The sequence below is a fragment of the Devosia sp. YR412 genome (genome assembly GCF_900110945.1).
Lineage (GTDB): Bacteria > Pseudomonadota > Alphaproteobacteria > Rhizobiales > Devosiaceae > Devosia.
Genome location: NZ_FOFL01000002.1, coordinates 110,651 through 168,321 on the forward strand (window position 1 = coordinate 110,651; position 57,671 = coordinate 168,321).

Here is a 57,671-nt window from a genome sequence, read left to right on the forward strand (position 1 = left end):
TGGCAATCATCACCCTTTGCCGCTCGCCACCGGAGAGCGTCGCGAGATCGCGCGGCGCCAGAGGGGTCAATTCCATCAGCGCCAGCACGGCCTTGATCGCCTCGTAGTCGGCATGGTCGGCGCCCCAGCCGCCACGATGCGGCGTCAGGCCCAGCTCGACGATCTCGGCCACGGTCAGCCCGAAGTCGCTGGCCTGCTCCTGCAACACCGTCGCGATCCGCTTCGCCACGGCCTTGCCCGGCAGCGTCCAGATATCCGCGCCGTCGAGCCGCACATGGCCGGAGGTGGGACGGTGATAGCGATAAAGGCAGCGCAACAGGCTCGACTTGCCCGCGCCATTGGGCCCGACCAGCGCCAGCATCTGGCCCGGCTCGACGCTCAGCGAAATCGGCCCGACGATCGGCCGGCCGGAGACGACACCCCAGCTCAGCCCATCGAGATCGAGCCGCGCCGGTTGGGTGCCGGTAAAGCGGTCAGCCGCAGGCTTTTCGGATGCCATGCGCATGCTCCACCAAAGGGCAGAAGGGCACGGGCGATCCGAACAGAATTTTGGCAGCGATGTCGCGGCAACTGGTCATCATCGTCTCCCGCGGCACACCCCGGCCGGGTTGAAAGAAATAGCGATGACGGCAGGTCTCCTGGCTCGCGGGTCATTGCGGCGCCGGACCTTCCCAGCCTTTCGGCCAGTGGCATTCCCGGTGTCGCTATCCGCTCACAGTTGCGGGGGCAGCCACGGTCTTGCGCCCTGATGGGTACGTCGCACCGTGTTCCCTTTTAATCCAGCTGCCCGAGTGGAGCGGCCGGAACCATCGGCCGGAGTGATGCGGGATTTTTGCCGCCAAGGCAAGGGGCGCCCGCGCCGCAGCCGTCACGATTTCCATCGACGCAAACCACGCCGCCCTCTAGGGTCGCAGCACTGCCAAGCCCTCTTGCCCCGGATGCCATCATGCCGATCGGCGTGCTCTATGCTGTTGTCGCCTATTCGATTTATTCTTGCGGCGATGCCATCATCAAAGGCTTCGGCCAAAGCCTTTCGGTGTTCGAAATCGGCTTTTTCATCTCGCTGTTCGGCCTGATTCCCGCTGCCTTCGCCAAGCCGAAAGGCGAGCGCTGGCGCGATACATTCAAGCTCAAGCACACCGGCCTCGTGCATCTGCGCTCGTTTACCGGCGTGGCCTCGTCGATCCTGGTGACGATTTCCTTCACCACCATTCCCTTCGCCGAGACCTATTCGCTGGTCTTCATGATGCCGCTGTTCATCACCGTCATGTCGGTGCTGATCCTCAAGGAAAAAGTCGACCTGATCCGCTGGGCCATGCTGGCTCTGGGCTTTATCGGTGTCATGCTGGTGGTTCGACCAGGCTTCCGCGAGCTCGAGCTCGGCCACCTGACCGCCCTGCTCTGCGCGGTGTTCGGCGCCTCGACCACCACCATCCTCCGCGTCATCGCTCCCACCGAAAAGCGCGTCAGCCTGATCGCTTTGCCGGCGCTTTATCTGATCGTCACCAATGCCGTTCTGATGCTGCCCAGCTTCACCGGACCCAACCTGCAGCAATTGGGTCTGCTCGCCGCCTCAGGGAGCATGGTCGGCATGGGACATATCCTGCTGATCGCCGCCACCCGCAATGCACCGGCCAGTCAGGTGGCGCCCATCCAATACGTGCAGATCGTCTGGGCCATCGGGCTCGGGGCGTTCTTTTATTTCGAATACCCCGACCTGATCGCCTATATCGGCCTCGGCGTGGTTGTGCTCTCGGGCCTGGTCAATGTCTTGATCGATGGCGCCCGCACTCGCATTGCCGGGCGCTTCGCCGAATACCGTGCCAGCCGCCCCGGCCCGCCGAGCAATATCACCGAGGTGCAGGGACCTGAAATTTAGCCGGGAAGCCGGTCGACGCTGCACGGCCTCGCTTGTATGGTAGTCAGGCTTACCGAGTCTTTTCCCCTGAATTCGAGATATTGCGATGCCCGTCGGCGTCATCCTGGCCTTTTTGGCCTATGCCAGCTTTTCCGCCGCTGACGCTTTGATCAAGGCCACCGGCTCCGCCATGTCGGTCTTCGAGATCGCCTTTTTCACCACCAGCTTTTCCATCATTCCGGCCATGCTGACCAAGCGCGGCGAGCGCTGGCGTGATCTTTATAAGCTGCAGCATCCCTGGCTGGTGCATCTGCGCTGCGCCGCGGCCATCTCCAGCACGGCCTGCGTCATGTATGCCTTCACTCACATCCCCTTCGCCGAGGTCTATGCCATCGGCTTCCTGACCCCGGTCGTCGTGACACTGCTCGGCGTGGTGCTGCTTAAGGAATATGTCGCGGCGCATCGCTGGCTGCTGTTGATCATCAGCTTCCTCGGCGTTGTGCTGGTGATCCGCCCCGGTGTGCGCGAACTGCATCTCGGCCATCTGGCGATTTTCTGCAGCGTATTTCTCGGCGCCCTCACCACCATCATCCTGCGCCACATCGCGCCACGCGAGCGTCGCGTCAGCCTGGTTGGCCTGCAGGTGATCTATTCGGGCCTGTTCAATGGCGTGCTGATGCTGCCGTTTTTCGTGCTGCCCTCGCTCGAGCAATTGGCCATTTTCGTCTGCATCGGCCTGATGGGCGGCACCGGCGGCCTGCTGCTGATCGGCGCCACCAAGCGCTCGCCGGCCAGTCTCGTCGCACCGGTGCAATATAGCCAGCTGATCTGGGCCATCGTCTTCGGCGCGGCCTTCTTCGGCGAATATCCGGACTATGTCGCTGTGATCGGCCTCGTCATCGTCATTGCCGCGGGCCTCGCCAATGTGATGACGGAAAAGCTCAAGATTGTCTGGAAGCCGCGCGTCTTCTTCTGGCGCACCGGGTTGTAAAACAAAAAGCCCCGCTTACGCGGGGCTTTTCTCATTCAGAATGCGTTCAGAAACCGTTCATCTAGAGCGCGGCGCGAACCGCGGCGATGGCTTCAGCACCCTTTGATCCATCGGGTCCGCCGCCCTGCGCCATGTCCGGACGGCCGCCGCCGCCCTGCCCGCCCAAGGCGGCCGTAGCCAGCTTGATCAACTCGCCGGCGGTAAAGCGGCTGGTCAGGTCGTCGGTGACGCCAACGGCCACCGTGCCCTTGCCGTCTTCGCCCTTGAGCACCACGGTCACCACGCCCGAGCCGATGCGCTTCTTTTCGCTGTCGACCAGGCCTTTAACGTCCTTGGCAGCAATGCCTTCGACCGTGCGGCCAACATAGGTCACGCCATTGACGGCCTCGTCGGCAGCACCGGTATCACCCGAGGCATTGCCGCCTCCGAGTGCCAGCTTCTTGCGGGCGTCGGTGAGCTCACGCTCGATCTTCTTGATGTTGTCCTGCAGCGCCCCAATACGGTCGAGCACCTCATGGCTACCGGCGCGCAGCAGGCCTGCGGCCGAATTGACGATCGCCACATTGGTATTGCCGCGATGCCGCGCTGCCTTGCCGGTCAGCGCCTCGATGCGGCGCACGCCGGCGCCGACAGCGCTTTCGGCAACGATGGAGACCAGGCCGATATCACCGGTGCGGCGGACATGGGTGCCGCCGCAGAGTTCCACCGACCAGCCGAGACCATTGCCGGTTGGCTCGCCCATGGCCACGACGCGCACTTCATCGCCGTACTTCTCGCCGAACAGCGCGCGCGCGCCGGATTCCTTGGCCTCTTCCACGCCCATCAGGCGGGTTTCCACAGGCGTATTCTGCAGCACGATAGCGTTTGCAATGTCCTCGACCTGCGCCATTTCCTGGTCGGTGACCGGCTTGGTGTGGACGAAGTCGAAGCGCAGCCGGTCCTGCGAAACCATCGAACCCTTCTGTGCGACATGGTCGCCAAGCACTAGGCGCAGGGCCTCATGCAGCAGATGGGTGGCCGAATGGTTCGAGCGGATCGCCGAACGGCGATCATGATCGACCAATAGCGTCAGCGGCTGGCCGAGCTTGATCGTGCCTTCGGTCACCTTGACCTTATGGGCAAAGACGCCATGGAATTTCTGCGTTTCGGTGACGGTTGCGGCGAGGCCTTCGCCGGTGATCAGACCGGTATCGCCGACCTGGCCGCCGCTTTCGCCATAGAAGGGCGTCTGGTTGAGGACGACAAAGCCTTCTTCGCCGGTGGCGAGGGCAAGAACTTCCTTGCCCTCTTTGAGCAGGGCTTTGACCTCGCCCTCGGCGGTTTCGGTTTCATAGCCGAGGAATTCGGTCGGCCCGACCTTATCGAGCAGGCCATACCAGACCGTGTCCTGAGCCGCTTCGCCCGAACCGGACCAGCTCTTGCGAGCCTCGGCCTTCTGGGCGGCCATGGCGGCATCGAAACCGGGCTGGTCGACGGTGATGCCGCGCAGGCGCAGAGCGTCTTCGGTCAGGTCGAGCGGGAAGCCATAGGTGTCGTAGAGCTTGAAGGCGGTGGCGCCATTGAGCACGGCACCCTCGGCCATATCGCTGGTCTCGGCGTCGAGGATCTGCAAGCCACGGCCGAGCGTCTTGAGGAAACGGCCCTCTTCGAGGCGAACGGTTTCGGCGATCAAGGATTCACCGCGGCTCAGCTCCGGATAGGCCTGGCCCATCTCGCGCACCAGCGTCGGGACCAGCTTGTAGATCACCGGCTCATTGGTGCCGAGCAGGGTCGCATGGCGCATGGCGCGGCGCATAATGCGGCGCAGCACATAGCCACGGCCTTCGTTAGAAGGCAGCACGCCCTCGGCAATCAGGAAGCTCATCGAGCGCAGGTGATCGGCAATGACGCGCAGGCTGCGATTGCCCGGGCCATCGACGTCCGCACCAGTGGCATTGGCCGCCGCACCGATCAGCGACTTGAACAGATCGATCTGATAATTGTCGTGCGTCCCCTGCATGACGGCAGCCATGCGCTCGAGGCCCATGCCGGTATCGATGGAAGGATTTGGCAGCGCCGTGCGGGAACCGTCGCCATGCTGTTCATACTGCATGAAGACGAGGTTCCAGATCTCGATCCAGCGATCGCCATCTTCTTCCGGCGACCCTGGAGGGCCACCCCAGATCTTGTCGCCATGGTCGAAGAAGATTTCCGAGCACGGGCCGCAGGGACCAGTATCGCCCATCTGCCAGAAGTTGGACTTGGCGCCGAGCCGGATGATGCGATCTTCGGAAATGCCGGCAATCTTCTTCCACAGCGCCATGGCCTCATCGTCATCCTGGTAGATGGTGACGATGAGCTTGTCCTTGGCCAGGTCCCAGTCCTTGGTCAGCAGGTTCCAGGCCAGCTCGATGGCGCGTTCCTTGAAATAGTCGCCGAAGGAAAAATTCCCCAGCATTTCAAAAAAAGTGTGGTGACGCGCGGTGAAGCCGACATTGTCGAGATCATTGTGCTTGCCGCCGGCGCGCACGCATTTCTGCGCCGTGGTGGCGCGGGAATAGGGGCGCTTTTCCACACCGGTAAAGGTGTTCTTGAACTGCACCATGCCCGAATTGGTGAACATCAGCGTCGGATCATTGCGCGGCACAAGCGGGCTCGACGCGACGGGTTCATGACCATTGCGGGCAAAGTAGTCGACAAAGCTCGAACGAAGGTCGTTTACGCTGGTCATCTAAAGGCTTTCGCTAGGGAATTTGGCGTTGGGCGCCGCAGACAAGTTTGGTCCGCTTTCTATCGTGCAGCCTGCCGCAATGTCCAGCATTGCGGCGCCCTTAGGACCAATCAGCAAAGAAAAGAGGCACCGCTTACGCGATGCCTCGAAAAATCCCTGCATGGGGAGGATAGACTATTCGTCGCCGGCGTCGTCGTCGCCACCGCTGACCAGCAGCACTTCACCCAGAAGACCCGAGCTTTCGCGCACGCCCTGCTCGATCGTATTGGCAATTGCCGGATTGTCCTTGAGGAACTGGCGGGCGTTTTCACGGCCCTGCCCGAGGCGCTGGCTGTCCCAGGAGAACCAGGCACCGGACTTCTCGATAATGCCGGACTTGACGCCCAGGTCGAGCAATTCGCCGGTCTTGGAGATGCCTTCGCCATACATGATGTCGAATTCGACCTGGCGGAACGGCGGGGCCAGCTTGTTCTTGACGACCTTGACGCGGGTCTGGTTGCCCACGACCTCTTCGCGATCCTTGAGCGCGCCAATGCGGCGGATGTCCAGACGGACCGAGGCGTAGAACTTCAGCGCATTGCCGCCCGTCGTGGTTTCGGGCGAGCCATACATCACGCCGATCTTCATGCGGATCTGGTTGATGAAGATCACCAGGCACTTGGACTTGGAGATCGAGCCGGTCAGCTTGCGCATGGCCTGGCTCATCAGGCGGGCCTGGAGGCCCGGCAGGGCATCGCCCATTTCGCCTTCGAGCTCGGCGCGCGGGGTCAGCGCCGCGACCGAATCGACCACCAGCACGTCGATGGCGCCGGAGCGCACCAGCGTATCGGTGATTTCGAGCGCCTGTTCGCCGGCATCGGGCTGGGAGATCAGTAGGTCATCGACGCTGACGCCGAGCTTGCGGGCATAGATCGGGTCGAGCGCATGCTCGGCATCGACAAAGGCGCAGATACCGCCGGCCTTCTGGGCCTCGGCAATCACATGCAGCGCCAGCGTGGTCTTGCCGGAGGATTCTGGTCCGAAAATCTCGACGATACGGCCCTTTGGCAGGCCGCCAATGCCAAGCGCGATATCGAGGCCGAGCGAGCCGGTCGAGATCGATTCGACCTCGATGGACGAGGCCTCGCCGAGCCGCATGATCGAGCCCTTGCCGAAATTGCGCTCGATCTGGCTGAGCGCCGCGGCAAGTGCCTTTTCCTTATCCATCGATCCACCTTCAACTACACGAAGCGGCGCACTTGCCATTTAGACTCTCCTTATTCCACGCTCGGGGATGCTGCGCAACGCGCCGTTACCGCTGGTGGCCATGCATTGAATGTGCTTCATTTGTTCGCATAATGTTCTCATGTCGTCAAGGGACAAAATGAGAACATCGACAACGCCATATCCGGCACTGCAACACGGCGAATCCGTTAGCAGACTGTTAGCATTGACGCGTTGCGCGCGCTAATTGGGTGGCGCTGCCAATAAGTATGATTTTTGCTCTTGCGCCTTTCGGGCGGGTTAGGCTTTATGCCTGCCAAACGCGCCATGCGCTGCCAGTTGAGGAGCCGCCCAATGAATTTGATCCAGTTTTTCGATGCCAAGGGTGAGCGCGCTGTCGGCGTCGTCGACCAGGGCGTGACCCGCGTGCTGAACGGCGTCGAGAGCGTCTATGCGCTGGCCATGGTTGCGGCCGATGCCGGCAAGGGTTTTGCTGCTCTGGTCGAGGAACTCGGCCTGGGCGACACCGTCGATCGCGACGCCATCATCGCCGAGGGCCGCCTGCTGTCGCCGATCGACCATCCCGATGCTGCCCATCTCTATGTCACCGGCACCGGCCTGACCCACTTGGGCTCGGCCGCGACGCGCGACGCCATGCATACGGCCAACACCGGCCAGACCGAAGTCGGCCTGACCGACACGATGAAGATGTTCCGTATGGGCCTCGAAGGTGGCAAGCCCGCTGCCGGACAGACCGGCGTGCAGCCGGAGTGGTTCTACAAGGGCAATGGCACGTCGGTGATCAGTCCGGGCCAGGCGATCCCCTCCCCGGCTTTTGCGCTCGACGCCGGCGAAGAGCCGGAAATCGCCGGCATCTATATCATCGACCAGAACGGCCAGCCGCGCCGCCTCGGCTTTGCCCTGGCAAATGAATTTTCCGACCACGTCACAGAGCGGGTCAACTATCTCTATCTGGCCCATTCCAAGCTCCGCGCCTGCGCCTTCGGCCCGGAACTGCGCGTCGGCGACCTGCCGGCCCATATCGAGGGCAAGTCGCGCATCTGGCGCGACGGCAAGGTGCTGTGGGAAAAGCCGTTCCTGTCGGGTGAGGACAACATGAGCCACACCATCGCCAACCTCGAATATCACCATTTCAAATATGAGCTGTTCCGCCAGCCGGGCGACGTGCATGTGCATATGTTCGGCACGGCAACGCTGAGCTTTGCCGATGGCATCAAGACGCAGCCCAATGACGTCTTCGAAATCGAGGAAGCCCAGTTCGGCGCCGCCCTCCGCAACCCGGTCAGCACCGAAGCCGAGCAGACCGTCACGGTCGGCAATCTCTATTGAGCTTGAAGCAGCCTAACTAACATGTCAGTTATCCCTCCACCCTGGAGGAGGGATAACATGGCCGCGAGAGCCTTCGAAAAACGCACCATCGGCCAGACCGATCTTGACGTCACGACGCTGGGCCTGGGCGGCGCCTCGCTCGCTGGGATCTTCACCGGCGTTCCGGCCGAGCAGGCCCGGGCCATGGTGGCCCATGCGCTCAATTGCGGCATCAACTATGTCGATACTGCCCCCCAATATGGCCTTGGCCGCTCCGAACATCTCGTCGGCGATGTATTGCGCGAGCGGCGCGACGGCGTGGTGCTGTCAAGCAAGGTCGGGCGCCTGCTGAAGCCGGTCGATGCGGGGCAGCAGGAGAAGGGCAATTGGGTCGATCCCCTGCCCTTCAACCAGCATTATGACTATTCCTATGACGGGGTGATGCGCTCCTTCGAGGACAGCCAGCAACGGCTGGGTCTCAAGCAGATCGACATTCTCTATGTACATGACATCGGCACGGCCACCCATGGGGTGGAAGGCAACAAGCCGCTGTGGGCGCAATTGGCTGGTGGCGGTTACCGGGCCTTGCGGGAATTGCGCGACGCCGGCGTGGTCAAGGCGATCGGGCTGGGCGTCAATGAATGGCAGGTGTTGATGGACGCGTTTGCGCTGGGTGACTGGGACGTTTTCCTTCTCGCCGGGCGCTATACGCTGCTGGAGCAGACGTCGCTGACGCCGTTCATGAGCACGTGTCTGGAACGGGGGGCCTCGGTCGTGGTGGGCGGGCCGTTCAATTCCGGCATTCTGGTTGGCGGCGATAAGTTCAACTATGAGAAGGCTCCTGAGGCGATTGTCACCAAGGTGCGGGCGATCGAGGCGGTGTGTGCTGAGTTCGGCGTGCCCTTGCCGGCGGCGGCATTGCAGTTTCCACTGACGCATCCGGCGGTCTGCAATGTCCTGCCCGGCCCGCGGTCACCGCAGGAACTTGACGGGATTTTGGAGTGGTGGGACGTGAAAATCCCCGCAGAGCTTTGGAGCACCCTCGCGGCCCAGGGCCTTTTGGCACAAGGAACGCCTATCCCGGGCGGGGCGGGGCAACCGGCATGAGCAATCCGCGTCTTTCGGCCTTGGTCTGCGCCGTGGTCGTGCTCTGGCTGGGCTATTCCGTGGTCACGGCGACCGAGGGGACCAGCGTGTTCCTGCTTGTGCTGCAGTGGACATTTTTCCTGGTGGCCACGGCAGGGCTGGCGGTTTCGCTGGCGCGGATCGTCAAGGGCGGCCGGGGCGATTGAGGTGCCCTTGGCGTAGGGCCTTGTTGGATACCCCCACCTAACCTCCCCCTTATAGGGGGAGGAACTGACCCAGTTCATGTCAAGATATTGCCACTCCCACGATGTCATCCCGGCCTTGAGCCGGGATCCATCTCGAGATGGTGGCGCGGCCGCAAGGTGGATCGATCTGGCGGTATGGGGATAGATCTCAGGATGGGACCCGGCTCAAGGCCGGGGTAACATCGCGTTTTGGGCGACATAGCGCCTCATCCCGACTCTTCAGTTCAAGTCCAGCGCGTAAGCCTTGATGATCTCGAGCGGAATAAGCCCGAGCACGGCCTGGTTGGTTGATCGTAGATAGACCCGAGGCGCCTTGCCGGCCTGGTGCGCCTGCAGCCAGCGGGCGGCGACGAGGCACCAGCGGTTGCCGGCGACCAGGCCTGGAAAAGCGAAATGGGGCATCGGCGTGGAGAGGTCGTTGCCGACCGATTTCGAATAGGCGAGGAACTCGTCGCTGGCCTGGATGCAGACCAGATGCACCGCGGCGCTATCCGGCCCCGCTGCACAAAAGCCGGTGCGAAAGAAGCCGGTCAGCGGATCGGTGGAACAAGGCTGCAGCGCTTCGCCGAGCACGTTGAATTCGCTCGCGCCTTCGAAACGCCCCTGCTCGTTCATTGCTCGTCCTTGCCCACCATCTGCAGCACTTCCTTGACCTTGGAATTGATCTGGTCGAGCGAATAGGGCTTGGGCAGGAATTCGACAGACTGGTCGTCTTCGATATCGCGGCGCACGCTTTCCTCGGCATAGCCAGAGACGAAGATGACCTTGAGATTGGGCATGGTCTCGCGGACATGCTTGAGCAGTGTTGGCCCGTCCATTTCCGGCATGGCGACGTCGGAAATCATCAGGTCGATCTTGAAGTCTTCATCTTCCAGCACTTCAAGCGCCTCTTCGCCGCCATCGGCCTCGAACACCTCATAGCCTGTGGCGCGCAGCGCCTGGGCCGAGAAGGCGCGGACGCTTTCCTCGTCGTCGACCAGGAGGATGCGTTCGTGGCCGGTGAGATCGCGAACCGGCGCTGCGGCCAAGGCGACCTTGGCGCCCTGCTCGGCTGCATTGGCGACGTGGCGCGGCAGGAAGATTTTGAAGGTGGTGCCGACGCCGACCACCGAGACCGGGTAGATATAGCCTTCGGTCTGCTTGACGATGCCATAGACGGTCGAGAGGCCCAGACCGGTGCCTTTGCCGAGCTCCTTGGTGGTGAAGAAGGGCTCGAAAATCTTCTCGATCACGTCCTGGCTCATGCCGGTGCCGGTATCCTGCACGTCGATAAGCACATAATCAGCCGGCACCATGCCCTCAAAGGTCAGGCGTTCGGCTTCCGAGCGTTCGACATTGGAGGTGCGGATGGTGATCGAGCCGCCATTGGGCATGGCATCGCGGGCATTGACCACGAGGTTGATGATCACCTGCTCGAGCTGCACCACATCGGCGCGCACCGGCCAGATATTGCGGCCATGTTCGACCGAGAGCGTGTTCTTCTCGCCGATCATGCGCTTGAGCAGCACGGTCAGGTCGTCGACGATCAGCGGCAGCTCCAGCGTCTGCGGGCGCAGGGTCTGCCGGCGGGAGAAGGCCAGCAGCTGGCGGGTCAGGCCGGCGGCGCGATTGGCGTTCTGCTTGATCTGCATCAGTTCGCTGAACGAGGGGTCGCCCGGCTTGTGCTTGAGCAGCAGGAGGTCGGAGAAGCCGATGATGGCAGTGAGCAGGTTGTTGAAATCATGCGCTACGCCGCCGGCCAGCTGGCCCACGGCCTGCATTTTCTGGCTTTGGGCGAACTGGGCTTCCAGCTTGCGCTGATCGGTCATGTCGAGCGCATAGACATTGACCTGCTCCGGCGAGCCGGCGCTGATTTCCGACGATGAGAGATAGAGCCGCACGGCATGGTCGCCTTCGGCGCTGAGCAAGGCATCGACCGGGTCGATTTCCGAGCGCTGGGCGGCGGCATCGGCAATTGCGCGGGCGAACTTGTCGCGGCTGCCTTCGCCAATCAATTCGCTCAGCGGCTGCAGCTCGAGGCTCTTTTCCTCGCCCGACCATTTGAAGATCCGGCCAAACGGAGCATTGGTGCGGATGATCCGCCCTTCCCCGTCCAGCGTCGCAATGGCGAAAGGCGTGTCGTTGAAGAAGCGCGAGAAGCGCACTTCGGCGGCGCGCAGCTCTTCTTCGGTATCGGGGGCGCTGGACTTATCGAGCACCAGGGTCCGCGTTTCGCCCAGCTCGCCATCGGCCAGCCGTGCCGCGCGATGCAGCAGGCGCACCGGGAAGCTGGTGCCATTACGGCGGACCAGATCGATATCGATGGTCTCGGTGCGGATTTCGCCATCGCCACGGCCGCGCATGAGGAGGCTCGCACCATCGCCACGCACCAGGTCGGCGAGGCCGAGATGGCCGGCATTGAACTCGGCCAGGTCATAGCCGAGCCAGTCGGTCAGCGTGGAGTTGAGATACTGGATGCGGCCATGGGCATCGGCCGAGAAGAAACCGGCCGGCGAATGATCGAGATAGTCGATGGCGCGCTGCAGGTCGCGGAAGGCGCTTTCGTTATTGTCCTTGTCGCGGGTGATGTCTTCGACCGACCAGATCACCAGCGGCTTCTGCGCCTCGTCGGACTCCGGCAGCGGCCGCACCGCGACGCGATACCAGAAGGCCTTGCTGGCATCGGCCACCGAACCACCAAGCCCGCCGATGATGCGGATATCTTCCATGGCCGAGCGGCCATCCTTGCCGGCGCGCGACAGGCGGTAGATCGCCTCGCTGGCATCGGACTGGCCGGCAAACAGCCGCGGCACGCCGACCGGCAAGCCCTTGGTCAGGGCGCCGGCAAAACTGCCGTAGTGGGCATTCACATAGGAAATCTTGCCATCGCGATCGGCCACCACGGCGCCGAACGGCAGGCTATCGACCACGGCATTGGAAATGGTGCGGCGCTCTTCGCCATTGGCGAAGCGGAACAGGCCAGCTGCCAGACCAAACAGGCAAAACACCCCGACCACGGCCAGCACGCCAACAAAGGTCATCACCAGATCGGCGGAAATGCGATCGCCAAACAGCATGAAGACCACGGCCAGCGCCACCAGCGTCAGCCCGAGCACGACGACGCGCCACAGCCCGGCCCCGCCGCGCCCAGCGCTCATCAGGGGATCGGGGTAATTGTCCTCGCCGAGCGGCCGTGCTGCCATGGGTCCAGGATGCTCCGTAACCGGTCAATCGGCCCGAATCAGGCCCGTCTCACAGGTCTAGCAAATGGCCGGACGCTAAGGGAGACGTAACCGGCTTATTAACATGGGCCTAAGTCCCCAGTGTTGCAGCGCGGCCTAGCTCGACTTCCACCCTGCCCCGCGCTTGAGGCGCATCACGAAGCCGATGACTTCGGCAACGGCCTTGAAATGCTCGGTTGGAACAATACCGTCGACCTCGACGCTGGCGAACAGCGCACGGGCCAGCGGCGGGTTCTCGACGATGGGCACGTCGTGTTCCTTGGCGAGTTCGCGAATACGAAACGCCACGGCATCGGCGCCCTTGGCCACCACCTGCGGCGCCTTCATGCGCTTGTCGTATTTGAGCGCCACGGCAAAGTGGGTCGGGTTGGTGATGACCACGGTGGCATCGGGCACCGCCGTCATCATGCGCTGGCGCGATTTTTCCTGGCGCAACTGGCGCAGCTTGCCCTTAATGTGGGGATCGCCCTCCATCTGCTTGTATTCGTCGCGGGTTTCCTGAAGCGTCATCATCTGCTTCTTCCACCATTTGTTGCGGACGTAGAAATAGTCAGCTGCCGCAATGGCCGTGACCACCATCAGCACGGCGGTGAAGATCTTCATGCCGATCTCCTGGAAGTCGGCGAGGATAATCAGCGGATCGGCGGTCATCATGGTGTCGAGCCGGTCGCGTTCGGGCCAGACCACGACGCAGACCACGGCGCCGACCACGGAAATCTTCAGCAATCCCTTGCCGAAATTGACCAGGGACTCGCCCGAGAACAGCCGCTTGAAGCCGGCCAGCGGCGAGACTTTCGAGAATTTCGGGGTGATTGGCTCCGCCGAAAACAGCGGCTGGTGCTGGATCAGATTGGCGAGGATGGCGCAGACCGACAGCACCACCAGTGGAATCATGATGGTCCAGACCAGCGTCAACGCCAGGTCCTGAAAGAATGCGCCGAAACCGGCCCCGCTCAGATCGAAGCGGTCGGCATTCATGATCAGGACCTTCAGCGTATCCGACAGATGCGCCGCCGTGCCCGGCGCCATCATGGCAAAGATCGCCGCCGAGCCGAGCAGCATGAACCATGTGACGACCTCCTGGCTCTTGGCGACATCACCCTTCTCGCGCGCGTCCTGCAGCTTTTTTTGCGAGGGGTCTTCTGTTTTGGAGTCGTTCTCGGGGGCTTCGTCTGACATCAGCTAGCCCCTCCACATCGCGAGGTGCGCTTCGAAGGCGTTGAGATACCAGCCCATCATGGCGGTCATCAGCAGCGCGAACAGCACGAGGCCGACGATGATATTGGCCGGCATCAAAACGAAAAACACCTGCATGGCCGGCATCAGCTTGGCCATGATGCCGGCGCCGAGGTTGAAGACCAGGCCGAAGACGATGAAGGGGGCCGACATCTGGATGCCGACGCTAAAGGCTCCGGCCACGGTCTTGATCGCCAGCTGCGCCGCATCGTCGAACATCAGCGGCGCATCGAGCGGGAAGACCATATAGCTGTCATAGGTGGCGGCCAACGCCATGTGATGCAGGTCGGTGGCAAAGATCAGCACCATGCCGAGAAAGCTCAAAAAGCTGCCGAACACCGCGCCTTGCACCCCGACCTGGGTCGGGTCGGCGGCCATGGCGGAGGAAAGGCCGGTCTGGAAGGCGATCACCGCACCGGCCACCTGCGTTGCCATCACGGTGATGCGGGCGATGGCGCCGAGGATCAGGCCGATGGCGATCTCGTGAAAGATCAGCCCGATGATCGCCATCAGCTCGTCGGGCAAAACCGGCAGGCTGGCCGAGAGCAGTGGATAGACCACCAGCGCAAAGGCCAGCGCAAAGCTCAGGCGCATGCGCGCCGGGATCATGTCTTCGCCCAGCGCAGGCATGAGCATCAGGATCGTGCCGATGCGGGCAAACAGCAGCAGGTACCAGAAGGCCGTGTTGGGCAGCCAGTCGAGGCCGACGGTCACCTTCAGCCGCCCACAATAATCATATCCATCACGCGCGTCATGAAGCCGCCCATGGTGGCGCCGAGGAATGGCAGGGTCAGCAGCATGGTGACGAAGATGGCGATGATTTTCGGGACAAACACCAGGGTCTGTTCCTGGATCTGCGTCAGCGCCTGGAACAGTGCGATGATCACGCCGACGACGAGGCCGACGATCATCATCGGCGCCGAGACGATGATCAGCACCCAGATGCCGTCAGTGGCAATGTCGAGAACGTCGGCGCCGGTCATAATGGTCTCGCTGCGCTCGAATCGCGCAGGGTTAAGATAGTCCTAACGCCGCGTCGGGGCGATGCCGTCAGATCGGCATCCGCATGATTTCTTCGTAGGCGGAGATAACCCGATCGCGGACGGTGACCATGCTCTCGATAGCGATTTCGGTCTCGCTGAGGGCGGTCACCATATCCACCACATTGGCCTTGCCATTGACCATGTCGATGGCCATGGCATCCGAGGTCTTGCCGGAATCCACCACGCCCTGCACCTGCTGGGCCAGCATGTCGGCAAAGCTGCCGCCGTTCTGCTGGGTGCCCAGCGCGAGCAGATCGGTATTGGGCTTGGCGGCCTGGTTGATCAGCCGGCTGGCATTGCCATAGGCGGCGGTCGCGGCGTTGAAAGGCGTGGAGATGGCCATTTAAAAATTCCTGTCTTAAGTGTCGCGCTTTCGAACCGGAAAACCGGCAGCCACTTTTCCTGAAAGCGCTCCGGTCAGCCGCGCAGGATGTCGAGCGTGCGCCCGAGCATCTGCCGCGTTACCGTGACGACGTTGAGATTGGCCTCGTAGGTGCGCTGGGCCTCGCGCATGTCCATCGACTCGATGAGCGGATTGACGTTGGGATATTGCACATAGCCCGTCGCATCGGCGGCTGGATGGCCCGGCTCGTAGCGCGAGCTGAAGTCGCTCATGTCATAGGCCAGATTGCCCACTTCGACGATCTTGCCGCCCACTTCGGCATCGAAAGCCGCCTGGAAGGTCGGGATACGGCGGCGATAGGGTTCTTCGCCCGGCGCCTTGCCGGCAGAGTCGGCATTGGCCAGGTTTTCCGCGATGACGCGCATGCGGGCGGTCTGCGCATGCAGGCCGGTCGCGGCAATCTTCATTGACGAGTTGAAGTCCATTGCGCTTTACCCCTAAGCCTGCCGGCCCATGGCCGTTTTGAGGATCTTGATCGATTTCTGGTAGAGGCTGGTCGCGGCCTGGTAGTCCATCATATTGGTCGTGACCTTCATCATCTCGTCTTCCAGCGTCACGCCATTGCCTTCCGGCGTGACCTCGAAATTGGCCATCTGCTGCGCGCCGAAACTGCTGCTCTCGCTGCTGCCGACCGAAAAGTGCATCGGCTGGGTCGCCGTGGTGGTGACGGTGGCCGAGGACATGGCGCTGGCCCGCTTGGCATAATCATATTGCGCCAGGTCCCGTCCGCGGTATCCCGGCGTTTCGGCATTGGCGACGTTCTCGGCCAACAGGCCTTGACGGTTCTGGTGCCAGCGCATCTTGTCGGTCAGCGCCGAAAATACCGGCATGTTCAAAAGGGCCATCGGCCAAGGCCTCCCGCGAGTCTCTGAAATGACAGCGCTAGGCAACTCTTGCCGACCTATGGTTAATCAAGTGTTAACCGCAGCGCGTTACGGCATTGCGCGCCTCGCATTCTGCACATTTATCGGGATGTGATAGGCAATATGTGCCGTCCGGATTCGGACGACAGCTTTGGGAGACGACATGAGTTTCATCACCGGCCTGTTCGGCGGAACCGGTAATTCCGCTTTGACCGCCATCTTCGCCCTGGCGGCGGTCATCGTGGCCATCATCCTGGTGCTGTGGCTGCTCAAGCTGCTGCAGGGCGCCACCAGCCGAGCCACCCGTGGCCGTAACCGGCGCCTCGCCGTGGTAGATAGCCTGGCACTCGATCCCAAGCGCCAGCTTCTCATCATCCGCCGCGACAATGTCGAGCATCTGGTGCTGACCGGCGGGCCGCATGACCTGGTCATCGAGACCGGCATTGCCGTCGAAGCCGCACCCACCACCCAGCCGACGCGCCGCCCGGTGCCCATGGTTGCAGCGCGCAAGCCCGTCGCCCCCGCCCGTGCCGCTGCTCCCGCTGCTCCCGCTGCGGCGCCAACCCCGCCAGTGCAGCCGCCTGCTCCACCGGCCACCGCCATCGAGCAGTTGCGCCAGCTGGGTCAGCCGACCAACAAGAAGGCGCATCTGTCGCTGCGCCACACCGGCCTGCTCCGCCCGGTCAGCGAAATGGATTTGCCGGTTTCCCCTGAAAACGCCAGCGGCCCGGTCTTGCCCGGTGCCGACTCAGCTAAAGAAGACAAGGCGCGGCGTGACATAGAAGGCACCGACCTTGTCCAAGACACTAGCGAGGCTAACCGGAACTGAGGCTGCGCCGTCGCGGCTGCGGCGGATCGCTCCCTTTGCCGGTATCGCCGCACTGGTTTTGCTGGCGCTCACGCCGAGCCTTGCTTTCGGGCAGGATGTCTCGATCGACTTCGGCGACGACACCACCATTACCGAACGTGCCGTCCAGATCATCGGACTGATCACGCTGCTGTCGCTGGCGCCATCCATCCTGGTGATGGTGACCAGCTTCACGCGCATCGTGGTGGTGCTCTCGCTGCTGCGCACAGCCATCGGCCTGCAGACCGCGCCGCCCAATTCGGTGATGGTCTCGCTGGCGCTGTTCCTGACCATTTTCGTCATGCAGCCGACGCTGCAGCAAACCTATGACCAGGGCATCGCGCCCCTGTTGGCCGGCGATATCGAAATTGCCGAGGCCTTCGAGCTGGGGTCTGCACCGCTTCATGAATTCATGCGCGCCAATGTGCGCGAGCAGGATCTCAGCCTGTTCTTCGATCTCACCGAAGCCCCCGTCCCCGACGAGCCGGAAGCCATTCCGCTGCAGCTGCTGATCCCGGCCTTCATGATCTCAGAACTGCGCCGCGCTTTCGAGATAGGCTTCCTGCTGTTCCTGCCCTTCGTGGTCATCGACATGGTCGTGGCCTCGGTGCTGATGAGCATGGGCATGATGATGCTGCCCCCGGTGGTGATTTCACTCCCGTTCAAGCTGATCTTTTTCGTGCTGGTCGATGGCTGGTATCTGGTCGCCGGCTCACTGGTGCGAAGTTTCGTCAGCGGCTAGCCAGGTTGCCGATCGGCTGGCTTGCAGCGAGCGGTGCGAGCGCGCCCTCACCGGCGTAGGTGTCGCGGTAGGAGGCGAGGAAGGCGTTGATGCCGTCGACGCCGGCGACCTGGCTGGCCACGGTCTTGAACTCGATACTGGTGATCTCGGTCTGCCCGGTGACCAGGTCGAACATCGGCCATTCCGGCGTCGTCACCATGGCATCCCCGTATTTGGAGCGCAGGCGTGACAGGCCGAACTGGTCGCCGGCCAGCGCGAAGCCGACGCCGGCCTTGATCAGCCCCAGCCGCACCTGCGGCCCCAATGGTCCGCCGCTGGCCTGGTCCGAATAGAGTGCCTCCAGCAATTCGCTGGCCTGGTCGTAGCGCTTGGCCTTCCAATGCGCGTCGATGCGCAACAGGTCGGCATCCATGCCATCCATATCGCGCAGCAGGTCGAGCGCCAGCTGGTCGCGCCCGCCATCGATCATCGCCCGCGCTTCAAGGATGCGGCGCTGGCGCTGCAAGGCTTCCGGCAGGTCCGGCAATTGCGTGGCATTGAGCACGCGGATGGCGTCCTGCGGCTTGCGATCGGCCAGATAGATGATGGCAAGGTCGGCCGCGATCTGCGTGCGGGCGACACCCTTGAGGCGGTTGTCGAGCTGATATTGCAAGAGCTCTGCCGCCTGCGGCAGCAGATCGACGCGCACCAGGCGGCGAGCCAGGTTGCGGATCATTTCGTCGCCGCGGGTGCCGGACGGGGTAAGCTGGCGGAAGTCGTAGTAAAGGCTGAGCGCATCGACCGGGCCCAGCGAGTCCGCTGCACCATCGAGGAACAGCTCGCCAAACTTGGCCTGGGCCACGTCGCGCAGGGCATTGATCGGCGGGCTTTCGGGATAGGTGCCGACAGCCTGCCGGACGGTTTCGAAGCCGAGACGGTAATTGCCCTCGCGGAAATAGAAGTCCGCCAGCATGGCCTGCATGTCGGCTTCGAGCGGATTGCCGCGCCACAACAGTGCCTCGGCCGACAGGGTCTGCGACGCCTTGGTCAGGTCCAAGGTCCCCTGCTCATCCAGCAGATGCAGCGTGCGATAGATCGCTTCGGCGCGGGTCGGGCGGATATCGGCGGCGATCACCTGTCCATAGGTGTCGATGGCTTCGGGGACGCGACCGCGTCCCTCATCGACCCGGCCGGACAGCAGGTGATAAAGGCTCGCCTCTTCGGGATCGAGGCTGGCGAACTCGATTTCGTCGAGGAAGCGCTCGGCCACCACCATATCGTCGGTCTCGACGGCAGAGCGTGCGGCAGCAAAATAGAACTTGTTGCGGGCCCAGACCGGATAGTTCTCGGCCACGCTATTGGCCGCCACGGCATCGAGCTTGGCACCCTTGAAATCATAGGCATCGGCGCGGGCAATGGTCCGCCACAGCAGCGCGTCGATCTCCTGCCCCATGGAATCGGCATTGAGAATGCCCAACGCCTCGCTGGGGCGCCCGGCAAGCGTGTCGGCAATGGCCCGCGTCATGCGCAGCTTGCGGGTGAGATCCTCGGCCTTGAGCTCGCTTTCGAGCACCGAGAGCACGCCCAGCGCTTCATGGGCAAAGCGGTTGGCCAGGTAATATTGCGCCAGGTCGAGCCGGGCGATATCGCGGGTGCGCCCGTCGCCGCCGGCGGCCTGGGCCTGCAGGTCTTCGAGACGCTGGTTGAGGAGGCCATAGTCCTTTTCTTCCAGCTTCCCAAGATCGATATAGCTGCCGCGCAGGCTCTCGGTGACGCCATTGCCGATATTGCGCGGCGCGTCATGCGCCGAAACCGTCAGGCCCTCGGCAGTCGACAGCACGGCAAGGTCATTTTCGATGGCGACCTTGAGCTCGGGGCTTTCCGGCTTGATCACCAGACCATGCACGCTGCGCAGCGCGGAAAATTCGACATAGTCGAGCGTGCGCATCACGCCGCGGGCTGGCGGATAGGCGGTCACGACCTTGAGCATGTCGCCGACGATCGGATCGCGGAAATCATGAATGCGCGCCGGGCGCTGCACATTGGCCGTCACCTCGAAGGCGCCTTCGAGATCGCGGCGGCGGCTGAGATTGATCGGCTCGGTCGGCGTCAGCATGATATCGCCCAGCGACAGCACCCAGGCCATGCCCTCGGAGCCCAGCGTGGCCAGCCGGTCCTTGGAGAGTTCGACGCGCACCACCTGGGTGTCGCCCGAGGCGACCACGGCAAATTCGCTGGCCAGAGTATCGAGGTCGGCCGAATGGCTGGGCGCGGCAATGCCCGAGATCGTGTCAAAAATCATCCACACAGTGTCGCCACGGCGGAATACGGCGGCCGGCGTATCCTGCTCGAAAGGGAAGACCACGCGCACGGTCGAACCCAGCACGCTGACGAAAGGCGTTATCGTTTCGGCCGCGCCTTCGGGATAAAGCATGCCGACCCTTGGAGCCTCGGAATGTTCCGCATCCTCCGCATGTTCGGCGGCCACGCCATCGGCGAGGCTTGCCGCAGTGAAGCTCGGCAGGCCCTCGCCGGCAATATCGACATCCAGCACGAACTGGCGCGGTGAATTCTCGTAAAAGCGCGGCGTCACGCCCTCGGCCAGCACCAGGGTGACCAGCGAACCATCGGGGGTGACGACATTTTCCACCGAACCGACTTCGGGCGGCAGGTCGGCAGCCAGCGAACGTAGATCGACACCGACCGGCCATTCGAAGGCAATATGGGAGGTCTCGCCCTCCTGCACATATTCGGCCGTGGTCGGCACGCTCCAGTCGAACTGCACACGCATAAAGGTCGGATTGCGCCCGACGCGCAACGTTGCAGCCGGCTTGAGCTCGGCGACATCATCGGCCTTGCGCTTGCGTTCCGCCTCGACGGCGGCAAGGCGGGCGCGTTCCGCCAGCTCATCGATGATTTCCTGCGGCAGAGCCGGCGGCATGCCCTGCCAGTTGGAGGGCATCAGGTCGATGAACAGCTTTTCGCCGGCTTCGATGCGGTTGAAATTGAAGGCGGCTTTGAGGCCAAGCCGCAATCCGCGTCCATCCGGGTCGACGCGGGCGACCGATAGGTAGGGCTCCATGGTGGTGCCGACGTCGGGCAGGATGACCGAAACCTGCTCGTCGAAGGTCAGCGACAGAACGCCGTTTTCGAGGCGCATATTGTATTTGGGAAGGGTGTCGCGGCCGGGAAAGCTCAGGATCAGCCGGCCATAGCCGTTTTCCTGGGTGGCAAACAGCTGCCCCTGTTCCTGTGCGGAGGCCGGCACGGCCAGACCCAGCATCACCAAGGCAATGCCGATCAGGGCGGCCAATCGGGCCTGCCGCACACCTGCCTTGAACGCGGTCTTCACCGGCTTCTGCCCGCCCCGACACACTATTGCGCAGCGGACGAAGCTTTCGGCTCCGGGAACACGCACGCAAGGGTTACACGATACTCTCGTGCCGACCCTAGCGAGCTTGGCTTAACGGCGCCTTACTTGGATCGAGAAAACCCTTACTGTCCAACGATCTGCGGCAGGGCCGCGAGGTCGTCCGGGGTCATCTGCGTGGGCGGCTGTTCGGCAAGATTGGCCATGGCCACGGTCAGCTCCTGCGCCCGTGGTGCGTCCATCGCCGCAAGGATCGGCGCCATCTTGCGAGGGGCCATGGTCTTGGCCACCTGCAGCAGCACGGCCATGTCGAGATTGTTGAAGATGGTCGCCGCATCCTTGGGCCGCATGTTTTCATACATGGCAACAATGCTGGCGAACTGGCCCGCTTCCATTTCCTGGCGCTGATCGACCAGCGTGGAAATCTGGTTTTCCAGCGCTTCCAGCGTCGTGGCGCGCTCTTCGATGCGCTTTTCGGCGGCATCGACGATCGAGGCGCGCAGCGCCAGATCGGCCTCATACTGCTGCAGCTCGGTGCGGCGGGCCACCAGGCGGTCGAGCAATTGCTGCTCGGTCGCCGAGGCGGAAGACGAGGCATTGATCGGCACGGGTTGGCCATCGGGGCCAAGCTCGGTGGGGACGGCATCGCCCGAAGGCAGGCAATCGATCATCGAGGCGGCAAAGCTGCCCGGAGCCGGCGCGACCTCTGCGTGGGCCTCGCCTTCGACAGCCGGTTCAGCATGGTCACCTGCTGGGGCAGCTTCGGCCTCTGGCTCGGCCGCAGCCGCGCCATGCGCAGCGCCGCCGGCGTTCTCATTGAGCACGGCTTCGCCGCTGTCAGTAATGGTCGCATCGGCTTCGACGCAATAGGTGCCGGTCGTATGGGCCGCCACCGGAGTCGCTGCAGCAGCGCCCTCTGCCGGGGCTGCACCGTGGTCGGCAGCAGGTGCCGCTTCGGCGGCTGGTGCGCCGTGTCCTCCACCCGCCGCTGCTGGCTGCCCGCCGATCGTCGGCGCCGTGTCATCAAGGGTCGGACTGGTATCTTCCAGCGTTGGCTCGGCGGCCGGGGTAATAGTCTGGTCGGCCTCTGTCGTGCCGCCGCCCTCCCCGCCGCCAGAAGCGGCGCCCGATGCCCGCGCCACGCCAACGCCGGTCAGCACATAGCCGCCATTGGTGACGAGACCGAGGGTCTTGAGCACCAAGAGCGCCGCGATGGCGAGGACGAGAACGGGCAGCAGGCGGATCTTGGTCACGCGGCAACTCCACGAGTGCGCACGCGGGCCGACAGCTGCTCAAGCGCCGATTGCACCTTGTTGGGGGGCTCGACTGGCTCGATCGCCTGGCTGTGACGAGCCACGCTGGTGATCTTAGCGATACGTTCCATCAGGACCGTGCCGGCATTGACGTGATTGGCCAGCTCGATGCCGAAGCGCTCGGCTTCTTCGAGGCGTGAATTGAGCGACAGGTCAGCCTCGACGGCCGTCTGCTTGAGCTCGCGGATCGCCTGATTGGCGAGGTTGGTGGCGCCGACGAGGTCAGCCACCATCTGGCGCAGCACGTCCTTGTCGGCATGCAGCCGCTTGAGACGCCCGTTCAGCACGATGCAGTAACCGATTGTCAGCGCGAGCAGAATGGCGACAGCGCCTTCCACTAGAAATCCCAGGGGCAAGCCGAACATCATCGTCCTTCCATTTTCTCGTCGATCGCTTCAAAGGCCGCCATGGTGACCTTGGGCGGATTAAGCGGGCGGGTGACCCGCACCGAAACATGATTGCCGATATGGCCCATGATGGCCTCGGTCAGCTCGACATCGCCGCAGCGCAGGCGCACTGGATCGGTCGGTGTACGCTCGAACATCACCGTGTCGCCGGGTTTGATACCCAGCATGCGCGACAGCGGCAGTTCCTGCTCGTGCAGCACGGCCTCGATCTCGACATCGGCCGAATAGATCTCGGTGGCGAGATGGCCTTCCCAGATCGGGTCGCGGCCGAATTTTTCGCCCATGAACATCTGCAGCAGCTGTTCGCGGATCGGCTCGATCGTGGCGTAGGGCAGCAGGATTTCGATCTTGCCGCCACGATCATCCATCTCGATGCGCAGCTCGATCAGGATTGCCGCATTGCCTGGGCGGGAAATGGCAGCGAAGCGCGGATTGGTTTCCATGCGCTCGAGCTTGAAATTGACCTGGGTCACCGGCTCGAAAGCGCGATGGGTGTCCTCGAGGATCACCTCGATCATCCGCCGCGCCAGCGCCAGTTCGATCGTCGTATAGGGCCGGCCTTCGACGCGGATATTGCCGCCGACGCGACGGCCGCCCAGCAGCACGTCGATCATCGAATAGATCAGCGAGCTATCGACGGTGAGGAGGCCATAATTCTCCCATTCCTCGGCCTTGATCACCGAAAGGATGGCGGGCAGCGGAATGGAGTTGAGATAGTCGCCGAAGCGCACCGAGGAGATCGAATCCAGCGTCACTTCGACGTTGTCGGAGGTGAAATTGCGCAGCGAGGTCGTCGTCAGCCGCACCAGGCGGTCGAAGACGATTTCGAGCATGGGCAGGCGCTCATAGCTCACCAGCGCCGAATTGATCAGCGCCTGGACGCCGGTCAGCTCGACATTGCTGCCGATGCTGGCGTCAAAACCGAGCAGGCTGTCGATTTCGTCCTGGTTGAGCACGCGGTCGGGGCCGCTTTCCCCCTCCCCGGCCTCTTCGATCATCGCGGCCCATTCGGCGGCGGCAGCGGCAGCGCGCTGCTCGTCGGTCTGGCCGTCATCGGGCGTGCCGATATCGTCCAGTCCCCACTCCTCGGCCAATTTGTCCTGATCTGAGGGTCCAGCCATCACTGCACCAGGATTTCCTTGAACAGGATGGATTCCACCTTGTTGGGATAGATCGCGACATTGACCCGGCGCAGCAACTCTTCCTTGAGGCGGTAGACACCGGCCGAGCCTTCGAGATCGGAGCGACGCAGCTCGCGCAGATAAACCTGGAAGGCGTCGATCACCTTGGCCATGCTCGGCTGGATCGCCGTCATCATCTCTTCATTGGCGACTTCGAGCGCCACGGTCAGCTTCATGAAGGCGCCATTGGCACCCTCGTTGTTGAGGTTCACGATCATCGGCGGCAGGTTGAAGATAAAGGTATGACCCGCCGCACCGGCCTCGCCGCCATGGCCATCGGCCGCAGCCTCGCCATGGGCCGCATCGCCCTCGGCAGGCGCGGAGCCGGCCGACAGGAACATGAAGAGCCCGGCACCGCCCAGCAGCACCACGATAGCCGCCGCACCGATGATGATGAAGAGCTTGGGAATGCCCTTCTTGGCTGGGGCGCCGTCTTCGACTTCTGCTTCAGCGGCCATTGGAACCTGCCAAACTAAGGGCTTTCCGGACGATTCCGGGTATCCGTTCAGCTAAGCGGCCAATGGTTAACGAATGGTTACAATTTACCTTTGACCGGCAATATTTGCCGGGCAGCTTTTGCCGCATGCGGAAAAACTAACCCGGCAAGGTTAGTCCACCCCTCACCACATAGCATTGATTTTATTAAATTTTTCGGCCTGGCATGGTTTCTGCAATGCTAAGTGCGAGGCGGCCGGCTTGGGGAAGCAGGTCATCTCGGGGACGTTAACTTTCCGGGGATCAGCAATGATCGAGAATGCGCAACTGATCAGCCTCAGCCGGCAGATAGGGCTGCAGCGGCAGATGGATGTGGTGGCCAATAACATGGCCAACATCAACACGACTGGCTTCAAGAGCGAACAGATCCTCTTCGAGGAATATGTCATGCCGGTTGCCCGCGATCAGGATTTCCCGCGCCTCGACCAGCCGCTGTCTTATGTGCAGGATTGGGCGACCATTCACGATCTCTCCGGCGGCGCCATGGTGCAGACCGGCAGCGAACTCGACGTCGGCCTCAATGGCGACGGCTTCTTTGCCGTGCAGACCCCCGGCGGCGACCGCTGGACCCGCGCCGGCTCCTTCCAGCTCAGCGCCGGCGGCGCGCTGGTCGATGCCAGCGGCAATCCGGTGCTGGGCGAAGGCGGCCCGATCCAGTTTGGACCGGAAGAAACCGACATCATGATCGGCGCCGATGGCTCGGTCAGCTCCAGCGCCGGCCAGAAGGGCCGCCTGCGCATCGTCGAATTCGCCAATGTGCAGGAACTGACCCGCGAGGGCAGCAATCTCTGGGCCGGTGGCACGCCTGTCGCTGCCACCCGCACCGGCGCCATGCAGGGCTTTATCGAAAAGTCCAATGTCTCGGGCGTCTCCGAAATGGCCGAAATGATCCGCGTCACCCGCGCATATGAATCGGCCGCCAACCTCGCCCAGAAGCAGGATGAGCTGCGCCGCAGCGCCATCCAGCGCCTTGGCGAAGCCAACGCTTAACCGGAAAGATTTGCCATGAAGGCTCTCTACATCGCATCGACCGGCATGAGCGCGCAGGAACGCAACGTCGAAGTCATTTCGAACAATATCGCCAATATGCGCACCACCGGCTTCAAGAAGCAGCGCGCCGAATTCGAGGACCTGCTCTACCAGCAGCTCACCCGCGCCGGCTCGTCCACTTCCGATACCGGCACCATGGTCCCGGCCGGCCTCGAAATCGGTTCGGGCGTGCGCACTGTTTCCACCCCGCGCGTGATGAGCCAGGGCGGCGTCAACTCAACCGAGCGCGAGCTCGACGTGGCGGTGCGCGGCGAAGGCTTCTTCATGGTGCAGATGCCGGACGGCCGTACCGCCTATACCCGCGACGGCTCGTTCGAGCGCTCTGCCGAAGGCGAGATCGTCACCTCGACCGGCTATGCGATCGATCCGGGCATCACCATTCCCGGCACGGCCTCCTCCATCGCCATCGCCCCCGACGGCATGGTCAGCGCCTATCTCGACAATGAGAGCACGCCGACCCAGATGGGCCAGCTCCAGCTCGCCCGCTTCGTCAACAAGTCGGGACTGGAATCGCTGGGTGACAACCTCTTCCTCGAAACCGCAGCCTCTGGCCCGGCCCAGGTCGGCACGCCCAATGCCGACGGCATTGGCAACCTGATGCAGGGCTACCTCGAAATGAGCAACGTCAACTCGGTCACCGAAATCGCCGACCTCATCGCCGCCCAGCGCGCCTACGAGATGAACGCTCGCGTCATCTCCGGCGCCGACGAGATGATGCAGGCCACGAGCCAGCTGCGCTAAGGGAGCTTTTCAAGATGATCCGTTCCGCCCTCGCCCTGCTCACCACCGCACTTATGGCCCAGACCGCCTGGGCCGCCCCGGTGCTGCGCGCCGACGTCACCGTTACCGCGCCAGTGGTCACCATGGCCGACATGTTCGACGATGCCGGCGCATCGGCCGAAGCCGGCCTGTTTCGCGCGCCTCAGCCCGGCACCAGCGGCATGGTACCGGTCAAGGACATCACCGCCGCCCTGGCCCGCATCGGCATTACCGAATTTAGTGCAGAAGGCCTGACCAGCATCCGCGTCAGCCGCGCCGCTAGCGTGGTCGATGAAACCACGCTGACCGACCTGATCGCCGCCGACCTCACCAATCGCGGCATTCTCGGCTCGTCCATGACGCTGGACGCCATCTTCTCGACGCCCGTCGAAGACATCAATGCCGAGGCCGTGGCCCAGCCGGCCAGCATCCTCAGCCTGCGCTACCTGCCCGGAAATGGCGCCTTCACCGCGCGCTTCGCCATCGCCGGCGTTGCCGAGCCGCTTGATGTGTCGGGCACGATCGAGCTGATGATCGCTGCACCGCATATCACCCGCAACCTGCCGGCCGGCACGCTGCTGACCGCGGACAATGTCCAGATGCGCCCGGTTCCGGTGCGATTCGTTGAAAGCGCCGGCGTTGCCCGCCTCGAGGACGTGGTCGGCAAGACGCTGACCCGCCAGAGCCGCGAGGGCATGATGCTGCGCCCCGCCGATGTCGCCGTACCGCTGATGGTCGGCAAGAATGACTCGGTCACCATCTATTTCCGCAAGGGCCCGATGACGTTGACCGTCAAGGGCCAGGCCATCACCAGCGCTGCCGAAGGCTCGCCGGTGCAGGTCCTCAACCTCATGTCCAAGCGCGTCATCAGCGCCACCGTCATTGCCCCCGGCGCGGTTGAAGTGGGTCAAGACCCGCTCGCCGTTGCAGGCCTCTAAGTCTCAGGAGACACCATTATGAACCTCTTCAAGCTCGCCACCCTCCTGACCATCACAGCCGCTCTCGCCGGCTGCAACACCACCGACCGCCTGGCCAATATCGGCAATGCGCCGGCGCTCAATGCCATTGCCGACCCGACCACCACGGCCGGCTACCAGCCGGTGCGCATGCCGATGCCGGAAGCCATCGCCGACACCTACCAGGCCAATTCGCTGTATCGCACCTCGGCGCGCGGCTTCTTCAAGGATGAGCGGGCCCATCGCATCGGCGACATTCTGACCATCATGGTGACCATCGACGACAGCGCCAAGATCGCCAACACCACCGCCTCGAGCCGCAGCGCGTCCAATTCGGCCGGCATGGGCGGCATCTTCGGTGCGGCGGTCGATACGCTGACCGATGGCGCCATCGACCCCGGCTCGGCGATCGAACTGGACTCGGCCCTCTCCAACCGCGGCAATGGCTCGGTCAACCGCTCGGAAAGCCTGCAGACCTCCATCGCCGCCGTCGTCACCCAGGTGCTGCCCAACGGCAATCTGGTCATCGAAGGCCGCCAAGAAGTGCGGGTCAATTTCGAAGTGCGCGACATGATCGTCGCCGGCATCGTCCGCCCCTCGGACATCCAGGCCGACAACACCATCCCCTCGTCCAAGATCGCCGAAGCCCGCATCTCCTACGGCGGCCGCGGCCAGATCACCGACGTGCAGCAGCCGCGCTACGGCCAGCAGGCCATGGACGCCATCCTGCCGTTCTAATTCAGAGCGTTGGCAGGAAAAGTGGTTCCCGGCTTTCCGTCCGGCAGCGCGGCCTGAAGACAAGAATTCCCACCGCACATTCCCCCAATGGTGCGGTGGGCTCCCCGGCAGGCCAGAAGACCTGCCCGGCCAGATCAGAAGATATCGGCCTTTCCCAGAGGCGCAGTCTCCCCGGCTGCGCCTCTTCCCTTTGTCAGAACTTGCCGGAGAGGCTGACGCTGAGCGCATGGCTATTGGCGCCATGGCTCATCACGCCGCCATAGGCGAGCTTGCCGGTGAGCGGGCTTCCGGGCAGCGACAGGTCGAGTGCCGCTTCGACATGCAGGACATCGCGACCCACCGGCGCCGTGGCGGTGACGGCATTGCCCAGAACGTTGACCGTACGGGTGAAATCGCCGACGCGCCGGCCATAAGCGAGATCCAGCGAGGGCGTTACCGTCATCGTATTGAGCGCCCAGGGTGAGCCGACGAGTTTTACGCCGATGCCAATCTCGCCCGTCGATCCATTGGCCGCAGCCCCATTCAGCGCCAAGAGGCTCGTCGAGCTTTCGCCAAAGGCGCCGAGCTGCTGATTGACCGCCCGGCCGAAGGCATAGGGCGACAATTCCGCAGCGCCGAGATCGAAGTGGAGACCAAGCTCGCTGCCGCCCCACAGAGCCATATCCGTGGCACTGGAGCTGGCGCTGAACCCGCCATTGCCCACCACCGTGCCGGCAAGCCCGGGCGCTGTCAGCCGGCTGGCCTGGCCCCAGAAGCTGCTGCCGCCCAGGGTGAGATCGGCAAAGAATGCCGTGTTATCGAACGACAGCGTGGCGCCGCCATGGATTCCACTATCGCTCGCCAGATTGCCATCGCCAGCCCGCAGGCCGGCGCTGCTGCCGCCGGCAAACAGGCCAAAGGACAGCTCCGGCGTCACCGCAAAATCCACGCCCGCCGCCAGGCCCGCCGTGCTGGTGGTGGCCGCCTGATTGAGCGTCATGCCATCGACCCGGCCAAAGCCGGCAAATGGCGTCACCCACCAGGCATAGGGCGCCGTCGCATCCACCGCGGCCGAGCGCGCCGCCACCGCATCCATCACCCGATCGAGCGTCGCCACATGGCTCCACGCCTGCTGGGCGTAGATTGTGCCGGTCGATGAACTAGCCGTCTCGACCAGATTGCCGACATTGAGCAGGCCCCAGCCATAGATCGGATCAATGCTCGCCGCGCCGATATCTGTCGCCGTATTCAGCACCAGCATCCGCAATTGCTGATAAGAGGCATTGGGATAGAGCTGCTTGGCAATCGCCAGCGCACCCGACACATGCGGCGCCGCCATGGAGGTGCCTTCCAACGTGCCATAGGCATTGCTGGGGTCGGCTGCCTGGCTGACCGGCAGGGTCGAATAGATCTGCCCGTCGCCACTACCGGCCGGCAGAACCGTGACCGCCGCATCGCCACCCGGCGCCGCCAGACACCAAGCCATGGCGACGCTGCAGGTCTGCGAATAGGAAGAGATCACACCCGTAGCGCCGACGGCCGCCACGGCCAGCCAGCCGCGTTCGAGCTGCGGATAATAATAGGGCAGTGCCGCCTGGAAGCTCAGCGGGAAATTTCCCAACGCGCTGATGTTGTTGGCGAAATTTCCATTGGCAAACACCATGACGCCATCCGACGCCACCACATTGCCCAGTTCGGCCGCCTGCGCGCCATAGGCCGCCTGCAGGGTCGCCACGGTGAAGGGCGTACGCGTGCCGGTCGCCCTGTCATAGGAGAAATCATAGCCGCTCGGCGCGGACCAGGAGGCATTGAAGATGCGCACGCCATTGGCGAGGCCATAGCGCAGGGTGCTCGACAGCGCCGTATATTCGGTGAACGGCCCGCCGCCGCCCTCAATCATCCGCATCGGCACGATGCTGGCACCCGACGCCACGCCCATCATGCCAATGCCGTTGCGGCTGGCCGCAATAATGCCGGCGACATGGGTGCCGTGCTCTTTTTCAGCGCCATTGTTGGGATCGCCGTCATATTGCAGCGGTCCCAGCTCATAGCCGTCATAGCCAAGGCCGATATAGCGGCCGACCAGATCGGGATGCAGCGCATAGAGCGGGTCGAGACCGGTATCGAGGCCCGTGTCGGTCACGCCGACCAGCACGCCGCGACCGTCGAGCCCCAGCGCCAACGCCTTGTCAACGCCGATCATCTTGAGGCCCCATTGGGCATTGAACTCGGCCTGGTAGTCCTGCGCGGAAGCGGGCATGGCAAAGACAAGCGCCATAACCAAAGCGCTGGCAGCGCAGAAAGAACGCAACATCGAACTGATATCCACTCGTTAACGAGAGGTTACTAACGGCACCCGATATTTCGGGTCAACGCGGCATCCGATCACAATTGGGCCGATGCGATTTGTGCTTAATGGCAGCGCGGCTTGATCGAATGCCAGCTCTGTGGAAGGACTGCCTGCAATACGGAGAATTGTTCATGTCGTTCCAGAAACTCGATACCCTTGGCCGCAAGCTCGAAGCGCTGGAGCATGCGCTATCGATCCTGGGCGCCGACGAGGCCACCCATATGGCGGTCGGCGGTGGCGACAAGCGTGCCGAGGCGATGTCGACGCTGGCCGGCATGTATCATGCCCAGGCCACCGCGCCCGAAATTGCCGACTGGATCGAGGCCGCCCGGCCCGAAAGCGAGGACCAGACCCTCGCCCTGGCCGAGTTCAAGCGGCAATATGTCAACGCCACCTGCCTCCCCACCGAATTCGTCGAGCGCCGCACGGCGGCCACCATGCGCTCCGAACAGCTGTGGCGCGACCTGCGCGCCAAGGGCGATTGGGATTCTTTCCTCCCGGCGCTGGAAGGCGTGGTGTCGCTGGTCCGCGAAGAATCCCAGCTCCGCGCCGAGGCGCTGAAGTTGACCCCCTATGATGCGCTGATGGATCAATATGATCCCGGCAACCGCACCGCCGATCTCGACGTGGTGTTTGGCGATCTCAAGAGCTTCCTCAAGGGTTTTGTGCCCGAGGCGCTCGATGCGCAGGAGCGCCGGCTGGCCAAGCGCCCGCGCAAGACGCTCAACGCGCCCTATCCGATCGAAAAGCAGCGCGAACTCGGCCTCGCCGCCATGCGTGCCGTCGGTTTTGACTTCACCCATGGTTCGCTCGCCGTGTCGCACCACCCCTTCTGCGGCGGCGTGCCCACAGATGTGCGCATGACCACGCGCTATCGCACCGATGAATTCCTGTCATCGCTGATGGGCGTGCTGCACGAGACCGGCCACGCACTTTATGAGCAGGGCCTGCCCAAGGACTGGTCACATTGGCCGCTCGGCAAGGCGCGCGGCATGGGGATTCATGAATCGCAGAGCCTTTTCGTCGAAATGCAGCTGTCGCGCAGCCCCGAATTCTGGGAATTCGCCCTGCCGCTGGTGCATCTGCACCTGGGCGACGACGCCATTCCGGGCTGGGAAATCGGGGACATTCTCAACGAGGTCAATTTCGTCGAGCGCGGCTATATCCGCGTCGATGCCGACGAGGTGACTTATCCGCTGCATGTCATCCTGCGCTACGAGCTGGAGCAGGAGCTGGTCAATGGCACGCTGGAAGCCAGCCAGATCCCCGAGGCCTGGGACGCCAAGATGACCGAATATCTCGGCATTTCGACCATCAATAATCCCAAGGACGGCCCGATGCAGGACGTGCATTGGCCCGGCGGCGCCTTCGGTTATTTCCCCAGCTATACGCTGGGCGCCATGATCGCCGCCCAGCAATGGGCCGCCCTCGAAAAGGCTCAGCCCGGCCTGCGCGACGATATCCGCCAGGGCGATTTCACCGGCATCAACCAGTGGCGCAGCGACAATATCTGGAGCCAGGGCTCGCGCTGGTCGACGCCCGACCTGATCACCCGCGCCACCGGCGAACCGCTCAACGCCGACTTCTTCAAGGCCCATCTCAAGAAGCGCTATCTGGCCTCCTAACTTGACACAGTCGTGGATGCGCCTATTTTTGGCGCATCCGCAGCACTGACCGGACGGCCCCCATGGATTCCACCCTGATCGACGCAATCGCCCGCATCGCTCATCTGGAATCCGCCCATGCCTGCCTCCGTCACCCTGCATCAGCTCAGCTATTCAACGCCCGATAACCAGCCGCTTTTCACAGCGCTCGACCTTTCCTTCGCCAACCAGCGAACGGGTCTGATCGGGCGCAACGGCACCGGCAAATCCACCCTGCTAGCCATCATCGCCGGACTTATCCAGCCCGCTTCGGGATCGGTTACCCTTCAGGGGTCGACCGGCATGCTGGAGCAGTCCGTGCAGGTGGGGGAGAACCAGACCATTGCCGATCAACTCGTCATTGTCCCCGACCTTGCCCGTTTGGACCGCCTCGAACGAGGGGAGGGTTCGGTTGAGGACGCTGGGGAAGCGGACTGGTCCCTGCCCGGTCGTATTGAAACCGCCCTCAAACAGGTCGGCTTGCCCGCCTATGACACCGACCGTCCCCTCGCTACGCTAAGCGGTGGCCAGCGTACCCGCCTGGCGCTGGCCCGACTAATCCTCGCCGAACCAGAGATCATCCTGCTCGACGAGCCGACCAATAATCTCGACGCCGGAGGCCGGCAGGCGGTGGTCGACCTGCTGCATAATTGGCGCGGTGCCGCCATCGTCGTCAGCCACGATCGCAGCCTGCTGCGTGAGATGGATGCCATTGTCGAACTGACCACCCTTGGCGCCCGAACCTATGGCGGCAATTGGGATCACTATGCCGAGTGCAAGGCGCTGGAGCTGGCCTCTGCTGTTCATGACTTGGCGACAAGCACCCGCAAGGTGGTCGAGATCGATCGCAAGCTGCAGGCCGTGGCCGAGAAGAAGGCGCGCAAGGATGGTGCCGGCAAGCGCAAGGCGGCCAGGGGCGATATTCCCAAGATCATGCTGGGCGGCATGAAGGAGAATGCCGAAAACACCAGCGGCGAAGGCGCCCGTCTGGCCAACCGCCTACGCAGCGATGCTGCCGAGGCGGCTAGCGAGGCACGGTCGAAGGTTGAAATCCTGACGCCACTGTCGGTCACGCTAACGCCGACCGGACTACCCGCCGGCCGCACCGTGCTGCAGGCAGATGCCCTGACCGGCGGGCCCGATGCTTCCGCCCCGATCATCCGCGACCTGTCGCTGCAACTGACCGGCCCGGAACGCGTCGCCATCACCGGTCCCAATGGTTCGGGCAAGACCACACTGCTGCGGCTGCTGACCGGCGCCCTTCCCGCCAGTTCCGGTGTTGCGCGCATCTTGGTGCCCTATGCCATCCTCGACCAGAGCGTCAGCCTGCTCGATCCAGCCCTGTCGATCCGCGACAATTTCCGCGCGCTCAACCCAGACGCCGACGAGAATACCGGGCGCGCCGCCCTCGCCCGCTTCATGTTCCGCGCCGATGCGGCGCTGCAACTGGCGGGGACTTTGAGCGGCGGGGAAATGCTGCGGGCTGGTCTTGCCTGCACCATTGGCGGCAATCATCCGCCGCACCTGTTGATCCTCGACGAGCCGACCAATCACCTGGATATCCATGCCGTGGAACAGGTTGAGGCGGGATTGCGCGGCTATGACGGGGCGCTGCTGGTGGTGAGCCATGATGAGGACTTCCTCGAGGCGATCGGCACCAGTCGCAAGATTGCCCTGACGATGAACGGATTCTGAACCGCCGCCTCAGGCGCCGTTCCAAATCAGTCGGCTAATTCTCATGTCATCGGCAAGAAGCGCTCGGAGGGAGCGCAGCCAAACAGGAGAGACAAAATGATCCGCACACTCATCATCACCGCCGTCGCAACCCTGGCCATCGGCGCCATGGCTGCCCCCGCCATGTCCAACGACGTCTTCGTCAACCAGTTCGGTTTCGGCAATGCCGCCGGCGGCAATCAGTCGGGCTGGAATAACACGCTCGGCGTGCACCAGACCGGCCACTGGAACACCGCCGTTGGCCACCAGAATGGCGGCAACAATGTCGGCGCCGTCGGCCAGCAGGGCAACAACAACTATGGTGACACCTGGCAGAACGGCTGGAACAATGCCGCCGGCGTCGGCCAGTTTGGCGACAACCACACCGCCATCGTCACCCAGGACGGCAATGGCAATGTCGCCGCCGGCGTACAGGTCGGCAATGGCTGCAATGCCAATGTCGTGCAGGGCGGCTCGGGCAATGTCACCGCCTTCGTCCAGGCCTGCCCCTGATCCGAGGCCAGTTTGATCCGCGCATTGCCGGAAGGCTTCAGCCTTCCGGCTCGCCAAGAGGAGGACATTATGAGCATTCCATCCAGCAGCGCCATCGCCCTCGGCCTGGTCATCGCGGCCATCGCCGCCACCAGCGGCCTGGCCAATTCAGGCGGCAGTGACACCATCCAGTGCGGCATCGCCGAAAGCCACCAGAACGGCATGCAGGCGCTCGAGGGCACCCTGACCAGCCCCGTCGCGGTCAGCGGCGAATATCGCTTCGCCATCCAGAGCGCCAGCAATGGCGGCTCGTCAAACATCAGCCAGGGCGGCTTTTTCTCGGCCAATGCCAATGAGATCACCACGCTGGGCAAGGTCATGCTCAATAGCGGCGCCAAAAATACCGTGGTCTTTGACGTGACGGTGGACGGCAAGAAGATCGATTGCAATCAGGCGCTTACGCACCGGCTTTGACTCAATCTGCCCGGCGACTGACAGGGCTCCAGGCAACTGGGGCCCTTTCGCTTTTCCGCAGGAATTCCGGCAACTGAACGGATTCTGAACATCGTGCTCCAACCCGGTTCAGTCGCCGCTCTCTAGGGTGAAGTCATCGGCTGGAACACTCCAGCGCTAACATCCTCAGGGAGAGACGCCATGACCACCAAGTTCACCAAGACCCTTGCTGCTGCGCTCATCGGCGCTGCCATCCTGACCGCCCCAGCCATGGCCGCGGGCCAGCTGTCGATCAACTTCACCCCGACCGATCCCGACCAGCAGCAGGCGCTGGGCGCTGGGCTGCAGATCTTCTCCCTGGTCAAGGGCCTCTCGGCCACCGGCGCCAATGCCAGCCAGAATGGCAATAACAACGGCGCCGGCTTCAACCAGAACGGCTGGGGCAATCATGGGTTGATCGTGCAGGAGGGCAATGGCCACCAGGGCACCATCCAGCAGAACGGCAATGGGAATAATTGCGGCCTGTTCCAGTTTGGCGAGAATACCAATGGCCAATGCGTGCAGAACGGCAATGGCCAGTCCAGCCTCACCACGGTGTTCGGCTTCTAGGCCTCGACCAAGACGAAATTATCCACGGGCCCTGCGGGGCCCGTTTGCTTTGGCGGTTAGTTGAGGAACACCGTCACCGTATCGCCGCGCCCCGAAGCATCGACCACCGAGAGTGTCACATAGCCCGGCCCATCCGGTTTCCAGCTGCTCTGCCGGGCGAATTCGGGGCGACCGATCGGGGCGCCATTGGCGAAATAGGTGAAGGGCGGCACGCCGTTGCGGACCTTGACCATCAACGGCGAGATGCTCCCCGCGCTGAGGCCCAGATCGACATCGACGCCATCGCCGGGGAAGGCGATTTCCGGCGCAGAGACGCGGGCCACCAGATCCTCATCGGGATGGCGGAAGCGCCTGAGCGGACTGGGCAGTTCGGTATTGGAGGCAAAGATCACGCCGTCCGGGGCGCGCGGCAAAGGCGCCTTGCGATTGCCGAGGCGATCGAAGGCTTCGAACAGGATTGGCGCGGCGCCGACAATGCCCGAGAGGCCCGGAACCGGGGCGCCGTCAGGACGACCGACCCAGACACCGATGACCGTCTTGCCATCAAAGCCGATCGCCCAGGCGTCGCGATAGCCATAGGAGGTGCCGGTCTTGTAGGCGATGCGGCCGGGCGAACCGTTGAGCGGCGGCGGCACGTCGGCAAGGATATCGGAGACATACCAGGCGGCAACCGGGTCAAGCACCGGGGCTGCAAGCGTGAGGTTTGCTTGCGGTTTGATGCCATCTTGCAGGGTGATTGGCTTGCCGCCGTTACCGATGGCCGCATAGACGGAAACCAGATCGCGAAGGGTGATGCCGACGCCGCCAAGGCCGACGGCAAGACTGGGCGCCGTGTTCACCGGCAGGCGCGGATCGGCATGGGCGCGGCGCAGGCGGGACACCAGCCGCGCCGGGCCGACGGCATCGAGCACCACCACCGCGGGAATGTTCAGCGACTCGGTCAGCGCATCGTGGATCGACACCGTGCCGCGGCTGAAGCCGTCGAAATTAACCGGCACATAGGCGCCAAAGGCGGTGGGACGATCCTCGATCAGGCTCTGCGGATGGGCGAGGCCGAGTTCGAAGGCGAGGCCATAGATCAGCGGCTTGAGCGTCGAGCCGGGCGAGCGGATCGCCGTGGTCATGTCGACGAAGCCGGCGCTCTGGGTGGCAAACAGCCCGGCCGAGCCAACCGAGGCCAAGACTTCGCCGGTCTGGATATCGGCAGCGACGATGGCGACGGAGACTTTCGGATCAAGGATGCGAGCGCGTCCAGCGGCGAGGCGTTCCAGCGCTTCCTGCAGCCGCTTGTCAATCGTCAGCTCGACCTGCCGCGCCTCTGGCTGCGCCTTGACGGCCTGTTGCGCCATATGGGCGGCCAGCATGGGGAATTCGCGGCGGACTGTAGGCACCGGTTCGTGCTTGGCGGCCATGGCTTCTTCGGCTGGCAGCGCGCCCATGGCGACGAGGCGATCCAGCACCATGTCGCGACTGCGCTGCGCGGCCAGCGGATCGCGATCCGGACGGCGGGCTTCAGGCGACTGCGGCAGGGCCACGAGGAGCGCGGCTTCGGCCGTGGTCAGGCGGGCCGGCTCCTTGCCAAAATAGGCTAGGCTTGCCGCGCGGACGCCTTCGATATTGCCGCCATAGGGGGCCAGCGTCAGGTAGAGGTCGATGATCTGGTCTTTGCTCAGCTCATTCTCGAGCCGGTGGGCATGCACCATCTGGCGCAGCTTGCCCCAGAGGTTGCGCGTCGGCTGGCCCTCGATCAGGCGAGCCACCTGCATGGTCAGCGTCGAACCGCCGGAAACCACGCGCCCCCCTGCCCCGACAAACTGGCCGGCGGCGCGCGCCATGGACGACCAGGCGATGCCATCGTGGCTCACGAAATTTCGGTCCTCATAGGCGATCAGCATATCGAGGAAACGCGGATCGACACCGGACCGCTCGACCGGCAGCCGCCAGCGGCCGTCGGCTGTAGTGAACGGGCGGAGCAGTTGTCCGTTGCGGTCGGAGACGGCGGCGGACACCGGCAGCGTCGCGACATCGGGCGTCGGCGGCAGCGTGGCCGCGATGCCGATCAGGGTGGAATTGAGCTGGATCAGGCCGGCACAGGCCATGACGAAGAGCGAGAAACCGGCCAGGGTGAGGCGGCGGGTCCAAAGACCCGACGCCTCCTGTTTCACTGATGCGGCCCCGTCGCTCATGGCCCGGTGGAGGTGACCTCGATCGAACCGGCTGCCGTGTTAGCGCGGTATTCGGGCCGGTACATGTCTTCAACCGTGGCTCCCGGCAGCACGAAGGTGCCGGGGGAGACGGCGCGGACCAGATAGGCCGTCTGGAACGAACCGCTGTCCGAATAGTAGCGGAAGGCCGCCACATATTGGTCGGTGCGGGATTCCACATGCGTCGCCGTATCCAGCGTCAGCCAGCCGAAGTCGGAGACGCCACCGCCGGCCGAGAGGTCGGGGTTTTCGATCTCGAAACCCGCCGGCAGCGGATCGGCGACCATATATTGGCCGGAGCCGAGCTGTTGCGGGCTGACGGTGAGCAGGACAACCAGGCGGTCGTTCTGGGCGAGCGTGCCGTCGGTCGGATCGACGGGCGTGCCATCGGGCAGGAAGTATTCGCGGCTCAGGATGAAGCCATTGCTGGATTCCTCCGGCGCCACTTCGGGATAGCCGGTGACCGTCACCTTGGCCTCGGTACCGGCAGAGCCGGTATTGGCAATGTCGAGCGGCGCAAAGTCAGCCTCGTCGATGGAACGATAGACCTGGCCGGTTAGTGCTTCGCCATTGAGGGTAATGGAACCGTCGGTGCTGGAGGCGCCGAGAGCCGCCGCCGCGAGCAAGGTCCAGCTGTCTTCCTGAGTGGAGGTGTAGTCGGCACGGTCGCGCAGCTTGGCGAGCTGGTTGGCCAGAGCCGTCAGGTCCACGCTGGCCGGCTTGAACTCGGCGGCCAGGGCCAGCACGCCTGCGGTATCGCGCAGGCGGGTGCCATAGTCGCCGCGATAGCGATTGCTGTCGGGCTGGCCGAGCGCGTCCAGGGCTGCCGCGAAGGCGGAATTGGCACGGCCCGGATCGCCGTAGAGCGCGAGTGCTGCGCCGAGCTGTGCCTTGGCCAGCGGCGAACCGAAGGCCGAGAGGCGAGCCTCGTGATAGTAGCGCAGGTCGCCCATCGAGACGCGGCCGGCGCGGGCCAGGTCATAGAGGGCATAGGCGATGTCTTCGCCGCCATTGTCGAAGTCAGCGGCGTAGGACAGCTGGTTGGAGAGATTATCCAGCGCCATGGTCATGGCCTGTTCCGGCACCGCATAGCCGGCTGCCTTGGCGCGCAGCAGGAAGTCGGTGACGAAGCCGTCGAGCCACAGGTCGCCGCCATCAAAGGGTCCCCAGAGGCCGAAACCGCCACCGGAGGTCTGCTTGGAGAGGATATCGGCAATCGCCAAGGTGACCGTGTCCTTCAGCTCCTCTTCGCCGCCGAGGCCGATCAGCTTGGCCACGTCGTTGAGATAGAGCAGCGGCAGGGCACGGCTGGAGAGCTGCTCGGCACAGCCATAGGGGTAGCGGTCGAGCGAGAGCAGCAGCCCGGGCACGTCGAGACGGGCCAGTGGGCCGATCGCCAGGGTCATCTTGCCGGTGTTGGCCAGATAGCTGTCGAAGAACTCATTGCCGACGGTGACGCTGTCGCCCGCCTTGATCGGCAACAGGCGGCTTTGGGTGACGGGGGCGCTGATCGGACGAACGCCGAGCAGCAGTTCCTTGGTCTGGGTCGTGCCATCGGGGGCGGTGATGTTGAGCACCACCGGCCAATCGCCGATCTGCATGCCGTTGAGCTTGAGGTCGAGCGAGGTGCGTTCGCCTTGGGCCAGGGTGACATCGTTGGAGCCGGACGGCGTGGCAATGCCCTCGCCGGTCGAGAGCGCAACGCCATAGCTGCCGGCGGCGCCGGAGATATTGTCGATTTCGACCAGCAGGCGCGATTCATCGCCAACGCGCATGAAGCGCGGCGGGCTGAGGGTGACGACCACCGGATCACGAACGATCACATCGGCCGAGGCGTGCCCCACCGAAGTCTCGCTCCAGGCCATGGCCATCACGCGGACGGTGCCGGAGAAATCGGGCATGTCGAAGGTGACGGTGGCCTTGCCCTCGGCATCGACCTGGACGATGCCGGAGTGCAGCGCCACCAGCACCGAAGTGGCCGGAGGCGTGCCGGTGCGCGAGGAACCGCCGTCACCGCCCGAGCGCATCGCACCGGCCAGACCCTGGGTCGGATCGATCAGCGAGCCATAGAGGTCGCGAACATCCATGCCGAGCTGGCGCTGGCCGAAATACCAGCCATCGGGATCGGGCACCTTGAAATTGGTCAGGTTGAGAATGCCCAGATCGACCGCCGCGACGGCGACATAGGCGGTTTCGCCGGCTGCGAGATTGCCGAGGTCCACCGTGGTGGTGAAGCTCTGGCGTGGAAGGGTTTCGCTGGGCGTATCCAGCGTCACGTCGAGCTGGCGATCACCGGGATCGACATCGGCAAAGGCCAGGCCCAGGGCGCGCGAGGGCATGCGCTTTTCGGCGGCATCGGACGGACGGTAGAGGATAGCCGTCACATAGGCGCCGGGGCCCCATTCTGCGGTCACGTCCAGCGGCACGGTGGTGCCGCCTTCGGGCACATCCACCGCCTGCATGGCGATGACGCGGTTATCGACCACCATGATCAGGGCCGTGCCGGCGAACTGCGGATCGAGCTTGAGATTGGCGGTGTCGCCGACCTTGTAGGCCGGCTTGTCGAGGGCAACCTGCAGCGTATCGGGCGTGTCGCTGCCCGCATCGGCGTAATAATAGCCGGCGTAGAATTCATAAGAGGCCGACGTGTCGTCGCCATTGACCTCGACGCGATAGAGGCCCCAGTCGACATTGGCGCCGATGCTGGCCGGACCGCCGTCAGGCGTTTCGGCCGTACCGGTGGCGACTTCGCGGGTGGTGGTGATGGCTTCCCACTGCCAGGCCGAGCCATTGCGATACCACTGGTAGTTGGTCTCGACGCGCGAGATCGACCAGTCGAGGCCGGAGGTGGCAACGGCTTCGCCTTCGGGAGAGACGGCGATGATGTCGAACCTGGCTTCGCTGCCTTCGGCCAAGCCGGTGGCGTCGCTGAAACTCGGCTTGATGCCAATGCGATTGCCGTCAGCCAGCACGGGCCGGCTGATGCTCCGTTCGATGCTGCGGCCATTGCTGTCGACGAGGCGCAGCAGCAGCTGGGCCGTGAGCGGACGCGTGGTGACCTGCGTCTCGGGCAGGGTCACTTCGGCTACGGCATTACCGGATTCATCTGTGGTGCCGACAACGCCCAGCGGTTCGCGGGTGGTTTCAATGGTGTCGTCGAGGCGGCCGAAGGTGTAGCCGGGGAAATCCGCCAGCGTCGTGGTCGGGCTGATGATGGCATCGGCTTCGATATTGAGGCCGGGCGCGGTGGCGCCGTAGAGATACTTGGCGGCGACGTCGATTTCGCTGGTGGCGCCGGCCTCGAAGGGCGCGTCGGCAGCAGTGACCTCGAAGGCCAGGCGTTCGGGCTCGAAATCTTCGACGAGAAAAGTGGTGCTGGAGAGCGCTTCGGCCTTGGGATCGGCATAGAGCCGGGCGGTCCAAGAGCCGCGCATGGCTTCAGAAACCATGGGCAGGGCGGCGAAATAGCCGCCGGCGCCTTCATCCTTCAGCACTTCACGGGTGGCAACCACGCCGTCGGGACGTTCGACTTCCAGCGTCAGCGGCAGGCCGGTTACGGCATTGGCGCGTTCGTCGCGCAAAAGTGCAGTGAGATAGACCACTTCGCCGGGGCGATAGACGCCGCGCTCGGTGGTGGCAAAGACATCCAGCGGACCGGGCGACGGACGGCCTTCGACGCCGCGATCGGTGAGATCGAAAGCCGGGCGGGTCAGGTCGAGGAAGGCATAGTCGCCGTCAGTGGTTTCGGCGACCAGCAGTTGTGGCGCCCTGCCCCCAGTGCCACGGGCCAGGCCCGGCGCGAAGACGGCGCGGCCATCGGCATCGGTTGTGGCTTCGCCAAGCACTTCATTATTGACCGCAACCAGGCGCACCGTGGCATCAGCGATCGGCTGCGCATCGCTCAGCCCGCGCACGAAGGCATGCACACCGTCGTCGCCCTCGATCGTAGTCAGGCCGAGATCAGTGACGATGAACCATTGCGTGGCCTGGTCGTCCCAATATTCTTCGCTGCCCTTGGCAATGCGGGCGGTGATGACATAGGCGCCCGGCTCCATCTGGCCGAGGGCATCGGCGACGGGAATGGCGGTGGTGATCAGTGCATTGGGCTCGCCTTGCGCCAGGTCGACCTCGCCGGTCCAGACCTGTTCGCCGACACGGTCGGCAATGTCCTCGGCGCCATATTGGGAGAGATTGCCCTGGAAAATGCCATCGCGCACGGCAGTGGCGATGGAGCGGTCGCCGATCCGGTAAATCATCACCTCGGCGGTTTCGGCATTGACCGAGGTGATCGGCAGGCCGCCGCCGAGACCAGCGGGCATGACATAGGCATTGTTGGCAAAGCCGACGAAGGGGGCGCGATCGGGCACATAGACGTCGAGCACCACATCCTTGAGCAGGCTTTCGCCATCGGCCGACGGCAGGCCGGCGCGCAGACGGATCGAGTAACGGCCGCCATGCGACAGGCCCTCGACGCAGATCTGGTCCTGCTCGGTTTCAACCGATGCCTGGGGCGTGTCGGCGACCACGACATAGGCGGAGAGATCGCCCTGCCCGATCGGCAGCGGATCGGAGAAAATCGCGCAGATGCGCGGCGAAGCGGCCTCGGCATCGACGAGGTGATCGGTGACGCGGAAACCGTTCTGCGCCACGACATCGTCGAGATGCGCAGAGACGGCGTCATTGGGGGCGAGGCTGAGGCTTAGGCGATAGGTGGCAATCGCCTCGCGCCACATCTCGCGATATTCGAGGCTATTGGCCAGGGCCGCCAGCGCATCGGCACGGTCGACGGCTTCGGTCGAGCGCAGGAAGGCGTTCATCGCCGCCGAAGCGGCCGTCTGGGCCAGGTCATAGCTATTGTCGCCCTCGGACTGGCCGGCAACGGCCTCGGCGCGGTTGAGCGACGACTGGGCCAGCGCCTGCCAGATCACCGGATCATTGGCGTTGATGGCCAAGGCCTGGCGGTAGGCGACGATGGCACCGGCGACATTGTCCTCCGCCATGGCCTCATTGGCTGATGTCACGAGGTCGGCATAGGTCACCTTGGGCGGCGGCGCATCAGTCTGCGGCAGGCTGGTGGCAAAGCTCTTGGCTGTGTCGATGATATCCTGGGCGGGGAATGGCAGTTCGGCCTGGCGCACCGCTTCGGTGACCGCCGGCGACGGCGCACGGCTGACGCGGCCAGAGGTAGCATTGTTGAACTGGGTCTCATCGCCCACCTGGCCCTTGAGGAAGCACCAGTTGGACTGGGCATTGAAGGTGAAGGCGCGACAGATATTGTCGTCAGTGCAGGCGGCCGTGCAGGCGTCGAGATCGACATCCCTGAGGATGGAATAGTCAAAGCCCGGCAGGTCGGTATTTTCGAGCAGGGTGACCTTGGTATCGGCCGCAGTGGCGCCGGAGACACCGAGCGACAGCATCAGCGCTAGCCCAAGCCAGCGCAATTTCGAGACCACCTGCAGCATGTTGCCCTCCCAAGTTCAACGGCACCATATGGGCGCGGCGACTTGACGGAAGCAAGACAAGAAGTAGCCGGTTAGCAGAATATTAATACCGGCTGGAAGGACTTTAGCAGCGCTCGTTCCGCCTGGCCTCGGCTTCAGCCCTGGCCTGCGCTTCATCTCCGCGCGACATGAGATAAGCACCTAGCGCAGCCGCTCCACAGAGAACCACGGCATTGCCGATAAAGAGCAAATAGAACATTTCGCTCATTGCTGCCCCCTGAAACAAAAAGGCCCGCATCGCTGCGGGCCTTTTCAAATTCTCCGGACTATTCGTCCCGGTAGACCTTTTCGCGGCGCTCGTGCATTTCCTGGGCTTCGAGGCTCAGGGTGGCGATCGGGCGGGCGTCGAGGCGGGCGATTCCGATGGGATCACCGGTCTCTTCGCAATAGCCATAGGTATTGTCGTCGATGCGCTTCAGGGCTGCGTCGATCTTGGAAATCAGCTTGCGCTGACGATCGCGCGTCCGCAGTTCCAGCGAGCGATCGCTTTCCGAGCTGGCACGATCGGCCATGTCCGGATGGTTCTGCGACTCTTCCTGAAGGTTTTCGAGGGTCTCCCGGCTCTCGCGGAGGATGTCATCCTTCCACGCATTGAGCTTTGCCCGGAAATATTCCCGCTGCCGCGGGTTCATAAACGGCTCGTCGTCACTGGGCCGGTATTCAATTACTTCTGCAACCGAAGACATCAGCAGACTCAACTCCCATGCGCCCCTAAGCGGCCTATATATGCGCCTCGCCTGCCTCGGGCAAGCATCGAGAACGCAGGTCCTTAATGCGGAAAAGTGCCTAGGCCAAAGGCCTCTAGCGGAGAACTGGCGACAATTTGATGACCGACAGTCAGATGGGCGGGTAACGGCCGAATTTGGCGAGTTCTACTCGCACGCGCAGCTCGATGTCATCGAGCAGGCTATCGAGGCCCGGCAAAGTGCGTTCGCGCATCTCGCCGAGCATGGAAACCATGCCGTCGAGACTATCCACACTCACCTTGCCCATCAGCAGATCCACCTTGATCTCGTCGAGCATATCGAGGAGGGACGCACCGCGCCGGACGGCCTTTTTCCTGCCGGTCAGCGGCTCGTCTACAGCCTGCAGCGCCAGGATGGAATCCAAGCCAGTCATGGCCTGCGCCGGCATATTGCCCGCCACCCGCGCCGGCGCCTCGCCACCGGCCGGCACGAAATCGACGCCCGAGCCGGTGCGGCCCGCGGCAGTGCCGCGGCCAATTCCGGATGTTCGATTGGTGGTGTCGATGCGCAAGCTGGGACTCAATTGGTTTGCAAGCCTCATCGGCAAAATCTGCCGCTACCCGTTAACAAGGCCTTAACGCGCCCGGCAAGAATTGCTTAGCGACCGGAATGCGTCGCCTAACCAGCTACAGTCAGTTTCAAATTTCCTATTAAATTCAATACTGTACAACACAAGGAAGAAACTGGCACGGTTTTCGCAATGACCTCGTCGAATGTCGCCCATGGGGATGGAGCGGCGAGACGACGGGGATGCCTGATGAACAAATCACTGCTGCGCACGCTTTTCGCCGGAGCCCTCACCCTGACCATGGTGATGCTGCCCGCTCTTGAAGCCAGCGCGGCTTCGGCCCGTATCAAGGATATCGTCGACTTCGAAGGCGTGCGCGAAAACCAGCTGGTCGGCTATGGCCTGGTGGTCGGCCTCAATGGCACCGGCGACAGCCTCAACAACTCTCCCTTCACCCGGCAGTCGCTGCAATCCATGCTGGAACGCCTCGGCGTCAACACGGCGGGCGAGAATGTCCGCACCGCCAATGTGGCCGCCGTCATGGTTACCGCCAACCTCCCCGCCTTTGCCACCCAGGGCTCGCGCATCGATGTCTCGGTGGCTGCCATGGGCGATAGCGACAGCCTGCAGGGCGGCACGCTGCTGGTGACGCCGCTGCTCGGCGCCGATGGCGAGGTCTATGCCATTGCCCAGGGCCCGGTGACCATCAACGGCTTCAAGGCCGAAGGTGACTCGGCCTCCATTATCTCCGGCGTGCCGACAACCGGCCGCATTTCTTCCGGCGCCATGATCGAGCGCGAGATCGACTTCCACCTCGGCGCCCAGACCTCGCTGCGCCTCGCGCTGCGCAATCCGGACCTCACCACGGCGCGCCGTATTGCGCTGGCGGTCAATGACTTCATCGGCGCCCCGACCGCGACGCCGGAAGATCCGGCCACAGTGCGCGTCACCCTGCCCCCGGGTTTCAACGGCAATATCGTCGACCTGCTCACCGATATCGAACAGTTGATGGTGCAGACCGACCAGGTCGCCAAGATCGTCATCGACGAGAATTCCGGCATCATCGTCATGGGCAAGGATGTACGCGTCTCGAGCGTTGCCGTGGCCCAGTCCAACCTGACGGTGACCATTGCCGAAGACCCCACAATCGTGCAGCCGGCGCCGCTGAGCAATGGCGTGACGGCCGTGGAAGACAATACCACGCTCAATGCCAATCTCTCCGACACCGCCCTCACCGTGGTCAATGAATCGGTGACACTGCAGGAGTTGGTGGATGGGCTGAATGCTCTGGGCATCTCGCCGCGCGACCTGATCGCCATTCTGCAGGCCATCAAGGCCACCGGCGCGCTACAGGCCGAAATCGAGGTGCTGTGACGATGGACATCATTACCCGCAAGCCCGGCTCGACCCTGACCGAAGGTCAATATGCCAAGGTCAAGGCGCAGGCCGAAGAACTCGAAGGCGTCTTTCTCAATACGCTGACCAAGGAACTGTTCTCCTCGATCAAGACCGACGAGAGCGTCATGGGCGGCGGCTTCGGCGAAGAGACCTGGCGCTCGATGCAGTCCGAACAGATCGCCTCAACCATGGCCCAGAACGGTGGCCTGGGCATTGCCGAACAACTGCTGCCCGACCTGCTCGCCATGCAGGAAGCAGCCAATAATCAGAACAAATTGCCGGGAGCCTATAAATGACCGCAGCCGCACGCCTTGCCGCCCTCGATAGCCTGCCCGCCGATGAACTGTGCCAGATGGCCGAAATCGCCCTGGCTGCTCTGGTCAATGTTATGAACCAGGAAACCACCCTGCTCCGTGCCGGCCATATGCGGCAGGCCAGCGTGCTGACGCCGGAAAAGGCGCGGCTGGCACAGGACTATGTCGGCTTTGCCCGCTCGGTGCAGCGCCAGGGCACGCGGCTGGCCAGCCAGGCGCCAGAGGCGATTGCCCGGCTGCGCCAGGGTCACGAGCGTCTGGCCACCCAGATGGCGGAGAACCTGCGCGTGCTGGCTACGGCCCGCATGGTGACGGAAGACCTGCTCACCGACGTCGCCAAGGTTGTGGGCCAGCAAAGCCGCGCCAAGGCCTATGGCCGCGCAGGCACCATCGCCGTGGACCCGAGCAGCTCGGCACGCGGCATTGCGGTCAATCGTGCGCTGTAACTACCTCTCATTTAAGTAAAATCGAGTCCTTTGCTGTAAACACCAAGCAACTGCTGGAGGCTTATTGCTGTCTGCTAGAACGTAATTCCTTGCAGGGACAGCATCATGATCTCCGCAGTTATGGCAGAACAGCCAATCGCCGCGAGCAGTCTGATCGAACTCCGCAGCCGCCCGATCCCGGGCGGTGAGCGCAGCATCTTGCCCGATAGCGCCCCACCCGCCCCCGCAACACCCAAGAACAGCGAGGACGCCCAGTTCGGCGGCAGCGAGCAGCGCACGCCCGCGCAGCCGGAACCGCCGGTCAAGCAATCGTCCTCATCTTTTGCGGCTGCAGTGCTCTCGGGTGCCTTGTCCCCGGCACCGCAGACCATGAGCCAGCTGTTCCGGCGCATCGGCATCAGCCCGATCCCCGAGGAATCGCAGGCCCGGCTCAAGGACCTGACGGTCTAGTTAATACATGGTGATTGCCATCGGGCCTCGGCCCAAATCAGAAAGCCCCGGTTTCCGGGGCTTTTCTTGTTTTGGCCCAGTGTGATGTCGTTCTCATTTTGCCCAAAGATTCATCACGGATTTAACGGTTCGTTATGGCCTGCCGGATGAGGATCGGCCTGCCTCAGAAAGAGGCGTTAAAGTTTGCGTACTCCTAGAAAAGGATGGACCTATGTCCGATATCTCGCTCTCGAAAGCCGTTCGCTCGAACCTGCTTTCCCTCCAGAACACCTCCTCCATGATGGCCAAGACCCAGGATCGGCTGGCCTCGGGTAACAAGGTGAACTCCGCTCTCGACAACCCCACCAACTTCTTCACCGCCCAGGGCCTCAACAGCCGCGCCGGCGACCTGAACCAGTTGATGGACGGCATGGCAAACGGCATCCAGACCCTGGAAGCTGCAGACAACGGCCTGACCTCGATCACCAAGACTCTGGAATCGATGCAGTCGACCCTGCGCCAGGCCCGCCAGGACAAGTCCTTCCAGACCCAGTCGGTTGAACTGGACGCAGCAACCCTGGGCACCAGCACCGCTCGCAGCATCACCTTCAAGGGCGGCGCCCTCGATGCCAACCAAGCCGTGCGCGTGCACAACTCGGTTTCGACCGGTAGCGGCGGTTTCGCTGCTGAAGGTACCGCTGGCCGTGCCGGCACGCTGACCCTTCAGGCCTCCAACCTGAACAACAACGCGACCGTCAGCGTCAACTTCTCCGCCACTGACACCGCAGAAACCACTGCTGCCAAGATCAACACCCAGTTGAACTCGGTCGACCCCAAGGGCGGCGTTTCGGCGCGCGTCACCAACGGTCAGCTGGAAATCGTCAACGCCAAGGGTTCGGCCGTGACCATCACCGGCACGAACGAAGAATACATTGGTCTGAACTCTGCCGACGTCACTGCCGGCACGGGCAAGGTCGCAGCAACTGCTGTTGGTGCAGGCGCCGTCGGCACCTCGACCGCGACTGGTTTTACCTTCCAGATCAACGGCGAAGACGTGGCGATCACCGCCAACGCTACCGCTGATGCGACAGCAAACGGCGCTGACCTCATCGCCCAGATCAATGGTTCGGCTGCAGCCATCAAGGCGGGTGTCACCGCTTCCAACGCGACCGGTACGCTGACGCTGACCCAGGCTGACGGCAAGAACTTCTCCGTCTCTGGCGCAAGCACCTCTGCAAAGCTCAACATCGCTGACACCACAGCAACCACCAACGGTGTTCGCGGTGCCGGCGCTGTCAAGGCTGCCGTTGCCACCAACCAGATCAAGTCGGCCGACGTGCTGGTCGCGGAGATCAACGGCAACAGCGACCTGACCGGCAAGGTTCGTGCTTCCAACGACAACGGCAAGCTGCGTATCGAAAACCAGTCCACCAAGGACCTGACGATCGATGGCGTCGGCTCCAACGGCAAGGTCGATGGTACTTCGACCGCTGCCACCAAGATCCTCGGCAACACCGTCCGCGCCGATCTGGCTTCGCAGTTCAACGAACTGCGCGATCAGCTCGACAAGACTGCCGATGACGCTTCGTTCAACGGTATCAACCTGCTGCGCGGCGACAATCTGAAGATCACCTTCAACGAAACCGGCACGTCCTCGATCGATATCTCGACCAAGGGCAGCGCACAGGTCAATGCTGCCAACATGGGTGTCTATGACATCAAGGCAGAAGACCTGGACAGCGACGCGACCATCGACTCTCTGCTGGGCGACCTCAAGACCGCTCTCAACGATGTCCGTTCGCAGTCGTCGGCTTTCGGCTCGAACCTGTCGATCGTTCAGAACCGCCAGGACTTCACCAAGAACATGATCAACACCCTGCAGACCGGTGGTGCCAATCTGACGCTTGCTGACATGAACGAAGAAGCTGCCAACCTGCTGGCCCTGCAGACTCGCCAGTCGCTGTCGAGCTCCTCGCTCTCGCTGGCATCGCAGGCCGACCAGTCGGTCCTCCAGCTGCTCCGTTAAGCGGTTCTTAAAAATCTTGAAAGGCGGGCCTCGGCCCGCCTTTTTTCGTTTTCCCCTTCCCTCTCAGCAGTTTAGGCCCACGGACCAAGCGTATTGCTTATGGTTAATGGAAATTCATGGTTAACGACCTGTTAGGATTCACGAGGTTAATAAAGTCTCAACCCCGGAATCGGGGACTGAGCCGACCATCGGCACCGTGAAGAAGGAACGACCATGTCCGATATCTCTCTTTCGAAAGCCGTTCGGTCGAACCTGCTTTCGCTGCAGAACACTGCCACCATGATGGGCAAGACCCAGGATCGCCTGGCCACGGGCAACAAGGTGAACTCGGCCCTGGACAATCCGACCAACTTCTTCACGGCTTCCTCGCTCAATAGCCGCGCCGGCGATCTCAATTCGCTGATGGACTCGATGGCCAATGGCATCCAGACCTTGGAAGCCGCCGATAACGGCCTGACCTCGATCACCAAGACGCTGGAATCGATGCAGTCGACGCTGCGCCAGGCGCGCCAGGACAAGAGCTTCCAGACCCAGTCGTTCAATCTCGACCCAAGTGTCGTCGGCAATGGCGCGGTGGAAAACCTGACCTTCTCGGACGGCGCCTTCGGTACGCCGCAGCAGGTCAAGCTGCACAGCAAGGTGATCAGCGGCAACAATGGTTTTGCCAATAATGGCGCTGCCGGTGAAGCGGGCAATGTCACCATCCAGGCCGCAAGCCTGAACAGCAATATCGCGGTGAACTTCAGCTTCTCGGCGACCGATACGGCCGCTTCCGTGGCCGAAAAGATCAACAATCACCTGTCCAGCACCGGCGGCACTTCGGGAATCTCGGCCAAGGTCATCGATGGCCAGCTCAGCATTCAGAGCTCGAAGGGCGAGACCATCACCTTGGGGAGCACCGGTAACACGGCGCGCTACATCGGCCTCGAAGCGGGCAATACGACTGCGACGGCTGCCACGGCGGGCCCCGGCACTGCGGTTGCTGCTGGCGCACTCGCGACCTTCTCATTCACCATTAATGGTGAAAGCGTCACCGTTCCGGCGACGCCGGCCGGCAATACCGACGCCCAGAATGCCACGGCCATCAAGGAGGCGATCAACAATTCCGCTGCCGGCCAGAAGTACGGCATCCAGGCGACGGGTGCGACCAACCAGATCACCCTGACGGCCGCCAATGGCGCTGACTTCACCCTTGCCGGTGCAGGCTTGGCGACCGCCGGCCTGACCGCTGCGACCACCACCAATGGCGTTCGCGCATCGGGCACTGTGACCACGCTGGCCGCGATCAACGAGGTCAAGACCACCGACACGCTGGTCCGCGAGATCAATGCCTCGGACATGCTCAACACCAAGATCCGCGCTTCCAACGACAACGGCAAGCTGCGCATTGAAAACCTGAGCACAAAGGCGCTCAAGATCGACGGCGTCAACTCGACCGGCGATATCGACGGTAATTCGACCGGCGCCTCGCAGATCGCCGGCAACAAGATCCGCGGCGACCTGGCCAGCCAGTTCAACGAGCTGCGCGATCAGCTCGACAAGACCTCGGATGACGCCTCGTTCAACGGCATCAACCTGCTGCGCGGCGACAACCTGAAGATCACCTTCAACGAGACCGGCACCTCCTCCATCGACATCCGCACCAAGGATGGCGAGGCGCTGAACGCCGCGAGCCTCAATGTCTTCGACATCACCGAAGAAGACCTCGACAGCGACGTCGGCATCGAAAACCTGATCGCCAATATCAAACTGGCGCTCAATGACGTGCGCTCGCAGTCCGGCACCTTCGGATCGAACCTGTCGATCGTCGAGAACCGCCAGAACTTCACCAAGGAAATGATCAACACGCTGGAAACCGGCGCTGCCAACCTGACCCTGGCAGATATGAACGAAGAAGCGGCGAACCTTCTGGCCCTGCAGACCCGCCAGTCGCTGTCCTCATCGTCGCTGTCGCTGGCCAGCCAGGCCGACCAGAGCGTGCTGCAGCTGCTGCAGTAATCCAGCGCTTTTTCCATACGGCATAATCCGAAGGCGGACCCATGGTCCGCCTTCCTTGTTTCCGCCGCTACGGCGCATAAGATCAGCTGGAAGAATCCAGCACTGGAGGCACAGAATGGCGCTCAAGGTCGAACTGAAGCCCGGCGAGAAACTGCTCGTCGGCAATTGCATCATCACCAATTCGGATCAGCGGACGCGCCTTTTCATCGACGGACGGGTGCCCATCCTGCGCGAGAAGGACATTCTCACCGCGGAAACCGCCAATACGCCAGCCAAGCGCATCTATCTGGCGGTGCAGCTGATGTACATTGAGGAGGACATTTCCACCGCCCGCGACCAGTATTTTGCCTTGGTGAACGAGTTCATCAAGGCGGTGCCATCATCCATCTCGTTAGTTAACCAAATCAACAACGAGATATTAACCGAGCAGCTCTACAAAGCTCTCAAGGCTGCCCAGAAGCTTATCGACTACGAACAGGATTTGCTCTCCAATGTATCAGCAAGGCGCGAAAGCCTACCATCAGACGGCGAAAGTCGTTGAATCCTCGCGGGAACGGGAGTCGGCCCTGCTCATGCGCGCCGCAGCCTCGCTGCAGAAGGTTCGCGACGAATGGCCGAACAGCTTTGACGAGCTGAAGGCCGCGCTCAACTTCAATCGCAAGCTCTGGACCATCTTCATGACCTCGGTCACCAAGGAAGACAGCGTCCTGCCGATCGACGTCCGCCAGAACATTGCCAACCTCGGCCTGTTCGTCATGAACCAGACCCGCGAAATGCTGCTGGAGCCCCAGCCGCAGAAGCTCGAAGTGCTGGTGCGCCTCAACCGCCAGATCGCCTCCGGCCTGCGCGGCATGTAAGCTGCCGATGAATTTGAAAAGCCCCGCATTGCGGGGCTTTTTGTGTTTTTGGGGGTGTTGTTCGCTGGCCGCAACGTGGTGCTCAAACCTCCCCGACCCGACCCCTTCGGAGCCACCTTCCCCACAAGGGGGAGGGATAAGAGGCATCGAGTCCGCTGAGCTGTCCTATCCCTCCCCTGAATGGGGAGGGTGGCCCCGGAGGGGTCGGGTGGGGTGATGGCTAGGCCACGGGTCCGTAGGTAACGCCCTACAAAAGAAATCCCCGCTTGCGCGGGGATCAGTCGGTCAGACGGGCTTTGGAGAGCCGTCAGATGAAGTTCACGAGGCTCAGCTTGCTGACCATCGACGTCGTCTGATAGCTGGCCTGGAGGCGAGTCTGCAGCGCCAGGATTTCCATCGCCACGTCTTCCTTGCTCACCGTCTCGATATCGCTCAGCAGGTTCTCCAGCTGGGCCTTGTAGTTGGTGTGGCGCGTGGTGGCATTTTCAAGCGACTTCTGCGCTAGACCGATATCCATCGTGACGATTTCGATCGAGCCCTTTTCGCTATTGTGGGACTCGGACAGCTCGGACTGCTGGCGGCTGGCCATGCCGTCGAAAAAGCCGGTCGAGAGCCGGTACTTCTCCTGGACCTGCTTGTCATAGTCGGCCAGCGCGGCGGTGCGCAGCGGGCCTTCGGGCTGGGCCATGGCGGCGACGCGGACCGGCTCGAGATCAGCCTTGACCTGCTCCTCGGAAGGATAGGTCGAGACTGCCAGCGCCGCCTGCGAGCGGATGAGGCGGAGGAAACCGCTCTCATTGGCCTGCATGCCGTAATTGACCCGGCTGGAGTCATCCACCGCCGTCGAAACGCTCTGGCGCGGGTTGGGATTGTCGCTGCCCGAATACCATTGCACGATCGAGGCTGCGCCGGAGCCCAGCGAGGTGGGCTTGGTATCGCCGGGCGCGGTCACCGGGATCTGCGGCACGCCGTCTTCGTGGAAGAAGTCATTGGCAGCGGCAAAGGCCGAGGCGGCGCGCAAATCGGTCTGTCCGGTGCGGCCGAGCGAGGCGCCCAAGGCGGTCTGAAAATTCAGCGCCGTGTCAGCCGGTGTCGCGCCGATAGTGTAGGAGCCAGTCGGCGCCGGGGTTTCGGTGGTCGCGGTCAACTTGACCTGCGTCTCAGTTCCATCGGGCAACGTCAGGCCGATGCTGATGCTATCCCCGCTGGCGGGATTGGCGATGAAGTCGACGCTGATATTGCGCGGCGCCGTGGTGCCCGGCTGGGTCACGGTGACCGCGGTGGTGGCGGCGGTGCTGGAGACCGTCGAGAGCTTGAAGCCGAAGGGATGGGCGCCATCTTCCTGCAGCGTCACCGGATCGACGCCGGCAGCAAAGTTCAACCGGCCGGCCACATCCGGAGCAGTCGGGTTGACGCCATCGGCGCTGCGGCGCAGGTCGACGACCTGGTTGTAACCGCCCTTGCCGCCTGCACCATTGAGCAGCGTATCGGCGTCGAGCAGCGGCGGCTTGTCGGTGACGCTGCCGCCAAACAGATAGCGGCCGGCCACGTCTTCATTAAGCATGGTGACGATTTCGTCGAACCGCGCGGCCGAGAGGCTCGGCAGCGTCGCCATATTGATGCCGCCGGTGCCATACTGGCCGGGAATGGCCGCATTGCGGGCCTCCCCTTCCATCTTGTCAAAGCGCGTCATGGTCTTGTCGAGAAAGCTCAGGCGCAGGTTGACCGTATCGATATTGCCCGAAAAGCCCTCGATGGCGCTGAGGCGCGAGCGCACCGATAGCGACATGGGAAGATCGCTGCCCATTTCGGAGAGCTTTGAGGCCTTTTCGCCGGTGCCGAGCTGCATCTGCAGCGTGGCAAACTTGTCCTGCATCTTGGAGATGACGCCGAAGCTGGTCTGCAGCGGGAACATGGACTTGTTGACGATCATTTGGGGTTACGCTCCTCAGGTCGTCGCAAACAGGGTGTCCAGCAGTTCCTTGACCACCGACACAATACGGGCATTGGCGGCATAGGCGTTCTGCAACTCCATCAGCCGCGCCATTTCTTCATCGACGTTGACGCCATATTCGCTCTGCATCTGATCGGTGATGGTATCGAGCGTCAGCTGGCGGTCGTCGCTCTTGCTCAGCGCGGCATTGACCGAGGAACCCTGGAAGCTGATCACCTGCGAAATGACATCGCCGAGATTGCCGCTGAGCGAGAAGCGGTCGCTGGCAATGGCAGGGCCATCGCCGGAGACGAATTTCATCGTATCGAGCTGGTCGAGAATGAATTTGGCACGGTCGGCATCGCCCAGCGTGCCGCCGACCGTATGCTGCACCATCAGTTGGTTGTTGGCGATGACCTGGGGATTGATGCTGATGCGGCCCGCAAAGCCCAGCTTCTGCGGCGGATTGCCATCGAGTTTGCCGCTATAGACGGAGTTGCCGCTATCGACGAACAGCGGCATGGCAAGGCCATCGCCCTGCATGGCCGTGGCCGAGCTCAGCTTGGTGAGGCCGGTCGGAACCGTCGTGCCATTGCCGGTGAACTGCAGGCTGGCGCCGGTCGCGCTGACCGACACGGCCAGCGCCGGCTCGGTATCGGTCGAGCTGGCGAACTTGCTCTGCAGCTGCGCCGCGGCATTGCCGGCCTTGTCGGCATCGGTTGTGCCATTGCTGAGATTGATGCCGATGACCCGCGCGCCGCTGGCATCGCGATAGTCAACGTCAGTCTGGGTGGTATTGACCAGCTTGATGGTCTGCTCGACGCCGTCGACCTTGACCCTCATGGTCATGGAATTGCCCGGCAGCATGCCGCCGGCATTAACCGCATAGCCGCCGGTGATGGCGGTGCCCGCCGTCTGGTTGGTCGAGAAGGCCTGGGCCAGGCCGGCAGCGATCTCGTCGAGCTGCGACTGCGCCTCGACCAGAGTGCGATCGCGCAGATTGACGAGGCCAGCCAGTTCGCCGCCCTGCAGCACGCCCTGCTGCACCAGGTCGAGCGTCAGGCCTGACGGGGTAGTGAGGGTCAGCTTGCCGACGCGGGTCTTTTCCGGATCGGGATCGAATTCGGAGGTCGCATCCAGCGTACCGGCGCTCTCGAAGCTGAAGGTCGAGGCGCCGCTGTCGAGAATGCCGACGCCCGAACGCGTCATCAGCGCGACGGTACCGTTGGAACGGTAGTCGGCGGTAATGTCGACCTTTTCGGCAATGCCGGCCACCAGGCGATCGCGCTGGTCCTGCAGCGTGGCGCGCGTACCATCGGTCATGCCGAGGTCGAGCAGGCGCGCATTCACTTCGCTAAGCGAGGTGATCATGCCGTTGAGCTGGTGAACGCTGTTGGCGATCTGCCCTTCGGTCTCGGCGCGCATCACCTGGATATTGCCCGAAAGCCGGTTCAGCGTCTCGGCCATGGTCTGCGCCGCGCCCAGCGCCCCGGCGCGGACGGTATAGTCGTCCGGGCTGGTGGCCAGCGCCTGCATCGAGGTCTTGAGACTGCCATAGAGCGTATCGAGCGAGCCGGCCGAGCCGGGCTTGCCCATGAAGCCCTGCAGGCGGTCGAGATAGCTGGCCTGCACGCCGGAATTTGCCGTGTCCGAGACCTGGCGGTTGTAATAGGCCTGCAGGCTGGAGTTGAAGACGCGGGTGGTGCCGATCGAGCGGGCGTAGCTCGAGCTCTGCGAATTGTAGTCGACGACATTGAGGGACTGCCGGTGATAGCCGGGCGTGCCGGAATTGGCGATATTGCGCGACAGGACGCCGAGGCCATCCTGGTTGATGCGCAGTCCGCTGACCGCATTGTTCAGTGATGTCGTCAGACCCATCTCGAACGCCCTTCCCTACCGACCCGGCGCATGACGCGCCGGGCTTACTGCCTTTGCTGGTCTCAGCGGATCATGTTGAGGGCTTCCTGCAGCATCTCGTCGGCTGTCGAGACGATGCGGGTGCCCGCGGCATAGGCCTGCTGGGTGACGATCAGCTTGGTGAACTCGTCCGAAATGTCGGTATTGGACGCTTCGAGCGAACCGCCGATAACGCCGGTGCCGGAGAGGTCGAGGATGGCCTCGCCGGATTCCGAGGTGGCAGTGAACACACCACCATCAAGACGCTTCAGCTGATTGATGGCGTTGAATTCGGCCGTCACCACCTGGGCCATGTCGATGCGTTCGCCATTGGAATAGGTGGCGACGACGCGGCCATTGTCATTGATGGCCACCGAGATGAATTCACCGGCGCCATAGCCGTTCTGGTTCAGCGTCGACACATTGGCGGTGCCGTTGACGTCAGCGAACTGGGAAAGGCCATTGGTGTCATAGCGGAACTCGACATCGCCGATATTGACACCATTGACGGTCAGGTTGTTCAAGGTGGTCTGGCCATTGGTCGGCGAGGCCAGAGAACCATTGGGCGCGAACTGGAAGTTTTCCTGCACGCGGGTCCACTGCGTCTGGGTCGGCGTCGCTTCGCTATTGGACATGTAGTAGAGGTGCCAGACGTCGCCACCGCCGGTATCGGCATTGCTGACCTTGGCCCAGCGCATCTGCACGTTGGCCGGCGCGCCGTTCTCGGCATAGACCGTGATCGCGCCGCCCGAGATCGAGTTGGACAGGAACTGGGTGTTCTTGTTGGCCGGAATCTCGTTGACAGCCTGGCCGTAGGGCACCGAGCTGGTGGCCGGCGTATCGGTGAAGGCCACCGAGGTCGAGCCGGTGGCCGCATCGAGCTTGGTCACCGACAGGGCAACGCCCGTGGTCGACGGCAGGGTGACGGTCAGATTATTGGTGCCCGTGTCGAAGGCCACGGTCGCCGTGCCCGCCCCGGTGCGGGTCTGCATATGCGTCTGGATCGTCGATGCGATGCCCGCCATGGTGTTGTTGGGGGCAAGCGACGTATCGATATACATATTGGTCGCATTGCCCGTCGGAAGCGTTGCCGGGGCGACGGGCTGCTGGAAGTGATAGGTGAAGGGCGAGCCGCCGATCGACACGGTCAGCTGATCGCCGGTCAGATCGGCAACAGCCGGCCCCCAGGAGCCCTGCGACACAGCAGGCGAGAAGGTGGCGCCCGGCACATAGTCGGCAGCACGGAACAGCTCGCTGTTTGGCACGGTCGCCTTGTAGGCGGTCGGCTTGGGCATCTGCGGCAGGTTGGCCTGGTAGTTGATGCGATTGGTCTGCTGCGCCGGCAGGAAAGCGTTGGACAGCTTGATGACTTCCGGCACCGAGCCGGAAATATTGCCGGTACCCGGATCGATCGGCAGGCCCTTGAGGTAATAGCCCGCGCCATTGACCAGCATGCCGTCCTTGTCGATCTCGAAGTCGCCGCGGCGGGTGTAGAAATTGGTACCGGCGAACACCGAATTGCCGTCCGACTGGCCGACCTTGGGCTCGACCACGAAGAAGCCGTTGGAATTGAGCGCGATATAGGTCTCGTTGGAGACGGTCTTGATATCGCCGGCGATATCATTGGTGCCGCGCGACTGGGCCAGCACGGCGCCGGGAACCTGGCGCTTGATCGGGGCATCCGGGATCAGGTCGAGGAAATCGGTCTCGATGCGCTTGTAACCCGTGGTCTGCGAATTCGCGATATTGCCCGAAATGTTTTCAAGTGCGTGCGACTGGGCCCGCAGACCGGTCACCGCACTGGAAAGCGCGCCATAGATGCCCATCGAAAACTCCTTGAAACTTTTTGCGCCTGGTTGCGACTGCTCGACCGTATAATAGCAAGTACAGTGCCAACTGGGCTTGGCGTTGATTTCATTGAGTTATTTTAGATGGCTGATGGTAACCGACAGCCCGGACCGGCAATTGAGTCCGGGCCTGCGGCAGAAATTGCCGCCCAGCTTGTGAAGCGGCAGCGCTTGCATTATTCCCTAGCCCACACATTCGGGGCCGCCATGCTGTTCAAGTCTGCTGATGAGTTCGTGAAGGCGCCACGCCGCGCCGTAACCGTGTTCGGCATGGCCGGCGTCGGCAAGACGCGGCTCAGCAACA

General features: G+C 63.1%; 50 protein-coding genes and 1 riboswitch (2 of these 51 running past the window's edge). Of the genes, 25 read left to right on the forward strand and 25 right to left on the reverse strand.

The window, feature by feature from the left end:
* Positions 1-499, reverse strand: the 5' portion of a protein-coding gene (locus tag BM045_RS06885; protein WP_092183113.1) for an ABC transporter ATP-binding protein. It extends 329 nt beyond the left edge of the window; the window shows 499 of its 828 coding nt (coding positions 1-499); it begins with the start codon at positions 497-499; its stop codon lies off the left edge, out of view.
* Between the two features lie 111 nt (positions 500-610).
* Positions 611-826: riboswitch (cobalamin riboswitch) on the reverse strand.
* 120 nt (positions 827-946) lie between these two features.
* Between BM045_RS06885 and BM045_RS06890 the strand changes: the two genes are divergently transcribed.
* Together BM045_RS06890 and BM045_RS06895 are read left to right on the forward strand one after the other, a co-directional pair.
* Complete coding sequence (locus tag BM045_RS06890) at positions 947-1,879, forward strand: DMT family transporter (protein ID WP_092181348.1); 933 nt, start codon at positions 947-949, stop codon at positions 1,877-1,879.
* Between the two features lie 85 nt (positions 1,880-1,964).
* Entirely contained in the window at positions 1,965-2,849 is an 885-nt protein-coding gene (locus BM045_RS06895; RefSeq protein WP_092181351.1) for a DMT family transporter, read from the forward strand.
* A gap of 61 nt (positions 2,850-2,910) precedes the next feature.
* On the opposite strand, the gene alaS is transcribed toward BM045_RS06895, so the two are convergent.
* Positions 2,911-5,559 (reverse strand): alanine--tRNA ligase, encoded by a 2,649-nt coding sequence (gene alaS / locus BM045_RS06900; RefSeq protein WP_092181354.1) that lies wholly within the window; start codon positions 5,557-5,559, stop codon positions 2,911-2,913.
* Positions 5,560-5,733: 174 nt separating this feature from the next.
* Positions 5,734-6,804: a recombinase RecA gene (recA, locus tag BM045_RS06905; RefSeq protein WP_092181357.1), complete on the reverse strand. Its 1,071-nt coding sequence runs from the start codon at positions 6,802-6,804 to the stop codon at positions 5,734-5,736.
* A gap of 312 nt (positions 6,805-7,116) precedes the next feature.
* Between recA and araD1 the strand changes: the two genes are divergently transcribed.
* The 3 genes from araD1 to BM045_RS06920 are packed head-to-tail and all read left to right on the forward strand — an operon-like array spanning position 7,117 to position 9,383.
* Positions 7,117-8,112, forward strand: a complete 996-nt coding sequence (araD1, locus tag BM045_RS06910) for an AraD1 family protein (RefSeq protein ID WP_092181360.1) — start codon at positions 7,117-7,119, stop codon at positions 8,110-8,112.
* 57 nt (positions 8,113-8,169) lie between these two features.
* On the forward strand, positions 8,170-9,198 hold the full coding sequence (locus BM045_RS06915) for an aldo/keto reductase (protein WP_092181363.1): 1,029 nt from the start codon (positions 8,170-8,172) through the stop codon (positions 9,196-9,198).
* Positions 9,195-9,383, forward strand: a complete 189-nt coding sequence (locus BM045_RS06920; protein WP_092181366.1) for a hypothetical protein — start codon at positions 9,195-9,197, stop codon at positions 9,381-9,383. Before BM045_RS06915 ends, BM045_RS06920 begins: the two co-directional genes overlap by 4 nt.
* A 258-nt stretch (positions 9,384-9,641) precedes the next feature.
* Here BM045_RS06920 and BM045_RS06925 read toward each other — a convergent pair whose 3' ends face one another.
* The 8 genes from BM045_RS06925 to flgB all read right to left on the reverse strand — a co-directional run bounded on the left by BM045_RS06925 (position 9,642) and on the right by flgB (position 16,170).
* Positions 9,642-10,037 carry a DUF2237 family protein gene (locus tag BM045_RS06925; protein WP_092181369.1) on the reverse strand — a complete coding sequence of 132 codons (396 nt, stop codon included), beginning with the start codon at positions 10,035-10,037 and terminating at the stop codon, positions 9,642-9,644.
* Positions 10,034-12,604, reverse strand: coding sequence for a cell cycle histidine kinase CckA (locus tag BM045_RS06930; RefSeq protein WP_092181372.1), 2,571 nt, complete (start codon positions 12,602-12,604; stop codon positions 10,034-10,036). Before BM045_RS06930 ends, BM045_RS06925 begins: the two co-directional genes overlap by 4 nt.
* 135 nt (positions 12,605-12,739) lie before the next feature.
* Positions 12,740-13,822, reverse strand: coding sequence for a flagellar biosynthesis protein FlhB (flhB, locus tag BM045_RS06935; RefSeq protein ID WP_092181375.1), 1,083 nt, complete (start codon positions 13,820-13,822; stop codon positions 12,740-12,742).
* 3 nt (positions 13,823-13,825) lie between these two features.
* Positions 13,826-14,593 carry a flagellar biosynthetic protein FliR gene (gene fliR, locus BM045_RS06940; RefSeq protein ID WP_092181381.1) on the reverse strand — a complete coding sequence of 256 codons (768 nt, stop codon included), beginning with the start codon at positions 14,591-14,593 and terminating at the stop codon, positions 13,826-13,828.
* 2 nt (positions 14,594-14,595) lie between these two features.
* Complete coding sequence (gene fliQ, locus BM045_RS06945; protein ID WP_092181384.1) at positions 14,596-14,862, reverse strand: flagellar biosynthesis protein FliQ; 267 nt, start codon at positions 14,860-14,862, stop codon at positions 14,596-14,598.
* Positions 14,863-14,929: 67 nt separating this feature from the next.
* Complete coding sequence (fliE, locus tag BM045_RS06950; protein ID WP_092181387.1) at positions 14,930-15,265, reverse strand: flagellar hook-basal body complex protein FliE; 336 nt, start codon at positions 15,263-15,265, stop codon at positions 14,930-14,932.
* A 74-nt stretch (positions 15,266-15,339) separates the two neighbouring features.
* Complete coding sequence (flgC, locus tag BM045_RS06955; RefSeq protein ID WP_092181390.1) at positions 15,340-15,750, reverse strand: flagellar basal body rod protein FlgC; 411 nt, start codon at positions 15,748-15,750, stop codon at positions 15,340-15,342.
* Positions 15,751-15,762: 12 nt separating this feature from the next.
* Complete coding sequence (flgB, locus tag BM045_RS06960) at positions 15,763-16,170, reverse strand: flagellar basal body rod protein FlgB (RefSeq protein ID WP_092181393.1); 408 nt, start codon at positions 16,168-16,170, stop codon at positions 15,763-15,765.
* 181 nt (positions 16,171-16,351) lie between these two features.
* On the opposite strand from flgB, the gene BM045_RS06965 reads away from it, so the two are divergent.
* Positions 16,352-17,017, forward strand: coding sequence for a flagellar biosynthetic protein FliO (locus BM045_RS06965; RefSeq protein WP_092181396.1), 666 nt, complete (start codon positions 16,352-16,354; stop codon positions 17,015-17,017).
* 43 nt (positions 17,018-17,060) lie between these two features.
* The gene (gene fliP, locus BM045_RS06970) at positions 17,061-17,777 is read left to right on the forward strand and encodes a flagellar type III secretion system pore protein FliP (RefSeq protein WP_244522955.1); all 717 of its coding nucleotides are present in this window, start codon (positions 17,061-17,063) and stop codon (positions 17,775-17,777) included.
* Here the strand turns inward: fliP and BM045_RS06975 are convergent.
* The 5 genes from BM045_RS06975 to BM045_RS06995 form a co-directional block, all read right to left on the reverse strand.
* Positions 17,767-21,108 carry a tetratricopeptide repeat protein gene (locus BM045_RS06975; protein ID WP_139198736.1) on the reverse strand — a complete coding sequence of 1,114 codons (3,342 nt, stop codon included), beginning with the start codon at positions 21,106-21,108 and terminating at the stop codon, positions 17,767-17,769. The genes fliP and BM045_RS06975 overlap by 11 nt on opposite strands.
* A 143-nt stretch (positions 21,109-21,251) precedes the next feature.
* A complete protein-coding gene (locus BM045_RS06980; protein ID WP_092181402.1) occupies positions 21,252-22,379 on the reverse strand; it encodes a MotE family protein in 1,128 nt (375 codons plus the stop codon).
* On the reverse strand, positions 22,376-22,804 hold the full coding sequence (locus BM045_RS06985; RefSeq protein WP_139198737.1) for a DUF6468 domain-containing protein: 429 nt from the start codon (positions 22,802-22,804) through the stop codon (positions 22,376-22,378). Before BM045_RS06985 ends, BM045_RS06980 begins: the two co-directional genes overlap by 4 nt.
* Complete coding sequence (gene fliM / locus BM045_RS06990; protein WP_092181407.1) at positions 22,804-23,967, reverse strand: flagellar motor switch protein FliM; 1,164 nt, start codon at positions 23,965-23,967, stop codon at positions 22,804-22,806. The genes BM045_RS06985 and fliM overlap by 1 nt, the downstream gene beginning before the upstream one ends.
* Positions 23,967-24,485, reverse strand: a complete 519-nt coding sequence (locus BM045_RS06995; RefSeq protein WP_092181409.1) for a flagellar basal body-associated FliL family protein — start codon at positions 24,483-24,485, stop codon at positions 23,967-23,969. The genes fliM and BM045_RS06995 overlap by 1 nt, the downstream gene beginning before the upstream one ends.
* 286 nt (positions 24,486-24,771) lie before the next feature.
* Here BM045_RS06995 and flgF point away from each other — a divergent pair, with 286 nt between their 5' ends.
* The 4 genes from flgF to flgH are packed head-to-tail and all read left to right on the forward strand — an operon-like array spanning position 24,772 to position 28,025.
* Positions 24,772-25,512, forward strand: coding sequence for a flagellar basal-body rod protein FlgF (flgF, locus tag BM045_RS07000; protein WP_348271237.1), 741 nt, complete (start codon positions 24,772-24,774; stop codon positions 25,510-25,512).
* Between the two features lie 15 nt (positions 25,513-25,527).
* Positions 25,528-26,313 (forward strand): flagellar basal-body rod protein FlgG, encoded by a 786-nt coding sequence (gene flgG, locus BM045_RS07005; RefSeq protein WP_092181411.1) that lies wholly within the window; start codon positions 25,528-25,530, stop codon positions 26,311-26,313.
* Positions 26,314-26,327: 14 nt separating this feature from the next.
* Positions 26,328-27,269: a flagellar basal body P-ring formation chaperone FlgA gene (gene flgA / locus BM045_RS07010; protein WP_092181413.1), complete on the forward strand. Its 942-nt coding sequence runs from the start codon at positions 26,328-26,330 to the stop codon at positions 27,267-27,269.
* Positions 27,270-27,287: 18 nt separating this feature from the next.
* Positions 27,288-28,025, forward strand: a complete 738-nt coding sequence (flgH, locus tag BM045_RS07015) for a flagellar basal body L-ring protein FlgH (RefSeq protein ID WP_092181415.1) — start codon at positions 27,288-27,290, stop codon at positions 28,023-28,025.
* Between the two features lie 193 nt (positions 28,026-28,218).
* Here the strand turns inward: flgH and BM045_RS19280 are convergent, their stop codons facing one another.
* Positions 28,219-30,318, reverse strand: a complete 2,100-nt coding sequence (locus BM045_RS19280) for a S8 family peptidase (RefSeq protein WP_092181417.1) — start codon at positions 30,316-30,318, stop codon at positions 28,219-28,221.
* Between the two features lie 167 nt (positions 30,319-30,485).
* Here BM045_RS19280 and BM045_RS07025 point away from each other — a divergent pair, with 167 nt between their 5' ends.
* From BM045_RS07025 to BM045_RS07045, 5 genes are all read left to right on the forward strand, one after another.
* Positions 30,486-31,979, forward strand: a complete 1,494-nt coding sequence (locus BM045_RS07025) for a carboxypeptidase M32 (protein WP_092181419.1) — start codon at positions 30,486-30,488, stop codon at positions 31,977-31,979.
* A gap of 117 nt (positions 31,980-32,096) precedes the next feature.
* Entirely contained in the window at positions 32,097-33,692 is a 1,596-nt protein-coding gene (locus BM045_RS07030; RefSeq protein ID WP_092181421.1) for an ABC-F family ATP-binding cassette domain-containing protein, read from the forward strand.
* 96 nt (positions 33,693-33,788) lie between these two features.
* Positions 33,789-34,223 carry a curlin gene (locus tag BM045_RS07035; RefSeq protein WP_092181422.1) on the forward strand — a complete coding sequence of 145 codons (435 nt, stop codon included), beginning with the start codon at positions 33,789-33,791 and terminating at the stop codon, positions 34,221-34,223.
* A 69-nt stretch (positions 34,224-34,292) separates the two neighbouring features.
* A complete protein-coding gene (gene csgH, locus BM045_RS07040; RefSeq protein ID WP_092181423.1) occupies positions 34,293-34,676 on the forward strand; it encodes a curli-like amyloid fiber formation chaperone CsgH in 384 nt (127 codons plus the stop codon).
* Between the two features lie 180 nt (positions 34,677-34,856).
* Positions 34,857-35,264 carry a hypothetical protein gene (locus tag BM045_RS07045; RefSeq protein ID WP_092181425.1) on the forward strand — a complete coding sequence of 136 codons (408 nt, stop codon included), beginning with the start codon at positions 34,857-34,859 and terminating at the stop codon, positions 35,262-35,264.
* A gap of 56 nt (positions 35,265-35,320) precedes the next feature.
* Here the strand turns inward: BM045_RS07045 and pbpC are convergent, their stop codons facing one another.
* From pbpC to BM045_RS07065, 5 genes are all read right to left on the reverse strand, one after another.
* Positions 35,321-37,429: a penicillin-binding protein 1C gene (gene pbpC, locus BM045_RS07050; RefSeq protein WP_244522917.1), complete on the reverse strand. Its 2,109-nt coding sequence runs from the start codon at positions 37,427-37,429 to the stop codon at positions 35,321-35,323.
* Between the two features lie 17 nt (positions 37,430-37,446).
* Positions 37,447-42,930: an alpha-2-macroglobulin family protein gene (locus BM045_RS07055; protein WP_092181427.1), complete on the reverse strand. Its 5,484-nt coding sequence runs from the start codon at positions 42,928-42,930 to the stop codon at positions 37,447-37,449.
* A 103-nt stretch (positions 42,931-43,033) separates the two neighbouring features.
* Positions 43,034-43,177, reverse strand: a complete 144-nt coding sequence (locus BM045_RS18860) for a hypothetical protein (RefSeq protein WP_170848417.1) — start codon at positions 43,175-43,177, stop codon at positions 43,034-43,036.
* 58 nt (positions 43,178-43,235) lie between these two features.
* Positions 43,236-43,655, reverse strand: coding sequence for an RNA polymerase-binding protein DksA (gene dksA, locus BM045_RS07060; protein WP_092181429.1), 420 nt, complete (start codon positions 43,653-43,655; stop codon positions 43,236-43,238).
* Between the two features lie 151 nt (positions 43,656-43,806).
* Positions 43,807-44,226 (reverse strand): flagellar assembly protein FliX, encoded by a 420-nt coding sequence (locus tag BM045_RS07065; RefSeq protein WP_170848418.1) that lies wholly within the window; start codon positions 44,224-44,226, stop codon positions 43,807-43,809.
* Between the two features lie 297 nt (positions 44,227-44,523).
* Here BM045_RS07065 and BM045_RS07070 point away from each other — a divergent pair, with 297 nt between their 5' ends.
* The 8 genes from BM045_RS07070 (at position 44,524) to flaF (ending at position 51,691) form a co-directional block, all read left to right on the forward strand.
* The gene (locus tag BM045_RS07070) at positions 44,524-45,597 is read left to right on the forward strand and encodes a flagellar basal body P-ring protein FlgI (protein ID WP_244522957.1); all 1,074 of its coding nucleotides are present in this window, start codon (positions 44,524-44,526) and stop codon (positions 45,595-45,597) included.
* A 2-nt stretch (positions 45,598-45,599) separates the two neighbouring features.
* Positions 45,600-45,917 (forward strand): rod-binding protein, encoded by a 318-nt coding sequence (locus BM045_RS07075; RefSeq protein WP_092181437.1) that lies wholly within the window; start codon positions 45,600-45,602, stop codon positions 45,915-45,917.
* On the forward strand, positions 45,914-46,381 hold the full coding sequence (locus BM045_RS07080) for a hypothetical protein (RefSeq protein ID WP_092181440.1): 468 nt from the start codon (positions 45,914-45,916) through the stop codon (positions 46,379-46,381). Before BM045_RS07075 ends, BM045_RS07080 begins: the two co-directional genes overlap by 4 nt.
* Before the next feature lie 105 nt (positions 46,382-46,486).
* Positions 46,487-46,831: a hypothetical protein gene (locus BM045_RS07085; protein WP_139198738.1), complete on the forward strand. Its 345-nt coding sequence runs from the start codon at positions 46,487-46,489 to the stop codon at positions 46,829-46,831.
* A gap of 211 nt (positions 46,832-47,042) precedes the next feature.
* Positions 47,043-48,836 carry a flagellin N-terminal helical domain-containing protein gene (locus BM045_RS07090; protein ID WP_092181446.1) on the forward strand — a complete coding sequence of 598 codons (1,794 nt, stop codon included), beginning with the start codon at positions 47,043-47,045 and terminating at the stop codon, positions 48,834-48,836.
* A gap of 213 nt (positions 48,837-49,049) precedes the next feature.
* Positions 49,050-50,834 carry a flagellin N-terminal helical domain-containing protein gene (locus tag BM045_RS07095; protein WP_092181449.1) on the forward strand — a complete coding sequence of 595 codons (1,785 nt, stop codon included), beginning with the start codon at positions 49,050-49,052 and terminating at the stop codon, positions 50,832-50,834.
* 115 nt (positions 50,835-50,949) lie between these two features.
* Entirely contained in the window at positions 50,950-51,375 is a 426-nt protein-coding gene (gene flbT / locus BM045_RS07100) for a flagellar biosynthesis repressor FlbT (protein WP_092181452.1), read from the forward strand.
* Complete coding sequence (gene flaF / locus BM045_RS07105; protein ID WP_092181455.1) at positions 51,326-51,691, forward strand: flagellar biosynthesis regulator FlaF; 366 nt, start codon at positions 51,326-51,328, stop codon at positions 51,689-51,691. The genes flbT and flaF overlap by 50 nt, the downstream gene beginning before the upstream one ends.
* A gap of 307 nt (positions 51,692-51,998) precedes the next feature.
* Here the strand turns inward: flaF and BM045_RS07110 are convergent, their stop codons facing one another.
* The 3 genes from BM045_RS07110 to BM045_RS07120 form a co-directional block, all read right to left on the reverse strand.
* Complete coding sequence (locus BM045_RS07110; protein WP_092181458.1) at positions 51,999-53,624, reverse strand: hypothetical protein; 1,626 nt, start codon at positions 53,622-53,624, stop codon at positions 51,999-52,001.
* A gap of 15 nt (positions 53,625-53,639) precedes the next feature.
* Positions 53,640-55,502: a flagellar hook-associated protein FlgK gene (flgK, locus tag BM045_RS07115; protein WP_092181461.1), complete on the reverse strand. Its 1,863-nt coding sequence runs from the start codon at positions 55,500-55,502 to the stop codon at positions 53,640-53,642.
* Positions 55,503-55,564: 62 nt separating this feature from the next.
* A complete protein-coding gene (locus BM045_RS07120) occupies positions 55,565-57,346 on the reverse strand; it encodes a flagellar hook protein FlgE (RefSeq protein ID WP_092181464.1) in 1,782 nt (593 codons plus the stop codon).
* A gap of 228 nt (positions 57,347-57,574) precedes the next feature.
* On the opposite strand from BM045_RS07120, the gene BM045_RS07125 reads away from it, so the two are divergent.
* A protein-coding gene (locus tag BM045_RS07125) for an ATPase (RefSeq protein WP_092181467.1) crosses the window boundary here: on the forward strand, positions 57,575-57,671 show its beginning. Its footprint extends 770 nt past the window's final position; the window shows 97 of its 867 coding nt (coding positions 1-97); the start codon lies at positions 57,575-57,577; its stop codon lies beyond the right edge, outside the window.

What these genes read in the sequence shown, in the direction of transcription:
- flgG (WP_092181411.1), top strand. Translation starts at nt 25,528, where the DNA reads ATGAAGGCTCTCTACATCGCATCGACCGGCATGAGCGCGCAGGAACGC.
- dksA (WP_092181429.1), bottom strand. Translation starts at nt 43,655, where the DNA reads ATGTCTTCGGTTGCAGAAGTAATTGAATACCGGCCCAGTGACGACGAG.
- flaF (WP_092181455.1), top strand. Translation starts at nt 51,326, where the DNA reads ATGTATCAGCAAGGCGCGAAAGCCTACCATCAGACGGCGAAAGTCGTT.
- BM045_RS07085 (WP_139198738.1), top strand. Translation starts at nt 46,487, where the DNA reads ATGATCTCCGCAGTTATGGCAGAACAGCCAATCGCCGCGAGCAGTCTG.
- BM045_RS07070 (WP_244522957.1), top strand. Translation starts at nt 44,524, where the DNA reads ATGGTGATGCTGCCCGCTCTTGAAGCCAGCGCGGCTTCGGCCCGTATC.
- BM045_RS07030 (WP_092181421.1), top strand. Translation starts at nt 32,097, where the DNA reads ATGCCTGCCTCCGTCACCCTGCATCAGCTCAGCTATTCAACGCCCGAT.
- flgF (WP_348271237.1), top strand. Translation starts at nt 24,772, where the DNA reads ATGATCGAGAATGCGCAACTGATCAGCCTCAGCCGGCAGATAGGGCTG.
- BM045_RS06930 (WP_092181372.1), bottom strand. Translation starts at nt 12,604, where the DNA reads ATGGCAGCACGGCCGCTCGGCGAGGACAATTACCCCGATCCCCTGATG.
- BM045_RS07055 (WP_092181427.1), bottom strand. Translation starts at nt 42,930, where the DNA reads ATGCTGCAGGTGGTCTCGAAATTGCGCTGGCTTGGGCTAGCGCTGATG.
- BM045_RS07025 (WP_092181419.1), top strand. Translation starts at nt 30,486, where the DNA reads ATGTCGTTCCAGAAACTCGATACCCTTGGCCGCAAGCTCGAAGCGCTG.
- alaS (WP_092181354.1), bottom strand. Translation starts at nt 5,559, where the DNA reads ATGACCAGCGTAAACGACCTTCGTTCGAGCTTTGTCGACTACTTTGCC.
- fliQ (WP_092181384.1), bottom strand. Translation starts at nt 14,862, where the DNA reads ATGACCGGCGCCGACGTTCTCGACATTGCCACTGACGGCATCTGGGTG.
- BM045_RS07075 (WP_092181437.1), top strand. Translation starts at nt 45,600, where the DNA reads ATGGACATCATTACCCGCAAGCCCGGCTCGACCCTGACCGAAGGTCAA.
- flbT (WP_092181452.1), top strand. Translation starts at nt 50,950, where the DNA reads ATGGCGCTCAAGGTCGAACTGAAGCCCGGCGAGAAACTGCTCGTCGGC.
- BM045_RS06985 (WP_139198737.1), bottom strand. Translation starts at nt 22,804, where the DNA reads ATGTTCGGCTTGCCCCTGGGATTTCTAGTGGAAGGCGCTGTCGCCATT.
- BM045_RS19280 (WP_092181417.1), bottom strand. Translation starts at nt 30,318, where the DNA reads ATGTTGCGTTCTTTCTGCGCTGCCAGCGCTTTGGTTATGGCGCTTGTC.
- flgA (WP_092181413.1), top strand. Translation starts at nt 26,328, where the DNA reads ATGATCCGTTCCGCCCTCGCCCTGCTCACCACCGCACTTATGGCCCAG.
- BM045_RS06925 (WP_092181369.1), bottom strand. Translation starts at nt 10,037, where the DNA reads ATGAACGAGCAGGGGCGTTTCGAAGGCGCGAGCGAATTCAACGTGCTC.
- flgK (WP_092181461.1), bottom strand. Translation starts at nt 55,502, where the DNA reads ATGGGTCTGACGACATCACTGAACAATGCGGTCAGCGGACTGCGCATC.
- flgC (WP_092181390.1), bottom strand. Translation starts at nt 15,750, where the DNA reads ATGGACTTCAACTCGTCAATGAAGATTGCCGCGACCGGCCTGCATGCG.
- BM045_RS07120 (WP_092181464.1), bottom strand. Translation starts at nt 57,346, where the DNA reads ATGGGCATCTATGGCGCGCTTTCCAGTGCGGTGACCGGTCTGCGGGCC.
- BM045_RS07045 (WP_092181425.1), top strand. Translation starts at nt 34,857, where the DNA reads ATGACCACCAAGTTCACCAAGACCCTTGCTGCTGCGCTCATCGGCGCT.
- BM045_RS07080 (WP_092181440.1), top strand. Translation starts at nt 45,914, where the DNA reads ATGACCGCAGCCGCACGCCTTGCCGCCCTCGATAGCCTGCCCGCCGAT.
- flhB (WP_092181375.1), bottom strand. Translation starts at nt 13,822, where the DNA reads ATGTCAGACGAAGCCCCCGAGAACGACTCCAAAACAGAAGACCCCTCG.
- BM045_RS07095 (WP_092181449.1), top strand. Translation starts at nt 49,050, where the DNA reads ATGTCCGATATCTCTCTTTCGAAAGCCGTTCGGTCGAACCTGCTTTCG.
- recA (WP_092181357.1), bottom strand. Translation starts at nt 6,804, where the DNA reads ATGGCAAGTGCGCCGCTTCGTGTAGTTGAAGGTGGATCGATGGATAAG.
- araD1 (WP_092181360.1), top strand. Translation starts at nt 7,117, where the DNA reads ATGAATTTGATCCAGTTTTTCGATGCCAAGGGTGAGCGCGCTGTCGGC.
- BM045_RS06895 (WP_092181351.1), top strand. Translation starts at nt 1,965, where the DNA reads ATGCCCGTCGGCGTCATCCTGGCCTTTTTGGCCTATGCCAGCTTTTCC.
- BM045_RS06995 (WP_092181409.1), bottom strand. Translation starts at nt 24,485, where the DNA reads ATGGCCGCTGAAGCAGAAGTCGAAGACGGCGCCCCAGCCAAGAAGGGC.
- BM045_RS06965 (WP_092181396.1), top strand. Translation starts at nt 16,352, where the DNA reads ATGAGTTTCATCACCGGCCTGTTCGGCGGAACCGGTAATTCCGCTTTG.
- flgB (WP_092181393.1), bottom strand. Translation starts at nt 16,170, where the DNA reads ATGGCCCTTTTGAACATGCCGGTATTTTCGGCGCTGACCGACAAGATG.
- BM045_RS07090 (WP_092181446.1), top strand. Translation starts at nt 47,043, where the DNA reads ATGTCCGATATCTCGCTCTCGAAAGCCGTTCGCTCGAACCTGCTTTCC.
- fliM (WP_092181407.1), bottom strand. Translation starts at nt 23,967, where the DNA reads ATGGCTGGACCCTCAGATCAGGACAAATTGGCCGAGGAGTGGGGACTG.
- BM045_RS06890 (WP_092181348.1), top strand. Translation starts at nt 947, where the DNA reads ATGCCGATCGGCGTGCTCTATGCTGTTGTCGCCTATTCGATTTATTCT.
- flgH (WP_092181415.1), top strand. Translation starts at nt 27,288, where the DNA reads ATGAACCTCTTCAAGCTCGCCACCCTCCTGACCATCACAGCCGCTCTC.
- BM045_RS06915 (WP_092181363.1), top strand. Translation starts at nt 8,170, where the DNA reads ATGGCCGCGAGAGCCTTCGAAAAACGCACCATCGGCCAGACCGATCTT.
- BM045_RS06920 (WP_092181366.1), top strand. Translation starts at nt 9,195, where the DNA reads ATGAGCAATCCGCGTCTTTCGGCCTTGGTCTGCGCCGTGGTCGTGCTC.
- fliE (WP_092181387.1), bottom strand. Translation starts at nt 15,265, where the DNA reads ATGGCCATCTCCACGCCTTTCAACGCCGCGACCGCCGCCTATGGCAAT.
- BM045_RS07035 (WP_092181422.1), top strand. Translation starts at nt 33,789, where the DNA reads ATGATCCGCACACTCATCATCACCGCCGTCGCAACCCTGGCCATCGGC.
- BM045_RS07110 (WP_092181458.1), bottom strand. Translation starts at nt 53,624, where the DNA reads ATGATCGTCAACAAGTCCATGTTCCCGCTGCAGACCAGCTTCGGCGTC.
- csgH (WP_092181423.1), top strand. Translation starts at nt 34,293, where the DNA reads ATGAGCATTCCATCCAGCAGCGCCATCGCCCTCGGCCTGGTCATCGCG.
- BM045_RS18860 (WP_170848417.1), bottom strand. Translation starts at nt 43,177, where the DNA reads ATGAGCGAAATGTTCTATTTGCTCTTTATCGGCAATGCCGTGGTTCTC.